Annotated in this window: 46 protein-coding genes (2 of these 46 only partly in view); 21 read left to right on the forward strand and 25 right to left on the reverse strand. The window is 72.1% G+C overall.

Translation table 11 applies throughout. From position 1 onward, the window contains the following. The 3 genes from ACFQUV_RS22155 to ACFQUV_RS22165 all read right to left on the reverse strand — a co-directional run. Positions 1 to 48 carry the start of a ParA family protein gene (locus tag ACFQUV_RS22155; RefSeq protein WP_129610354.1) on the reverse strand. It extends 849 nt beyond the left edge of the window, so only the first 48 of its 897 coding nucleotides appear in the window; its start codon is at positions 46 to 48; the stop codon falls past the left edge of the window. Between the two features lie 109 nt (positions 49 to 157). Next, a complete protein-coding gene (locus ACFQUV_RS22160; RefSeq protein WP_129610352.1) occupies positions 158 to 1,309 on the reverse strand; it encodes an Mrp/NBP35 family ATP-binding protein in 1,152 nt (383 codons plus the stop codon). A gap of 106 nt (positions 1,310 to 1,415) precedes the next feature. Then, on the reverse strand, positions 1,416 to 1,733 hold the full coding sequence (locus tag ACFQUV_RS22165) for a multidrug efflux SMR transporter (RefSeq protein WP_111388098.1): 318 nt from the start codon (positions 1,731 to 1,733) through the stop codon (positions 1,416 to 1,418). A gap of 130 nt (positions 1,734 to 1,863) precedes the next feature. Between ACFQUV_RS22165 and ACFQUV_RS22170 the strand changes: the two genes are divergently transcribed. Next, on the forward strand, positions 1,864 to 2,733 hold the full coding sequence (locus ACFQUV_RS22170) for an NAD(P)-dependent oxidoreductase (RefSeq protein ID WP_129610350.1): 870 nt from the start codon (positions 1,864 to 1,866) through the stop codon (positions 2,731 to 2,733). 75 nt (positions 2,734 to 2,808) lie between these two features. Here ACFQUV_RS22170 and ACFQUV_RS22175 read toward each other — a convergent pair whose 3' ends face one another. Further along, positions 2,809 to 5,070 carry a caspase domain-containing protein gene (locus ACFQUV_RS22175; protein WP_378395743.1) on the reverse strand — a complete coding sequence of 754 codons (2,262 nt, stop codon included), beginning with the start codon at positions 5,068 to 5,070 and terminating at the stop codon, positions 2,809 to 2,811. 326 nt (positions 5,071 to 5,396) lie between these two features. Between ACFQUV_RS22175 and ACFQUV_RS22180 the strand changes: the two genes are divergently transcribed. From ACFQUV_RS22180 to ACFQUV_RS22205, 6 genes are all read left to right on the forward strand, one after another. Beyond that, positions 5,397 to 6,995, forward strand: a complete 1,599-nt coding sequence (locus ACFQUV_RS22180) for a HAMP domain-containing sensor histidine kinase (protein WP_111383242.1) — start codon at positions 5,397 to 5,399, stop codon at positions 6,993 to 6,995. Between the two features lie 186 nt (positions 6,996 to 7,181). Next, positions 7,182 to 7,874 carry a TIGR02281 family clan AA aspartic protease gene (locus ACFQUV_RS22185; protein WP_111383243.1) on the forward strand — a complete coding sequence of 231 codons (693 nt, stop codon included), beginning with the start codon at positions 7,182 to 7,184 and terminating at the stop codon, positions 7,872 to 7,874. Positions 7,875 to 7,997: 123 nt separating this feature from the next. Further along, complete coding sequence (locus tag ACFQUV_RS22190; RefSeq protein ID WP_129610346.1) at positions 7,998 to 8,408, forward strand: helix-turn-helix transcriptional regulator; 411 nt, start codon at positions 7,998 to 8,000, stop codon at positions 8,406 to 8,408. Then, positions 8,405 to 8,791 (forward strand): VOC family protein, encoded by a 387-nt coding sequence (locus ACFQUV_RS22195; RefSeq protein WP_129610344.1) that lies wholly within the window; start codon positions 8,405 to 8,407, stop codon positions 8,789 to 8,791. The genes ACFQUV_RS22190 and ACFQUV_RS22195 overlap by 4 nt, the downstream gene beginning before the upstream one ends. Before the next feature lie 196 nt (positions 8,792 to 8,987). Continuing rightward, positions 8,988 to 10,766: an alpha/beta hydrolase gene (locus ACFQUV_RS22200; RefSeq protein ID WP_207211541.1), complete on the forward strand. Its 1,779-nt coding sequence runs from the start codon at positions 8,988 to 8,990 to the stop codon at positions 10,764 to 10,766. Positions 10,767 to 10,960: 194 nt separating this feature from the next. Next, the gene (locus ACFQUV_RS22205; protein WP_129610340.1) at positions 10,961 to 12,109 is read left to right on the forward strand and encodes a PQQ-dependent sugar dehydrogenase; all 1,149 of its coding nucleotides are present in this window, start codon (positions 10,961 to 10,963) and stop codon (positions 12,107 to 12,109) included. Positions 12,110 to 12,124: 15 nt separating this feature from the next. Here ACFQUV_RS22205 and ACFQUV_RS22210 read toward each other — a convergent pair whose 3' ends face one another. Further along, positions 12,125 to 13,063 (reverse strand): NAD-dependent epimerase/dehydratase family protein, encoded by a 939-nt coding sequence (locus tag ACFQUV_RS22210; protein WP_129610338.1) that lies wholly within the window; start codon positions 13,061 to 13,063, stop codon positions 12,125 to 12,127. A gap of 106 nt (positions 13,064 to 13,169) precedes the next feature. Between ACFQUV_RS22210 and ACFQUV_RS22215 the strand changes: the two genes are divergently transcribed. From ACFQUV_RS22215 to serB, 4 genes are all read left to right on the forward strand, one after another. After that, a complete protein-coding gene (locus tag ACFQUV_RS22215) occupies positions 13,170 to 13,754 on the forward strand; it encodes a DOMON-like domain-containing protein (RefSeq protein WP_207211540.1) in 585 nt (194 codons plus the stop codon). Beyond that, entirely contained in the window at positions 13,751 to 14,953 is a 1,203-nt protein-coding gene (locus tag ACFQUV_RS22220; RefSeq protein ID WP_129610336.1) for an exo-beta-N-acetylmuramidase NamZ domain-containing protein, read from the forward strand. The genes ACFQUV_RS22215 and ACFQUV_RS22220 overlap by 4 nt, the downstream gene beginning before the upstream one ends. Before the next feature lie 155 nt (positions 14,954 to 15,108). Beyond that, positions 15,109 to 16,329 (forward strand): DUF1015 domain-containing protein, encoded by a 1,221-nt coding sequence (locus ACFQUV_RS22225; RefSeq protein ID WP_129610334.1) that lies wholly within the window; start codon positions 15,109 to 15,111, stop codon positions 16,327 to 16,329. Between the two features lie 139 nt (positions 16,330 to 16,468). Then, on the forward strand, positions 16,469 to 17,371 hold the full coding sequence (serB, locus tag ACFQUV_RS22230) for a phosphoserine phosphatase SerB (protein WP_129611258.1): 903 nt from the start codon (positions 16,469 to 16,471) through the stop codon (positions 17,369 to 17,371). 57 nt (positions 17,372 to 17,428) lie between these two features. On the opposite strand, the gene ACFQUV_RS22235 is transcribed toward serB, so the two are convergent. Then, entirely contained in the window at positions 17,429 to 20,938 is a 3,510-nt protein-coding gene (locus ACFQUV_RS22235; protein WP_129611257.1) for a DUF3971 domain-containing protein, read from the reverse strand. 635 nt (positions 20,939 to 21,573) lie between these two features. Between ACFQUV_RS22235 and bcp the strand changes: the two genes are divergently transcribed. Continuing rightward, complete coding sequence (bcp, locus tag ACFQUV_RS22240) at positions 21,574 to 22,044, forward strand: thioredoxin-dependent thiol peroxidase (RefSeq protein ID WP_129611256.1); 471 nt, start codon at positions 21,574 to 21,576, stop codon at positions 22,042 to 22,044. A 20-nt stretch (positions 22,045 to 22,064) separates the two neighbouring features. Here the strand turns inward: bcp and ACFQUV_RS22245 are convergent, their stop codons facing one another. The 5 genes from ACFQUV_RS22245 to ACFQUV_RS22265 form a co-directional block, all read right to left on the reverse strand. Then, on the reverse strand, positions 22,065 to 23,315 hold the full coding sequence (locus ACFQUV_RS22245) for a cyclic nucleotide-gated ion channel (RefSeq protein ID WP_111383254.1): 1,251 nt from the start codon (positions 23,313 to 23,315) through the stop codon (positions 22,065 to 22,067). Positions 23,316 to 23,364: 49 nt separating this feature from the next. Next, positions 23,365 to 26,019: an alanine--tRNA ligase gene (alaS, locus tag ACFQUV_RS22250; protein ID WP_129611255.1), complete on the reverse strand. Its 2,655-nt coding sequence runs from the start codon at positions 26,017 to 26,019 to the stop codon at positions 23,365 to 23,367. 836 nt (positions 26,020 to 26,855) lie between these two features. Next, complete coding sequence (gene recA / locus ACFQUV_RS22255) at positions 26,856 to 27,935, reverse strand: recombinase RecA (protein ID WP_129611254.1); 1,080 nt, start codon at positions 27,933 to 27,935, stop codon at positions 26,856 to 26,858. A 607-nt stretch (positions 27,936 to 28,542) separates the two neighbouring features. Further along, positions 28,543 to 29,553, reverse strand: coding sequence for a nitronate monooxygenase family protein (locus ACFQUV_RS22260; protein WP_129611253.1), 1,011 nt, complete (start codon positions 29,551 to 29,553; stop codon positions 28,543 to 28,545). Further along, a complete protein-coding gene (locus ACFQUV_RS22265; protein WP_129611252.1) occupies positions 29,553 to 30,704 on the reverse strand; it encodes an acyl-CoA dehydrogenase family protein in 1,152 nt (383 codons plus the stop codon). The genes ACFQUV_RS22260 and ACFQUV_RS22265 overlap by 1 nt, the downstream gene beginning before the upstream one ends. 169 nt (positions 30,705 to 30,873) lie before the next feature. Here ACFQUV_RS22265 and ACFQUV_RS22270 point away from each other — a divergent pair, with 169 nt between their 5' ends. From ACFQUV_RS22270 to ACFQUV_RS22280, 3 genes are read left to right on the forward strand one after another with little or no spacing between them, the layout of a single operon-like run. Next, entirely contained in the window at positions 30,874 to 33,021 is a 2,148-nt protein-coding gene (locus ACFQUV_RS22270; RefSeq protein ID WP_165364166.1) for an acetate--CoA ligase family protein, read from the forward strand. Further along, on the forward strand, positions 33,018 to 33,956 hold the full coding sequence (locus ACFQUV_RS22275) for a CoA transferase subunit A (RefSeq protein ID WP_129611250.1): 939 nt from the start codon (positions 33,018 to 33,020) through the stop codon (positions 33,954 to 33,956). The genes ACFQUV_RS22270 and ACFQUV_RS22275 overlap by 4 nt, the downstream gene beginning before the upstream one ends. Beyond that, positions 33,953 to 34,717 carry a CoA transferase gene (locus tag ACFQUV_RS22280; RefSeq protein WP_207211593.1) on the forward strand — a complete coding sequence of 255 codons (765 nt, stop codon included), beginning with the start codon at positions 33,953 to 33,955 and terminating at the stop codon, positions 34,715 to 34,717. Before ACFQUV_RS22275 ends, ACFQUV_RS22280 begins: the two co-directional genes overlap by 4 nt. A 13-nt stretch (positions 34,718 to 34,730) precedes the next feature. Here ACFQUV_RS22280 and ACFQUV_RS22285 read toward each other — a convergent pair whose 3' ends face one another. The 3 genes from ACFQUV_RS22285 to ACFQUV_RS22295 are packed head-to-tail and all read right to left on the reverse strand — an operon-like array spanning position 34,731 to position 37,262. After that, complete coding sequence (locus ACFQUV_RS22285) at positions 34,731 to 35,654, reverse strand: IclR family transcriptional regulator (RefSeq protein ID WP_129611249.1); 924 nt, start codon at positions 35,652 to 35,654, stop codon at positions 34,731 to 34,733. Positions 35,655 to 35,660: 6 nt separating this feature from the next. Then, positions 35,661 to 36,461 carry an IclR family transcriptional regulator gene (locus tag ACFQUV_RS22290; protein ID WP_165364165.1) on the reverse strand — a complete coding sequence of 267 codons (801 nt, stop codon included), beginning with the start codon at positions 36,459 to 36,461 and terminating at the stop codon, positions 35,661 to 35,663. Positions 36,462 to 36,479: 18 nt separating this feature from the next. Further along, positions 36,480 to 37,262, reverse strand: coding sequence for an enoyl-CoA hydratase/isomerase family protein (locus ACFQUV_RS22295; protein ID WP_129611247.1), 783 nt, complete (start codon positions 37,260 to 37,262; stop codon positions 36,480 to 36,482). A gap of 248 nt (positions 37,263 to 37,510) precedes the next feature. Here ACFQUV_RS22295 and ACFQUV_RS22300 point away from each other — a divergent pair, with 248 nt between their 5' ends. Next, the gene (locus tag ACFQUV_RS22300; RefSeq protein WP_129611246.1) at positions 37,511 to 38,485 is read left to right on the forward strand and encodes a TAXI family TRAP transporter solute-binding subunit; all 975 of its coding nucleotides are present in this window, start codon (positions 37,511 to 37,513) and stop codon (positions 38,483 to 38,485) included. A gap of 36 nt (positions 38,486 to 38,521) precedes the next feature. After that, positions 38,522 to 40,510, forward strand: coding sequence for a TRAP transporter fused permease subunit (locus ACFQUV_RS22305; RefSeq protein WP_129611245.1), 1,989 nt, complete (start codon positions 38,522 to 38,524; stop codon positions 40,508 to 40,510). 134 nt (positions 40,511 to 40,644) lie between these two features. Here the strand turns inward: ACFQUV_RS22305 and ACFQUV_RS22310 are convergent, their stop codons facing one another. From ACFQUV_RS22310 to ACFQUV_RS22325, 4 genes are read right to left on the reverse strand one after another with little or no spacing between them, the layout of a single operon-like run. Further along, positions 40,645 to 41,739, reverse strand: a complete 1,095-nt coding sequence (locus tag ACFQUV_RS22310) for an NADH:flavin oxidoreductase/NADH oxidase (RefSeq protein WP_129611244.1) — start codon at positions 41,737 to 41,739, stop codon at positions 40,645 to 40,647. Between the two features lie 13 nt (positions 41,740 to 41,752). Then, positions 41,753 to 42,901: an acyl-CoA dehydrogenase family protein gene (locus ACFQUV_RS22315; protein WP_129611243.1), complete on the reverse strand. Its 1,149-nt coding sequence runs from the start codon at positions 42,899 to 42,901 to the stop codon at positions 41,753 to 41,755. Continuing rightward, complete coding sequence (locus ACFQUV_RS22320; protein WP_129611242.1) at positions 42,898 to 43,383, reverse strand: MaoC/PaaZ C-terminal domain-containing protein; 486 nt, start codon at positions 43,381 to 43,383, stop codon at positions 42,898 to 42,900. Before ACFQUV_RS22320 ends, ACFQUV_RS22315 begins: the two co-directional genes overlap by 4 nt. A gap of 25 nt (positions 43,384 to 43,408) precedes the next feature. Then, positions 43,409 to 44,173, reverse strand: coding sequence for an enoyl-CoA hydratase/isomerase family protein (locus ACFQUV_RS22325; RefSeq protein ID WP_244601740.1), 765 nt, complete (start codon positions 44,171 to 44,173; stop codon positions 43,409 to 43,411). Between the two features lie 319 nt (positions 44,174 to 44,492). Between ACFQUV_RS22325 and ACFQUV_RS22330 the strand changes: the two genes are divergently transcribed. Genes ACFQUV_RS22330 through ACFQUV_RS22345 form a run of 4 tightly spaced genes read left to right on the forward strand, consistent with a single transcriptional unit; the run spans position 44,493 to position 49,827 of the window. Further along, the gene (locus ACFQUV_RS22330; RefSeq protein ID WP_129611240.1) at positions 44,493 to 45,857 is read left to right on the forward strand and encodes an acyclic terpene utilization AtuA family protein; all 1,365 of its coding nucleotides are present in this window, start codon (positions 44,493 to 44,495) and stop codon (positions 45,855 to 45,857) included. A gap of 2 nt (positions 45,858 to 45,859) precedes the next feature. Continuing rightward, on the forward strand, positions 45,860 to 46,240 hold the full coding sequence (locus ACFQUV_RS22335) for a hypothetical protein (protein WP_207211592.1): 381 nt from the start codon (positions 45,860 to 45,862) through the stop codon (positions 46,238 to 46,240). Position 46,241: 1 nt separating this feature from the next. Further along, positions 46,242 to 47,843: a carboxyl transferase domain-containing protein gene (locus tag ACFQUV_RS22340; RefSeq protein WP_129611239.1), complete on the forward strand. Its 1,602-nt coding sequence runs from the start codon at positions 46,242 to 46,244 to the stop codon at positions 47,841 to 47,843. A gap of 4 nt (positions 47,844 to 47,847) precedes the next feature. Next, on the forward strand, positions 47,848 to 49,827 hold the full coding sequence (locus ACFQUV_RS22345; RefSeq protein ID WP_129611238.1) for a biotin carboxylase N-terminal domain-containing protein: 1,980 nt from the start codon (positions 47,848 to 47,850) through the stop codon (positions 49,825 to 49,827). Between the two features lie 200 nt (positions 49,828 to 50,027). Here ACFQUV_RS22345 and ACFQUV_RS22350 read toward each other — a convergent pair whose 3' ends face one another. The 7 genes from ACFQUV_RS22350 to ACFQUV_RS22380 form a co-directional block, all read right to left on the reverse strand. Beyond that, entirely contained in the window at positions 50,028 to 50,636 is a 609-nt protein-coding gene (locus ACFQUV_RS22350) for a flavin reductase family protein (protein ID WP_129611237.1), read from the reverse strand. Positions 50,637 to 50,714: 78 nt separating this feature from the next. Further along, positions 50,715 to 51,200: an Lrp/AsnC family transcriptional regulator gene (locus tag ACFQUV_RS22355; protein WP_129611236.1), complete on the reverse strand. Its 486-nt coding sequence runs from the start codon at positions 51,198 to 51,200 to the stop codon at positions 50,715 to 50,717. A 13-nt stretch (positions 51,201 to 51,213) separates the two neighbouring features. Further along, positions 51,214 to 53,991: a molybdopterin cofactor-binding domain-containing protein gene (locus tag ACFQUV_RS22360; protein WP_129611235.1), complete on the reverse strand. Its 2,778-nt coding sequence runs from the start codon at positions 53,989 to 53,991 to the stop codon at positions 51,214 to 51,216. 7 nt (positions 53,992 to 53,998) lie between these two features. Next, positions 53,999 to 54,847, reverse strand: a complete 849-nt coding sequence (locus ACFQUV_RS22365) for a xanthine dehydrogenase family protein subunit M (protein ID WP_244601739.1) — start codon at positions 54,845 to 54,847, stop codon at positions 53,999 to 54,001. A 5-nt stretch (positions 54,848 to 54,852) separates the two neighbouring features. Further along, a complete protein-coding gene (locus ACFQUV_RS22370) occupies positions 54,853 to 55,635 on the reverse strand; it encodes an ABC transporter permease (protein WP_129611234.1) in 783 nt (260 codons plus the stop codon). Further along, on the reverse strand, positions 55,632 to 56,414 hold the full coding sequence (locus ACFQUV_RS22375) for an ABC transporter ATP-binding protein (protein WP_129611233.1): 783 nt from the start codon (positions 56,412 to 56,414) through the stop codon (positions 55,632 to 55,634). The genes ACFQUV_RS22370 and ACFQUV_RS22375 overlap by 4 nt, the downstream gene beginning before the upstream one ends. 159 nt (positions 56,415 to 56,573) lie before the next feature. Continuing rightward, positions 56,574 to 57,671 carry the 3' portion of an ABC transporter substrate-binding protein gene (locus tag ACFQUV_RS22380; protein WP_129611232.1) on the reverse strand. Its footprint extends 24 nt past the window's final position, so the window shows 1,098 of its 1,122 coding nt (coding positions 25-1,122); its start codon lies beyond the right edge, outside the window — the gene reads right to left on this strand; its stop codon occupies positions 56,574 to 56,576.

Raw genomic sequence — 57,671 nt, forward strand, 5'->3', positions numbered from 1 at the left:
GCCGACACCGCCCTTCATATTTGCGACGGCGATCACCTTGGCAGGCACGATCGTCTCCACCGTCCCGATTCAGACAGCGAAAGACAACCACTGGCGGCCGGTCAGATCAACTACAGATTGCGGATTTCCAAAGAACACGGAGGCGCTCGAACGTCCCTCACCCCTCCATGACGATCTGCGGCGCGGCGCGGCCGGCGGCGGCGAGCTGGTCGCGCACCTTCACGGCGATGTCGCGGTAGATGACCGCGTGCGGGCCGTCCGGCGCGGTCGCCACCAGCGGCCGGCCGGCGTCGGAGGTGGCGCGGATGTCCATGTGCAGCGGCACCTCCCCGAGGAACGGCACGCCGAGACGCGCCGCCTCGTCGCGCGCGCCGCCATGGCCGAACAGGTCGGAGCGCTCCCCGCATTTCGGGCACAGGAAGTAGCTCATGTTCTCGACGATGCCGAGCACCGGCACGTCGACGCGGCGGAACATGGCGATGCCGCGCCGCGCGTCGATCAGCGCCAGGTCCTGCGGGGTCGAGACGATCACGGCGCCCTTGAGGGGCACCTGCTGGGCCATGGTGAGCTGGGCATCGCCGGTGCCGGGCGGCATGTCGACGACCAGCACGTCGAGCCGCCCCCAATCGACCTCGCGCAGCATCTGGGTCAGCGCCGACATCACCATCGGGCCGCGCCAGATCATCGGCGTCTCCTCTTCCACGAGGAAGCCGATGGACATCACCTCCAGGCCGAAGCCCTTCATCGGGATCAGCTTGTTGCCCGGCCCCATCTGCGGCCGCCCCTTGAGGCCGAGGAGCCGCGGCACCGACGGGCCGTAGATGTCGGCGTCGAGCAGCCCGACCCGCAGGCCGGTCGCGGCGAGCCCGAGCGCCAGATTGACGGCGGTGGTCGACTTGCCGACGCCGCCCTTGCCGGAGGCGACCGCGATGATGGTCTCGACGCCGGGCACTGCCGGCTGCGGGGCGGCGTGGCCGCCGGCCCCGCCGGCCGCGGCGGGCGCTCCGCCGGCCGCGCCGGAGACGCGCCGCACCGCCGGCCCGCCAGCCCCTCCGGCGCTGGCGCTGCGCTCCGCCGTCAGCGCGACGAGGGCCGAGGTGACGCCCGGAATGGCCCGGACGGCCGCCTCGGCGGCGGCCCGCACCGGCTCCCATGCCTTCACGGCGCCGGCATCGACGGTGATCGAGAAGAACACCTTGCCGTCGGAGACGACGATCTCCGACAGGGTGCCGCCGGCGGTGAGCGGCACGCCGTCCGGCCCCTTCACCCGTGCGAGGGTCGCGACGACGTCGTCCTGGCTCACGCTCATGCGGCTTCTCCCCTGCCCGGTTCCGCCGCTGCGGCCGGGTCGTCTGCGGTCACCATAGGCCGGCGCGAAGGCGGGTCAACGGCGGCTGCCGCGGCCGGCCGTCACCCTATCCCATCTTCAACCCGACGATGCCGAGCACGATCAGCCCCACCGAGGCGAAGCGGACCAGGGTGCCGGGGTCGCCGAAGGCCGCGATGCCGATCGCGAAGGCGCCGACCGCGCCGATGCCGGTCCACACCGCATAGGCGGTCCCCATCGGGATCTCGCGCTGGGCCAGCAGCAGCAGGACGCCGCTCGCCGTCATGCAGACCACCGCGAAGGCGATCCACAGCGGCCGCAGCCCCTGCTCGGTCCAGCCGAGCTTGAGGCCGACCGGCCACCCGATCTCGCACAGTCCCGCCAGTATCAGCAACGTCCACGCCATCGTCCGTCACGTCCTCTCGGCCCGGGGATCGGCACGCCGGTGCTGGTTGACGCGGCGCGCCCGGCCGGCACAGTGGCGGCCGATCGAGTCCCCCGCAAGACAACCCTCAACGACAGAGAGGACACGGCGCATGGCCAAGGTTGCCTTCATCGGTCTCGGCGTCATGGGCTACCCCATGGCCGGCCATCTCGTTGCCAAAGGCGGCCATGCCGTCACGGTCTACAACCGCTCCGCCGACAAGGCGGCCCGCTGGGTGGCGCAGCACGGCGGCCGCACGGCGGCGACGCCGCGCGAGGCGGCGGAGGGCCAGGACGTCGTGATGGCCTGCGTCGGCAACGACGACGACCTGCGCCAGGTGACCCTCGGGCCGGACGGCGCCTTCGCCGGCATGGCCGCCGGCACCGTGTTCGTCGACCACACCACCGCCTCGGCCGAGGTCGCCCGCGAGCTCGCCGCCGCGGCGGCCGCGGGCGGCTTCGCCGCCATCGACGCGCCGGTGTCGGGCGGCCAGGCGGGGGCCGAGAACGGCATCCTCACGGTGATGTGCGGCGGCGAGCCCGACGTGTTCGCGCGCGTCGCTCCGGTGATTGCCGCCTATGCGCGCGCCTGCACCCTGATGGGGCCGGCCGGCGCCGGCCAGCTCGCCAAGATGGTCAACCAGATCTGCATCGCCGGGCTGGTGCAGGGCCTCGCCGAGGGCATGCACTTCGCCAAGAAGGCCGGGCTCGACACCGACAAGCTGGTCGCCACCATCTCCAAAGGGGCGGCGCAGTCGTGGCAGATGGAGAATCGCCACAAGACCATGGTGGCGGGCGCGTTCGACTTCGGCTTCGCGGTGGACTGGATGCGCAAGGACCTCGCCATCGTGCTGGCGGAGGCGCGGCGCAACGGCGCCAGCCTGCCGGTCACGGCGCTGGTCGATCAATTCTACGCCGAGGTGCAGGCGATGGGCGGCCGGCGCTGGGACACGTCCAGCCTGATCGCCCGGCTGGAGCGCTGAGGCGAGACGGCCGTCCCTTGCGAGCCGATCGAGCGGGCGCCGCCATCGCGGCGCCCGTCTGCGTTTCGGCCACGTTCAGCGGCAGACCTGCTGACCGTTGACCACGACACATCGCCGAGGCGGCGGCGGTGGCGCCGCGGGCCGCGGAGGTGGTGCCGCCATGGCCGGACGGGGCGGCGGGGCCGCCATGGCCGGACGGGGCGGCGGTGCCGCCATGGCCGGACGGGGCGGCGGTGCCGCCGGGCGGACCATCGGGGGCGGCGCGGCCGGCCGCACCATCGGAGGCGGCGCCCGATGGACCACCGGAGGCGGCGGCGGTGACGGCCGCACCATCGGAGGCGGTGCCCGGTGCACGGTCGGCGGCGGTGGACGGTTCACCACGGTCGGGGGCGGCGGGCGATTCACGACAGTGGGCGGCGGTGGCCCTCCGGGGCGGACCCCAGGACCGGGTGGTGGCAGGCCACCAGGCCCCGGCCGGCCCGGCCGCACGCCGGGTCCTCCGGGCGACAGACCACCGGGCGGCACGCCGACGACACCCTGAGGCGGCGGTCCGCCGGGACGAACACCGGGAGCGCCGGGCATCACCGGACCTCCCGGCCGGCCCGGCCGCACGCCGGGGCCTCCGGGCGGCACGCCACCGGGCGGAGTCCCGCCCACCGACGGACCAGGAGGCGGTCCACCGGGCGGCACGCCGACGAGGCCCTGAGGCGGCGGTCCACCGGGACGAACACCGGGACGAACACCGGGGCCGACCGGCGCCATCGGCACGCCCGGTCCACCGGGGCGGACGCCCGGGCCGATCGGCGCCACCGGCACGCCCGGGGTGCCGGGCCGGACCCCGGGGGCACCCGGCAGCACCGGCGTGCCAGGACCCGGCCCGCCCGGCCGGACACCGGGGCCGATCGGATAGCCCGGCCGCATGTTCGGCGGCAGGTCGGGCGGGAGCGGACGCCCGGGCAGCACCACCGGAATGCGCACGCCGGGCCGCACCCGCGGGATCACCGGCATCACCGACACCGGCGGCAGCCCGCCGTAGTAGATGGGCGGCGGTGGCGGCGGCAGGTCCACCCAGTAGCGCGGCCGCGGCGCGATCAGCACCGGGGGCGGCGGCGGCGCCGGCGGATAGTCGTCGTAGAAATAGGTCGGCGGCTCGTCGGGCAGCGGTGGCGGCACGTCGGCGAACTCGACCGGGGCGAACGCCTGCGGCGGCGCCACCGGCGCCGCGAGACGGCCGAGGCGTCGCTCGGCGTCGCGCGCATAGATGCCGTTCGGGTAGCGGCGCAGATAGGTCCAGTAGCTCTGCGGCGTGTTCATCTCGACGGCACGCTGCCAGGCCAGCGCCTCGCGCCGCGCCCGGATGATCACCCACACGCGCTTGGCATACGGGCTGTTCGGGAACGCCTCGACGAACTCGACATAGACGGGCAGGCGGTCGCGCTCGATGGCGATCGCATACGCCTCCTCGTCCGACAGCTCGCGGAACGGCCGGTCGCCGCGGCTCGCCGCCGGCATGACGGGCGCCGGCGCGTCGGCCACCGCGTCGGCCGGCACCAGCACCAACGGCTCGGTCAGCGCCGAGACGTGCCAAGGCGTCTGCCGGCCCGCCGTGATCTCGTGGGTGCGGGCGCGGATGCGGGTGAACACGTCCGGCATGTCGAGCCCGGCGGCGCGCACCATCTCGGCAATCGCCGTCGCATAGGCCCCGTAGGCGCCCTGCCCGGCCTGGTCGGGCGCCACGAGGCCCGGCGCCGCCGAGAAGCCGATCAGCATGCCGGGCGGCGCCTCGACGGCGGCGAGGCCGGGGGCGAGCCCCTGCTCGGCGAGACGGAACGGCAGCTTGCGGGCCGCGTCAACGACCACGATCTTGCTGCGCGCCGGGGCGCCGCCGAGCGAGCGCAGGAGATCGGAGAGGCGGACCGCATCGAGCGGCACGTCGCTGTCGCGCTCCAGCTTGGCGTCGACGCCGGCGAGATAGTTGTCGCCCTCGAACGCGAAGCCGTAGCCGGCGAAGTACATGAAGCCGACCGCGTCGGGTCCGGCCTGCTCCAGCTTGCCGAGATACTCGCGGAACGAGCGGACGAGATCGGCCTGTGTCAGATCGGCGCCCTCGACGATCTCGAAGCCGACCGAGCGCAGCGCCTCGGCCACCAGGCCGGCATCGGCCAGCGCGGTGGGCAGCGGGGCGGCCGGATAGTTGGCGTTGCCGACCACGAAGCCGATCCGCGGCGGTCCGGACGGCGCCGACGGGGCCGCCTCCTGCTGCGCGCTCGCGGTCCACGCCAGCGTCGCCGCCGTGGCCAGCACGACGGCCCAGAACGAAACCCAACGCCTGATCATGCAACGCCTGATCATGATGGTCCCCACCCTGCGGCCGCCATCACCGACACGGCGCCCACCGATTTGACGCGAAGCTCCCGCGAGATTCCAGCTCTTTTGCGGCTATCTGTCGCGCCGGCGCGTCATGGACGAATTTTTAACGATCGGTCGCACGCGGCGGCCGCCGCGATGACGCATCGGGCGGGGAAAGCCGCATCCATCGGCGGTCTGCGCCGCCAGCGACGGGCCGCCGGTCGGTCTCGATGCGTCAAGGCTAATGACCGCCTAAGCCTGAATTTAAGGATTTCGATGCAGGGTGGGCGCGAACGCGAGACCGCAGTGCCAGCATGTCCTTCGTCCCCGCCGATCCCCCCGTCCCGACCTCGGTCGACAGGACCGAGGCCGCGCGCCGCCGACGGGCGGCGCAGCGGGTGCGCGAGGCGCGGGACCGCCTGACCTCGACCACCGGCACCCGCCCGGCCTTCGACGCCGAGCTGCTGCGCCAGTACGCCCAGAACCGGCTGTCGGGCTCGCTCGTCATCCTCATGCTGATCGTCTCGATCGGCGTGCTCGCCGGCGTCTGGAGCGATCCGCTCGCCGCCGGCGTGTGGACGGCCGCCACCCTGGTGATCCATGTGGTGATCGTCCTGAAGTGCCGGAAATTCCTGGCCGAGCCGCCCAACACGGTGAACAGCCGCGCGTGGCGCCTGCGCTTCGTGCTGCTCGACCTGTTCTTCGGCCTGGCCTGGATGTTCCAGCTCGCCCAGCAGGTCGGCGCCCACGAGACCGCCGCGACCTTCAACCTGTTCGTCATGCTGCTGGTGGTGGCGATCGCCAGCATGCTGGCCTCCACCCTGCCGGTGGCGGTGCTCGCCGGCACCACGCCGGTGACGGTCGCGGTCGCCCTCAACTTCGTGCTGGCCGGCACCGTGCAGGGCTGGATTCTCGCCGCCATGGCGCTGACGGCGCAGATCTACTTCGCGCTCCTGTCGTTCCGCATCTACTCCTCGAACCTGGCGACGCTCGAGGCGCGCGCCGAGAAGGATGCGCTGATCGGCGAGCTCGAGCAGGCCAAGGCCAAGTCCGACGAGGCGCGCCGCCGCGCCGAGGCCGCCAACATCGCCAAGTCGCGCTTCCTGGCCCAGATGAGCCACGAGCTGCGCACGCCGCTCAACGCCATCCTGGGCTTCTCCGAGGTGATGAAGAACGAGATCTTCGGCCCTCACCAGGTGCCCGCCTACAAGGACTACTCGAACGACATCCACAACTCGGGCGTCCACCTGCTCGGCTTGATCAACGAGATCCTCGACCTGTCGCGCATCGAGGCCGGCCGCTACGAGCTGAACGAGGAGCTGGTCGGCCTCGCCCAGACGGCCGAGGAGTGCCACCACCTGCTCAAGCTGCGCGCCCAGAACCGCGGCATCACCATCCACGAGAGCTTCGAGCCCGACATGCCGAAGCTGTGGGCGGACGAGCGGGCGGTCCGGCAGGTCTGCCTCAACCTCCTGTCCAACGCCATCAAGTTCACCCCGCAGGGCGGCGAGATCTGGCTCAAGGTCGGGTGGACGCATTCGGGCGGCCAGTATCTCGGCGTCCGAGACACCGGGCCCGGCATCCCGGAGGACGAGATCCCGATCGTGCTCGACTCCTTCGGCCAGGGCTCCAACGCCATCAAGTCGGCCGAGCAAGGGGCAGGGCTGGGGCTGCCGATCGTTAAGAGCATCATCGACCTGCACGGCGGCACCTTCACGCTGCGCTCCAAGCTGCGCGAGGGCACCGAGGTGGTGGTGACCTTCCCGCCCGAGCGGGTGATGGCGGCGCTCCAGCCGATCCCCGAGCAGGGCGGCTCGACGGTGCCATCCGACACGCCGCCGCCGGCGCGGGCCGGCAGCGACGGGCCGGTGTCGCTGCGCCGCCGGCTGCGGCTGTTCAAGGCGGGGGGCTGATCAGGCGCGGGCCGCCGCCACGCCGTGAGGGCTCGCGTCCGCGCCGCCGGCGCGCGGGTCGCCAGGGTTCGGGGCCGGTCCATCCATCCGGGCGGCACGGCCGCCCTGCTTGCCTTCCCGGCGCATCGCCCTATTTTCCGGCGGTCCGGCCCGGGACATGATCGAGGAAGTCGGGACGTGTTGACGATGCGCCGCTCCGCCGTTTGGCTCTTCCTGCTCGCCGCCTTCGCGGGCCTCGCGCTGCTCTTGGCGCGGCGGCCGGGCGCCGGCGGCCTGTCGGACGGCGACATGGCCGCGCTTCTGGTCAAGCTCGGCCTCATCGCGCTCCTGAGCGGCGCCGTGATGACGCTGTTCCGCGACCGCTTCGCCCAGGCGGTGCAATGGGTGCTGATCTGGGCGGTGATCGGCCTGGTGCTGGTCGCCGGCTACACCTACCGCTTCGAGATGAAGGATGCCGGCGAGCGGATGCTGGCCGAGCTGATGCCGGGCCGGGTGGCGGCGCGTGGCAAGACCGTCGAGATCGCGCGCGGACGCGCCGGCGATTTCCAGGTCGCCGCCAAGGTCAACGGCGCCCCCGTGCCGATGGTGCTCGACACCGGAGCGAGCGCCGTGGTGCTGACCCACGAGGCCGCCAAGGCGGCGGGCCTGCCGCTCGACTTCATCAAGTACAATGTCAACGTCGACACCGCCAACGGCCGCGCCCAGGCGGCCGCCGTGACGCTCGACCGCATCACCGTCGGCGGCATCGTCGAGCGCTCGGTGCCGGCCCTCATCGCCCCGCCCGGCCAGCTCAAGGTCAGCCTGCTCGGCATGACGTTCCTGGACCGGCTGGAGAGCTGGGAGGTCCGCGGCGGCAAGCTGATGATGCGGACGTTCTGATCGAGCGCGACGCCTTCTGCCGCTACACCACGCGTCCGCGGTCTTCGGCCGGTGCCGCTCGCCTGCCGCCTTCACGCAACTTTTCGGTTGCCTGAACCTATCCGATCAGATTAGTCTTCCGGCATGGATCTCGACCTGCTCTTCCGGGCGCTGTCGGACGCGACGCGGCGGCGGCTGATCGACGAGCTGGCCGAGCGCGACGGGCAGACCCTGTTCGAGCTGCATGTCCGCCTGATCACCTACTATGGCGCCAGCCTGTCGCGGCAGGCGCTGTCCAAGCACCTCAAGGTGCTGGAGGAGGCCGGCCTCCTGCGCACCGAATGGCAGTGGCGCAGCAAGCACCACTTTCTCGACCGCACGCCGCTGCGCCGCGCCTGGACGCTATGGCTCGCCGGCCATGCCGGAGAGCGCACGCCCGAATCCCGGCCGTCTGCGGCGGAGCCGTCGGCGGCGCAGCCGGCCGAGCCGCAGCCGGACGCCGCGCCAGCCGCGGCGCCACCCCCCTCCCCACCGCAACGGAGAACCCCCGCATGAGGATCGAGCTGGCGAGCGTGATGGTCGACGACCTGGACAAGGCGCTGCGTTTCTACACCGAGGTCCTGGGCTTTCGGCCCAAGGTCGACATGCCGCTGGGCGCGAGCCGCTGGCTCACCGTGGTGTCGCACGACGCCCCCGATGGCACCCAGCTGGTGCTGGAGCCCGACGCCCACCCGGCCGCCAAGCCGTTCAAGGCGGCGCTGAAGCGCGACGGCATCCCGTTCACCTCCTTCGGGGTGAGCGACTGCAAGGCCGAGCACGCGCGCCTCGTCGCCCTCGGCGTGCGCTTCACCCAGCCGCCCGTCACCATGGGGCCGGTCACCACCGCGGTGTTCGACGACACCTGCGGCAACCTGCTCCAGATCCATCAGCAGCACTGAGAGCCGTCTGGAAACGCCGACGAGGCCGCGCCGGCCCACCGGCGCGGCGATCCGCCCACCACGCGAGCCCGCAGATCGCCTTCTTGCTCCAGCCCCTTCTTGTTCCAGGTCAATGCTGCGCTGCGGCGTCGGCGCTCAATGGACCGACCCGGCGCGCGTCGCCGACGCCCCGGACCAGCCCGCCGAGGCGCATCCCATGACCCATCCCGCGAGCCCCCCCGCTCCCGCGACCCACATCGACGACGACACCGGCTTCGAGGCGTTCCGAGCGCTCGACCGCACCCGCATCGCTCTCACCGCCCAGGCCACCGGCGGCCTCTCCCCCACCGCCCTCGGGCTCGCCTTCTTCGACTGGGGCATGCATCTCGCCGCCGCTCCCGGAAAGTGCATGGAGCTCGCCTGGCGGGCGAGCCGGCGCGCCATGCGGTTCCAGGCCCAGCTCGCCGCCTCCAGCGTCGGGCGCGATCCGCCGCCGCACGTCGTCGCTCCGGGCAACGATCCCCGCTTCGCGGCCCCGGCCTGGCACACCCCGCCGTTCGAGCTGTGGGCACAGTCCTTCCTGCTGGCCGAGCAGTGGTGGCACGATCTCACCCACGACGTGCCGGGGGTCGCACCGCATCACCAGGACATGGTGGCGTTCACGGTGCGCCAGCTCCTCGACATGGCGTCGCCCTCCAACCTGCCATTCATGAATCCGGAGGTGATCGACAAGACGCGCGAGTCGTTCGGCACCAATCTCATCCACGGCTTCCAGAACTGGGCCGAGGACATGAGCCGAACCGCCACCGGGCGGCCGCCGGCCGGCACCGAGGCGTTCGCGGTCGGCCGCGACGTCGCCGTCACGCCGGGCCAGGTGGTCTACCGCAACGCGCTGATCGAGCTGATCCAGTACGCGCCCGCCACCGACACGGTGGCGGCAGAGCCGATCCTGATCGTGCCGGCCTGGATCATGAAGTACTACATCCTCGACCTGTCGCCGCAGAACTCGCTGATCCGCTGGCTGGTCGCGCAGGGCCACACGGTGTTCTGCATCTCCTGGCGCAATCCCGGCCCGGAGGACCGCGACATCGCCTTCGACGACTACCGCCGGCTCGGCCCGATGGCGGCGCTCGACGCCATCGCGGCGATCATGCCGGGACGCCGGGTGCACGGCGCCGGCTACTGCCTCGGCGGCACCCTGCTCGCCATCGCGGCCGCCGCCATGGCGCGGACCGGCGACGACCGCCTCGCCTCGCTGACGCTGCTCGCCGCCCAGATGGACTTTTCCGAGCCCGGGGAGCTCGCGCTGTTCATCGATCACAGCCAGCTCCACATGCTCGAAAGCATGATGTGGAACCGCGGCTATCTCTCGGCCGACCAGATGGCGGGCGCCTTCCAGCTCCTGCGCACCACCGATCTCGTGTGGTCGCGCCTCGTCCACGATTATCTGATGGGCGAGCGCAGCCGGATGAACGACCTGATGGCGTGGAACGCCGACTCGACCCGCATGCCCTATCGCATGCACGCCGAGTACCTGCGGCGCCTCTATGTCGACAACGAGCTGGCGGCCTGCCGCTTCATGGTCGACGGCCGGCCGGCGGTGATCCAGAACATCCGGGTGCCGATCTTCACGGTGGCGACCGAGCGCGATCACGTGGCGCCATGGCGTTCGGTCTACAAGATCCACTATCTCAGCGACACCGACGTCACCTTCGTGCTGACCTCGGGCGGCCACAATGCCGGCATCGTCAGCGAGCCGGGCCGGCCGCATCGCCACTACCGGGTGGTGCTCAAGCGCGCCGCCGATCCCTGCATCAGCCCGGACGAGTGGATGGCGGCGACCGCCCCCAAGCCGGGCTCGTGGTGGACCGAATGGGCCGGCTGGCTCGCCACCCACTCGGCCGCCGAGCGGATGGCGCCGCCCGCCCTGGGGGCGCCCGCCAAGGGCTACGCGCCGCTCGCCGCGGCGCCCGGCACCTACGTGCATCAGCGCTGAAGAGCGCAGCCCGCACCGGCCCGCCGGAGCCGTCCGGATGGAAGCCGGCGGAGCCGATCGCCCGCGGGAACGGCGACGGTCTCGCCGGGTTGAGCCGGAGCGCTCGCACCGCGACGATGTCGCGTCGCGAACCGCGATACTGTGAGGTCGCGGGCCGCAACGATGTCGCGTCGCCGAGCGAGGGAGAGTCGTCCATGCGGAAAGGCGTGCTCGTGCTGATCGCCGCGTCCATGGCCGCCGCCACGCCGGGCGCCGCGCAGGCCCAGGCCGGCGCACCGCCCGCCGCCCCGGCAGACCGCCGAGTCGACACCGAGGCCGGTCCGCTGGTGGTGCACACCGTCGCCGAGGGGCTCGTCCACCCCTGGGGCCTCGCGGTGCTGCCTGACCGCCGCCTGCTGGTGACCGAGCGGCCCGGCCGGCTGCGCCTCGTCGGCCCGGACGGGCGCGTCTCGCCGCCGCTCGCCGGCGTCCCGCCGGTGCTGGCGCAGGGCCAGGGCGGGCTGCACGACGTCGCCCTCGATCCCGACTTCGCCAACAGCCGCGTCGTCTACATCACCTATGCGGAGCCGGGCGACGGCGGCGCCTCGGCGGCGGTCGCCCGCGCCGTGCTGGGCGAGGATCGCCTGTCCGATCTCAAGGTGATCTTCCGCCAGCAGCCCAAGGTCTCGGGCGGCAACCATTTCGGCTCGCGCATCGTGTTCCGCCGCGACGGCACGCTGTTCGTGACGCTCGGCGAGCGCTTCAAGTTCGATCCCGCCCAGGACCTCGGCACGCATCTCGGCAAGATCGTGCGCATCCGGCCGGACGGCTCGGTGCCGGCCGACAACCCGTTCGTCGGCCGCAAGGACGCGCGGCCGGAGATCTGGTCCTACGGCCATCGCAACCCGCTCGGCGGCGCCCTCCACCCCGACACCGGCGTGCTGTGGGTCCACGAGATGGGGCCGATGGGCGGCGACGAGCTGAACATTCCGCAGGCCGGCAAGAACTACGGCTGGCCGCTGGTGAGCTGGGGCAAGCACTACGACGGCCGCGACATCCCCGACCCGCCGACGCGGCCGGAGTTCGCCGACGCGGTCCGCCACTGGACCCCGGTGATCTCGCCATCCGGGATGGCGTTCTACACCGCCGACCGCATTCGCGGCTGGCGCGGCTCCATGCTGATCAGTGGCCTGTCGTCGCGCGGGATCGTCCGCCTCACCCTCGACGGCGAGCGGGTGACGGGCGAGGAGCGCATCCCGCTCGGCGCCCGCATCCGCCACGTCGTCGCCGGCCCCGACGGCGAGGTCTTCGCCCTCACCGACGAACCGAACGGCCGCATCCTCCGCCTCGCCCCGCCCGAGTGAGCGCCACGGGCCGCATCAGGCCATCCCGCTCGGCGCATCTCCCTCCCGGGCCAGCCGCTCCAGCCCCTCGGGTGTCGACACCGTCGGGGTCCAGCCGAGCGCCATGAGCGCGGCGGCGTCGACCACCAGCGGCTCGGCCAGCCGGCGGAACGTCTCGCTCCGGCCGGCGACCCGGAAGCCGGCGCGCAGCAGCGGCACCGGCACCGGCAGCAGGCCGGGCGACCGGCCGAGACCGCGCCGTAACGCCACGATCATCTCGGCCAGCGTCAGCGCCTCGCGGTCGGCGACCACGAGCGGCCGCCGCAGCGGCCCCGGCGCCCGCAGCACCGCCGCCACCGCGGTGGCGAGATTGTCGAGCCCCAGCAGCGAGCGCCGCGCCGTGACGGCGCCGAACGGCAGCGGCCAGGGCGTGCCGGCGAGCCGCACCAGCTCGGCGATGTTGCCGCCCGCCCCGGCGCCGTAGACCAGCACCGGCCGCAGCGCCACCCAGTCGATGGCGAGGCCGGCCAGCCCCTCTTCGGCCGCGAGCTTCGATTGCCCATAGGCCGATTCGGGCACCGCCACGTCGGCCTCGGTGAGCACGCCTGCCGCGGTCGGCCCGCACTGCGCCCGGATGGAGGAGAGGAACACGAAGCGGCGCACCCCGGCGCGCTCCGCGGCCCGTGCCAGCGCCACCGTCGCGGCCGTGTTCATCGCCCGGTAGTCGTCGGCGGGTCGCCCGGTGAGGCCGGGCGCCAGCGCCGCCGAATGCACCACCGCGTCGACGTCGGCGAGCGCCGCCGCCATGTTCTGCGGCCGGGCGATGTCGCCGATCACCGCGCCGCCGGCCTCCGGCGGCAGCTCGGCCGGCCGCCGCAGCAGCGCCCGCACCCGGAACCCCTGCGCCGGCAGTGCCCGCAGCAGGTGGCGGCCGATGAAGCCGGTTGCGCCCGTGAGGGCGATCAGTGGAGCCATGCGGCCCTCCGGGCGCGGTCACACGATCGGTCTCGAATCTGGACTCGCCGGCGGCGCGATGCAATTCCGGTGCGCATCGGACATCCGAACGCTCTACAGTGCCGCCATGCTCGAATCCCTGAGACGACACTCGGATTCGCCGCCCTGCGCGGCCGCCCGCCTCGCCGTGGAAGCCACCCGGCAGGATGGCGGCCGCCTGCTCCTGTCCTATGCGGTGACCGGCGCCATCGATGCCCTCCGGCTGCCGCCGGCCGGACCGCCCGAGCGCCGCGACGGGCTGTGGCGGCACACCTGCTTCGAGGCGTTCCTCGGCACGGTGCCGGGCGGTCCCTATGTCGAGATCAACCTGTCGCCCTCGACCGCCTGGGCGGCCTATCGGTTCGACCGCTATCGCGCCGGCATGCGCCCGCTGCCCGGCTTCTCGACGCCCGCGATCGCGGTGGAGCGCGGCGCGGAGACCTTCACGCTGCGCGCCGAACTGGCGCTCGGCGCGGTGCCGGCGCTGACGACCGCCGCGACCTGGCGGCTCGCCCTCGCGGCCGTCGTCGAGGACCGCGACGGCATTTCCCACTGGGCGCTGGCGCATCCGCCCGGGCCGCCCGACTTCCATCACCCGGACGGCGCGACCCTGACGCTCGCGCCCGGTTACGCGCCCGTCGGCGCGCCCTCGCCCGCAACGGTGCAGCCATGAGATTCGGCCTCGACCGGCTCCTCGCCGAGCCGGCGCTGCGGGCGCCGCTCGCCGGCCGGCGCGTCGCCCTGCTGGCGCATCCGGCCTCGGTCACCGCCGACCTCACCCACGTGCTCGACGCGCTGGCGGCGTGCGGCGACGTTCGGCTCACGGCGGCGTTCGGGCCGCAGCACGGGCTGCGCGGCGACAAGCAGGACAACATGATCGAATCGCCGGATTTCTCCGATCCGGTGCACGGCATCCCGGTGTTCAGCCTGTACGGCACGGTGCGCCGGCCGACCGACGCCATGATGGATGCGTTCGACGTGATGCTGGTCGATCTCCAGGATCTCGGCTGCCGCATCTACACCTTCGTGACCACGCTGCGTTACGTGCTGGAGGCGGCGGCGCGCCACCGCAAGGCCGTGTGGGTGCTGGACCGGCCCAACCCGGCCGGCCGGCCGATCGAGGGCCTGACGCTGCGGCCCGGGCACGAGAGCTTCGTCGGCGCCGGGGCGCTGCCGATGCGCCACGGGCTCACCCTCGGCGAGCTCGGCGCCTGGTTCGTCGCCACGCTCGGGCTCGACGTCGATTACCGGGTCGTCGAGATGGCGGGCTGGCGCCCCGACGCGGCGCCGGGCTTCGGCTGGCCGCTCGGCGAGCGGGTGTGGGTCAATCCCAGCCCCAACGCGCCGAACCTGTGGATGGCCCGCGCCTATGCGGGCACCGTGATGATGGAGGGCACGACGCTCTCGGAAGGGCGCGGCACCACCCGGCCGCTGGAGCTGTTCGGCGCCCCCGACCTCGACGCCCGCGCGGTGCTGGCCGAGATGACCCGCCTGGCGCCGCAGTGGCTGGCCGGCTGCGCGCTGCGCGAGACGTGGTTCGAGCCGACCTTCCACAAGCACGCCGGCCGGCTCTGCCACGGCCTCCAGATCCACCCCGAAGGCCCCGCCTACGACCACGAGGGGTTCCGGCCGTGGCGCCTCCAGGCGCTCGCCTTCAAGGCGATCCGCCGGCTCCACCCCGACTATCCGCTGTGGCGGGACTTCCCCTACGAGTACGAGCACGCGCGGCTCGCCATCGACGTGATCAACGGAGGCCCGGGATTGCGCGACTGGGTCGACGATGCGGCCGCGACACCGGCCGACCTCGACGCCCTCACGCGGCCCGACGAGGCCGCCTGGGCGGACGCGCGACGGCCTCATCTGCGCTACTGACCATCGGCCCGTCGGCGTCCGGCGACGCCGTCGCGATCGAGAGGCCGCCGCGCGCGCCGGCCGCGAAATCCAGCGGCGACGCCGATCAGCCCTTTCGCCGCCGCCGTCCGGTGCTAAACCAGGGCTCTCGCATCGACCCCCGTCCGGAGACGCCCGTGACTCTTGTTCAGCCCTTCCGCGCCCTTCGTCCCGCTCCCGGACGCGCCGCCGAGGTTCTCGCTCCACCCTACGACGTGCTGTCGAGCGACGAGGCGCGGGTGCGGGCCCACGGCCGGCCGTGGAGCTTCCTGCACGTCTCCAGGCCCGAGATCGATCTCGACCCGGCGATCGACCCGCACGATCCCGCCGTCTACGCCAAGGCGCGCGAAAACCTCGACCGCATGGTGGCCGAGGGCGTGCTGATCCGCGACACGCTGCCATCCTTCTACGTCTACCGGCTGACCTGGCGCGACCGGGTGCAGACCGGCCTCGCCCTCACCGCGTCGGTGGCCGCCTACGAGAGCGGCCGCATCCGCAAGCACGAGCTGACTACGCCCGCCAAGGAGGACGACCGCGTCCACCAGATCGAGGCGGTGAACGCCCAGACCGGCCCGGTGATGCTCGCCTATCGGGACGCGCCCGGCCTCGACACCCTGCTCGCCCAGGTCACCGAGACGGAGCGTGCCGTCGACGTCACCGCCGACGACGGCGTGCGCCACGAGATGTGGGTGGTCGACGGGCCCGAGACGGTGTCGCAGCTCGGCCGCATGGTCGACGCGCTGCCGGTTCTCTACATCGCCGACGGCCATCACCGCTCGGCGGCGGCGACGCGGGTGGCGGCGGCGCGCGGCGGCGCCGGCTCGCACGGCTGGTTCCTGGCCGTGATGTTCCCCGACCACCAGATGACCATCCTGGACTACAACCGGCTGATGAAAGATCTGAACGGCCATTCGCCCGCCGCCCTCCTGGCGGCCCTGGGCGAGCGCTTCGAGGTGAGGCTGGCGGACGGGCCGGTGCGCCCGGCGGCGGCGAGCGAGTTCGGCCTGTTCGTCGACGGAGCGTGGTACGCGCTGACGCTGCATCCGGAGCGGGTGCCGGCGGACGATCCGGTCGGCCGCCTGCCGATCACGCTGCTCAGCCGCAACGCCATCGAGCCGCTGTTCGGCATCACCGATCAGCGCCGCGACAAGCGCATCGACTTCGTCGGTGGCGGCCGCGGCGTCGAGGAGCTGGCCCGGCGGGTGACGGCCGGCGAAGCGGCGGCGGCGTTCTCGCTGTTCCCGACCCCGATGGCCGACCTGATGGCGGTCGCCGATGCGGGCGAGATCATGCCGCCGAAGTCGACCTGGTTCGAGCCCAAGCTGGCCGACGGCATGGTGAGCCACGTGCTGGACTGACGGTCCGGCCCGGCTCCGGCCGGGCCACGACCATGGTACGGCTTTGACCCGCCGACATGGGCGCCTAAGGAAGAGCCCGACCCGCGCCCGCCCCTGCCGCCGCCTGTCGCTGCGGCCGAACCCGTGACCCGGCCCCCGCATGACCCATGTCGCCACCCTGATCGTCGATCCGGCCACGCCGGTGCTGGACGCCGCCGCGGCGGCGCTGGCCCGCGCCGCGCTGCCGTTCCCCGGCACGCCCGACTGGCTGGCGCTCGGCGTCGCGGTCGACCTGCCGTTCGCGCCGCGCGGCCCGCTCGACGAGCGCGCCACCGCCGAGCGCCTGCGCGGCCTCTTGGCCCCGCTCCCCGTCGACGTGGTGGTGCAGCCGGTCGAAAGCCGCCGCAAGCGGCTCCTGCTCGCCGACATGGACTCCACCATGATCGGCCAGGAGTGCATCGACGAGATCGCCGACATGATCGGTCGCAAGGCCCATGTGGCGGCTATCACCGAGCGCGCCATGCGGGGCGAGATCGCCTTCGAGCCGGCGCTGGCCGAGCGCGTCGCGCTGCTCGCCGGCCTGCCGCTCGATCTCGTCGACGAGGTGATCGACACCCGCATCACCGAGACGCCCGGCGGCCGCGCCCTGGTGCGCACCATGGCGGCGCACGGTGCCCACACCTGCCTGGTGTCGGGCGGCTTCACGCTGTTCACGGCGCGGGTCTCGGCGATGATCGGCTTCCATCAGCATGTCGGCAACACGCTGGAGGTGGGCGCGGACAAGCGCCTCACCGGGCGGCTGTTGCCGCCGATCGTCGGCCGCGAGGGCAAGCGCGCCACGCTCCAGAACCTGCGGGAGAAGCTCGGGCTCGCCCAGCACGACACGCTGGTGGTCGGCGACGGCGCCAACGATCTCGCGATGATCGACGAGGCCGGGCTCGGCGTGGCGTTCCGGGCCAAGCCCGCCGTCGCGGCGGCGGCGGACGCCCGGATCGAGCACGCCGACCTGACGGCGCTTCTCTATGCTCAGGGTTTTCGCGTCAGCGCGTTCGTCACGGCCTGATCTGTCGGCGGCTGATCGGGGCCGCCGGAGCGAGCCGACGCGGCGCGGCTCGCAGCCTCACTGCACGGCGGAGCGGGCGTCGCCGGCCGGCCGGTCGCCGCCGTTGCCGAAACTGTTCGACAGCGCGCTCGGGAACTCGAAGAACTTGCGCAGCACGCCGGGCGCCACCGCCGAGATCGGGTTGACGCGCAGGATCGGCGTGCCGGGCGTGCCGACCACCTCGTAGGTGACGCCGACCAGCCCCTCCTTGTCGCCGCCGCCGAGGAACAGGCCGACGATCGGGATCTGCCCGAAGGCGTTGTTGAGCCCGTACAGCGGCACGAAGGTGCCGCGCATCCGCACCTCGTTGGCGGCGTAGTCGAGCGTCCCTTCCAGCGTGGCGCCGACGATCGGGCCGCGCACCACGCCGTCGCGGATCGTCAAGCGGCCCGGCGACTTGCTGAACTCGACCCGCATGCGGCTGAACTCGACGCCCGGATTCTGCATGCCGGGCGCCCCGGAGGCGGCGACGCGATCCAGCGACGCCTCGCCCCGCACCGTGAAGTCGCGCACGTTCAGCAGGCCCTCCTTGGGGCGCTGGTCGGCGCTGGGCGGGTCCATGGCGACCCACATCTGGCCGCCGAACATGCGCGGATAGGTGTCGGTGAAGCGGAACAGCGCGCCGGCGTCCTTGCTCTCCAGATAGACCACCTGGCCGCCGCCGCCGACGCGGCCGCGCAGGTCGCCGATCAGCGCCGCATCGGCGCCGATCTTGGCCCCCAGCGTGAAGGCTTCGAGCTTGCCGCCGCGGCGCACCAGCTTGAGGTCGACGGCACGCAGCGCCTCGCCGTGGAAGCCGGCCAGCGCCCCGATCTTCATGTCGATGTCGACATCGATGCCGGCGCCCTGGCGCTTCTGGTCGGCGGCGGAGCCGCCCATCACCGACTTGACGAAGGCGCGGCCGTCGTAGACGTCGCCGCGCAGCACCACCTTCATGATGCCGTCGGCGCCGCGCTCGACCTTGAGGCTCGCCTTGTCGCCGTCCGAGAGGCCGAACACCGGGAAGGAGGCGGCGAGGAACTCGCCGTTGCCGTCGAGCTCGAGACCGCCCTTCACGGCCGCGCCGGAGCCCTCGACGACGACGTCCTCGAAGCGCGCCGCCTTGCCGCGGCCCACATAGGTGAAGGCGGAGCGCACCGTCTTGCCGGCCGGCTTCACCCAGCCCGGCAGCAGGTTGTCGATGCGCGCCTGGGTCAGGTCGGCGTCGACCGCGAAGCGGCTGTCCTGGTCGGGCGCGGCGGTCAGCCGGCCGGCGAGCTTGAGGGCGATCGGGCCGCTGACGGTCGGCCCGGTCTCGATGCCGAGCTTGCCGCGGGCGGCGTCGTCGAGGGTCGCTTGCAGGCGCAGCTCGGCATCCGGCTCGCCGTTCGCCTTGCGCAGTTCAATCGCCGCCGGCACGCCGCCGATGCGCACGTCGCCCTTGACCTGGTAGCCCTGCTGGTTGGCGGCGACCTTGAGGGTCTGGGCCTCGACCTTCTGGGACATGGCGAAGCGGTCGACGGCGAAATTGGTGATGTCGGCCGCCACTGCGTACTGGAACGAGCCGGGCGGCGGGTCGGAGCCGACCGGGGTCGTCACCGTCACCTGGGCGCTGACGGTGCCGCGGCAGGTGGCGGGATCGAGCGGCGGCGCCCCGGAGGCGTCGCGGATGCCGTCCAGCGCCAGGAACTCGGCCGCCGCCGGCGCCGGGCCGTCGACCCGGGCGCGCACCCGCGAGGGCGGCAGCGGCCCGTGCGAGTCGGGCACCTCGAACAGCCCGTTGGTCACCGTCATGCGACGGCCTGACGGCAGCTCGGCGACCCCGCGCCCGAGCGCCACCGTGACCTGCCGGCCGCGCACCCGCATGACCAGGTCGGAGTCGCGGATCGGCGGCAGCGCCCCGATCAGCCTGATCTGGGTGCCGGTGGTGACGATCTCGATGGAGAGCCCGTCGTCGGGCAGCGGCGGGCCGCCGGTGCGCAGCGTCGACAGCGGCGCGTTGGTGGCGATCTCGATGCGATCGAGCGAGCCGCCCGCCATGTTGTCCATCACCCATTCGCGCACCGGCGCGTTGATGAAGGGCGGCCACAGGCGCTTGAACGAGGCGGCCGACATGTTGCGGGCCGCCATGCCGACGACGAGGCGCGGGTCGGCGGTGGCGAGATCCACGAAGCCCGACGTCGCGATGGCGACATCGCCGCCGCCCGCCTCGCCGTGCTGGATCTCGAGCTTGCGGGTCGCCGGGTCGTAGCGGCCGCGCACCAGCAGCCGGTTGACGAGCAGCGGCGCCTCGCCGGCGGCGCCCGCCACCACGATGCTGCCGCCGCGCAGGCCGAGCTGCCAGGGGCGCCCGGGTTCGGCCGGCGGCTCGGCCTGGGCGATCAGGGTGAGCCGGGTGCCGCCGGAGACGAGCTGGAACGGCGACACGATCATGCCGCGCGCCGCATCCCATTCGAGGCTCGCCTCGAAGCGGTCGATGGTCACCCGGTTGAGGGCGTCGCCGACCTCGCCGATCATGCCGGGACCGACCAGCATGCGGCCGCTGGCGAATTGCGGCGTGCCGTCGGCGGCGATCTCGGCCCGCAGGCTCGCCGACACCGGCAGGTCGGACTCGACCGCCTGGTCGAGGCGCATCGCCATCAGGAGGTCGCGCACCGAGACCTTGCGGGCCTCCACCCGCACGGCGCGGCCGCCGGCGGCCGTCGGCTTCACGGCGCCGACCACCACCCAGGGGCGTTCGGGGTCCTGCGAGCCGAGCGTCACCGACAGCTCGCCCGGCTGCGGCCGCGTCATGGTGAGATGGATGTTCTCGAAGCGCGACTGACGGCCACTGCGCTGGTCGTCGACGACGAGATTGCCGCTCTTGAGGCCGAGCTCGGTGAGCGCGCCGCCGTCGAGGCCGAGACTGCCGAGGCTGTCGAGCCAGGCGAGCAGCGAGGCGACGTTCTCGGTGGCGGCGCGGGTCGACGGGGTGGCGGCCGTGCTGCCGGCGTTCGGCACCCCGGCGGCCGGTGCACCGGCGGCGGTCGGCTCCGGGTCGACCTTCAGCGGAACCGGCGCCGCGCCGGCGGCGGCCAGCACCGGCGAGGTGGCGATCGGCCGCTTGTCGGCGCCGGCGAACACCGTGACCTTGCCGTCGGTCTCGACCCGCAGCGCGATCTCGGCGCCGACCAGGCTGATGCTCTCGGCCCGCACCCGGCCGGTCAACAGGCCCGCCAGGGTGATGCCGGCCTCCGCCTTGGGGGCGGTGGCCACCACGGTGCCGTCGGTGTCGCGCACCACCACGTCGCGCATGCGCACCGCCATGCGGTGATTCTCGTCGAGCTCGATCAGCGTGCCGCCGACCTCGACGGCGTAGCGGTTGCCGAGCTTCTCGGCGATCGCGGCGGTCAGCCACGGCGTCGCGATGTCGAGCGGGATCGGGGCGGAGGCGAGCCGCCACCACAGGCCGCCGGCCAAAAGGCCGAGCACCGCCACCGGGATGCCGGTGGCCAGCAGGGCGATGCGGAGGCCGCGATGCGCGAAGGCGGCGACCAGGCTCTGCCGCACCGTCCAGACGACATCGTGCCGGGACAGGGAACGGCCCGGCCGCGCGCGGCCGGATGCGTGGGAGCGGGAACCTGCTGGGCGGGACGACGCCGGACGCGACGACGCCGGACGCGGACGGTCAGAAGCAGGCGAATCGAGCGCTGCGGCGCCGGTCGGGTCGGCGGCCCCGCGCGCTGCTCGCCGGCCCCGGCGAGTGGCGGCGACGAGGCAGCGTCCGAGCGCGCCCAGCATGGCGCCGAGGCGCCGGCCGGGTGGGCACGGGGCGGCGGCCGAAGCGGCTGCAGACGAAGCGGTTGCAGACCGAGCGGTTACGGACGATGCAGTTACGGACGACGTCGACCCGGAGCCCTCGCAACAGGCGCGCGCCGAGGCGGCCCGGGCGGCCTCTGCACACTTGTGCAGATGCAGGCTCGCCTCCAGGCTGCGCAGGGCAGCGAGCTTCGGATTGAGATCCCTCTCCGCCATGCGCTCCCTGGACGGCCCCGTTCCCTATCCGCACAATGCCTGCATGGTGCCCCTTCGTTCGCCTCCGGAGCGGCTTCGTCCGCTCGACGGTCGCGTCGATCGACAGGGACTTGTTTCCCGATGACCCCGGCTCCAGACAGAGCGCCGGGAAAGCGTCGAAAGGAAGGCATATGCCGTTGAAATTACGCGAAGGCGACCCCGCCCCCCCATTCCGACTGCCGCGCGACGGGGGCGGCGAGGTGTCGCTCGCCGACTTCCGCGGCCGCAAGCTGGTCCTGTACTTCTACCCCAAGGCCGACACCCCCGGTTGCACCCGGGAGGCGCAGGCCTTCTCGGCCCAGCGGGACGCCTTCGCGGCGGTCGGCACCGACATCCTCGGCGTCTCGGCCGATCCGGTGAAGAAGCAGAACAGCTTCCGGGACAAGCACGGGCTGACCATCCCGCTCGCCTCCGACGAGACCCACGCGATGCTCGAGGCGTACGGGGTATGGGGCGAGAAGTCGATGTACGGCCGCACCTTCATGGGCATCACCCGGACCACCCTGCTGATCGGGCCGGACGGCCGGATCGCCCGCATCTGGCCGGCCGTGAAGGTCGACGGGCACGCCGACGAGGTGCTGGCGGCCGCCACGGCCCTCTAGTCCGGCAGGCCGGATAAGGATCACGGCTGCGGGCCGTGCTCCTGCCCTTGCGCGATCTCCTCGGTCACCATGTCGCCGCGGCGGCTGACCAGATCGGAGCCGATGCGCTCGCGCACCACCTCGTCGATGCGCGCGGCGATGCGCGGGTCGCGCTCCATCAGGCGGTGCAGGTCGTTGCCATCGAGCACTAGCAGGTTGGCGCGGGTGAGCGCCGTCACGGTGGCGGAGCGGCGGGCCCGGCGCAGCACCGCGATCTCACCGAAGAAGTGGCCGACCCCGAGGGTGATGTGGCGGCCTCTCAGGTCGATGTCGACCGCCCCGCGGGCGATGAAATACATCGAGTGGGCGGGATCGCCGACCCGCACGATGACGTCGCCGGCATCCACCGTCTGGGCCTTGAGATGGCGCAGGATGTCGGCGATGGCGGCAGCGTCGAGGCCGGCGAACAGCGGCACCCGCGCCACCATGCCCCAGGTGACCACGAAGTCGCGGCGGTGGATCTCGTCCGCGAAGGCGGTGGCGATGATGCCGACCGGCAGCGCCACCATGGCCATGGCGGTCAGGATGGTGGCGGCCGCGATCGTCTTGCCGAGCGCCGTCACCGGCACGACGTCGCCATAGCCGATGGTGCCGAGGGTGACGAAGGCCCACCAGATGGCATCCGGGATGGTGCCGAGCTTGTCGGGCTGGACGTGCCGCTCGGCCAGATACATCAGCGTGGCGGCGAACAGGGTGGCGCCGAAGAAGATGACGAGGCAGCCGAGCAGCGCCCGGCGCTCGTTGTAGAGCGCATCGAGCAGCGAGCGCATGCCGGGCGAGTAGCGGGTGAGCTTGAGGAAGCGCACCACCCGGAACACCAGCACGATGCGCAGATCCTCCGGCACCGCGAAGATGAACCAGAACGGCAGGATGGCGAGGAGATCGATGATGCCGACCGGGCTCGTCACGTAGCGCCGGCGTGCCTGCCCGGGCGACAGGCTGCGCCACGGCGGGTTCTCGGGTGCCGACCAGACGCGCAGGCCGTACTCGACCGAGAAGACGACCAGCGACACGATCTCGATCGCGACGAAAGCCGAATGCCAGACCGCATCGATCTCCGGCACCGATTCGAGCACAACCCCGACCAGGTTGAGCATGATCAGGACGACGAGCGCCCGATCCACCGCTAGGCTGGTGCGGTCCGAGCCGGTGCCGTGCTCCAGCACGTCGTGAACCCGCCGCCGCAGGTCGCCGGTGCGCTTCTCGATCGTGCGCTTGTCGTGCCCCCGCATGCGCCGCTCCCGTGCCGGGCGCGGCCGTGGTGGCGCAGGGGCGTGGCCGTCACCCTTGCGCGATCGCGGCCGCCACCGCTTCCAGTGCCGCCTCGGCCTTGGCGCCGTCCGGCCCGCCCGCCTGGGCGAGATCGGGCCGGCCACCGCCGCCCTTGCCGCCGAGCGCCTCGGCGCCCTTCTTGACGAGATCGACCGCGCTGAACCGCCCGGTCAGGTCCGCCGTGACGCCGACCACGAGGCCCGCCTTGCCCTCGCCGGTGACGCCCACGATGGCGACCACACCGGAGCCGACCTGCTTCTTGCCGTCGTCGGCGAGGCTCTTGAGGTCCTTGATCTCGATCCCCGACACGGCCCGGGCGAGCAGCTTGACGCCGGCGACGTCGCGCAGGCCATCCGGCGCGCCGGAGGCGGCGCCGCCCCCCATGGCGAGCTTGCGACGGGCGTCGGCGAGGTCGCGCTCGAGCTGCTTCCTCTCGTCGAGAAGCCTGATCACCTGCTCGCCGACCTGGGCCGGCTGCACGCGGACGAGCTGGCCGAGCGCGGCGAGCTGGCGATCGGCCTCGGACAGGCGGCGGCGCGCGGCGGCGCCGGTCATCGCCTCGATGCGGCGGACCCCGGCGGCGACGCCGGCCTCCTGATCGATATAGACGAGGCCAATGTCGCCGGTGCGCCGCACATGGGTGCCGCCGCACAGCTCGACCGACCAGCCGAGCGCGTTCGATGCCTCGCCCATGGCGACCACCCGCACCTCGTCGCCATACTTCTCGCCGAACAGCGCGCGGGCGCCCGACGCGATGGCGTCGTCCACCGCCATCAGGCGGGTGACGACCGGGGCATTGGCGAGCACCTGGGCGTTGGCGATCTCTTCGACCCGGGTGATCTCGTCGTCCGACATCTTCTTGGGGTGCGAGAAGTCGAAGCGCAGGCGATCGGGTGCGACCATCGATCCCTTCTGGGCGACGTGATCGCCGAGCACCTGCCGCAGCGCCTCGTGCAGCAGGTGGGTGGCCGAATGATTGCGGCGGATATCACCGCGGCGCTGGTGATCGACCGCGAGGGCGAGGGCTTGGCCCGGCGTCAGGGTGCCCTCCTCGACGGTGACGTGGTGGACGAACAGGTCGCCGGCCTTCTTCTGCGTGGCGGTGACGCGCGCCCGCACGCCGTCGCCGGTCATCATGCCGGTGTCGCCGACCTGGCCGCCGGATTCGCCGTAGAACGGGGTCTGGTTGACGATCACGGCGCCCGTCTCGCCGGCCTTCAGCGCCGTGGCCTGGACGCCGTCGCGCACCAGCGCCAGCACCTCGCCTTCCGCCGTCTCGGTCTCGTAGCCGAGGAACTCGGTGGCGCCGAGGTTCTCGCGCAACGCGAACCAGACCGTCTCGGTGGCCGCCTCGCCGGAGCCGGCCCAGGAGGCGCGCGCCATCGCGCGCTGGCGCTCCATGGCGGCGTTGAAGCCGGCGGTGTCGACCTCGACGCCGCGGCCCTTGAGGGCGTCCTGGGTAAGATCGAGCGGGAAGCCGTAGGTGTCGTAGAGCGTGAAGGCGACGTCGCCCTTGAGCTTGTCGCCGCGGCGGAGGTCGCGCGCCTCGTCCTCCAGGATGGCGAGCCCGCGCTCCAGCGTCTTGCGGAAGCGGGTCTCCTCCAGCTTGAGCGTCTCGCTGATCAGCGCCTCGGCGCGCACCAGCTCGGGATAGGCCTGGCCCATCTCGCGCACCAGGGTGGGCACGAGCGTCCACATCAGCGGCTCGCGGGCGCCGAGCAGCTCGGCATGCCGCATGGCGCGCCGCATGATCCGGCGCAGCACGTAGCCGCGCCCTTCGTTGGAGGGCAGCACGCCGTCGGCGATCAGGAACGCGGAGGCGCGCAGGTGGTCGGCGATCACCCGGTGCGACGCCTTGAGCGGGCCGCCGGCATCGACGCCGGTGCGGTCGACCACCGCCTGGATGAGCGCACCGAACAGGTCGATGGCGTAGTTGTCGTGGGTGCCCTGGAGCACCGCGGCGATGCGCTCGAGCCCCATGCCAGTGTCGATCGAGGGGCGCGGCAGATCGAGCCGCCGGCCCTCGGCGAGCTGCTCGTACTGCATGAAGACGAGATTCCAGATCTCGATGAAGCGGTCGCCCTCGGCGTCGGGCGAGCCGGGCGGACCGCCCGGGATGTGCTCGCCGTGATCGTAGAAGATCTCCGAGCAGGGGCCGCACGGGCCGGTGTCGCCCATGGCCCAGAAGTTGTCCGAGGAGGCGATGCGGATGATGCGGCGGTCGGGCAGGCCGGCGATCTTCTTCCACAGCGCGAAGGCGTCGTCGTCGTCGGCATAGACGGTGACGAGCAGCCGGTCGGCCGGCAGGCCGTATTCCTTGGTGACGAGCCGCCAGGCGAGATCGATGGCGCGCTCCTTGAAGTAGTCGCCGAAGGAGAAATTCCCCAGCATCTCGAAGAAGGTATGGTGGCGCGCCGTGTACCCGACATTGTCGAGGTCGTTGTGCTTGCCGCCGGCGCGCACGCATTTCTGCGCCGTCACGGCCTGGCTGTAGGGGCGCTTCTCGAGGCCGGTGAAGACGTTCTTGAACTGCACCATCCCAGCATTGGTGAACATCAGGGTGGGGTCGTTGCGCGGGACGAGCGGAGAAGAGGGCACGATCTCGTGCCCGTTCTTCTGGAAGAAGCTCAAGAACGCCGACCGGATGTCGTTGACGCCGCTCATCGAAAGCTCATGGGTCCTGGGTGACGCGCGACCGCGCCCCACTGGCGAGCTAAGCGACGGTCCTGCCTTGTAATTCGAAGCGGTTTTAGCGGTGCGGCGGGGCCCTGTCCAGGACGGCCCGCGGGACATCCGCGGGAATCCGCCCGAGCGGCGCGCAGGGCCGACCGGCCGGCCCCTCACCGGCCGCCGAAACCGAGGACGAGGACGAGGCCGATCTCGGCGTGTCCCTTACCGGCGCCGCCGCGAGGATAATCCGTCACGTCCCACGAGCCGCCGGGGCCGGGTCGATACGATCGAGGCCGGGGCCATACGATTCCCACAGGCTCTACGAGCCGCCCCGCCGGGGTCGAGGACGATCCGGCATGCCCCACGGGCCCACAGACATCACCATGGACCAGAGACCACCATGGACCAGAGACCACCATGGACCAGAGAGCGGGTATCGAACAGACCGAGGCTCGGTCCGATCGAACTGCGTCGCCCGCGCCTGTGCACCGCCGCGGCAGGGCACCCCCCCTGCCCTTGCGCCACCTCCGACGGCGAACCGCCGCGGCAGTGGACGGCGCCTCCGATCGGCCGCTTCGCTTCTCACCGGGCCGCAGAGCCGCTCGGGCCGGCCACGTGCTCCCCGCGCGGCGATTCAGCGGCCCCCGGCGCCTCCCCGGCACCTGCGCGCGCCTAGGCAGAGCACCCCCAGGCGGAGCACCCTCAGGCGAAGCGCCCCCGAGGACGCATCCCTCAAGGGCAAGCCCCCAAAGGGCGCGAGCCCAAGAAGGTGCGACCCCAGGCGCCGGAGCTCTGCGACCGGCGTGGGGGAGTGGCGCTACGCCTCTGCGCTACGCCTCGCCGCCGTCGTCTTCCTCCTCGGGCTCGCCGGCCAGGATCTGCTCTGCGATCAGACCGGCGTTCTGCCGGATGGCAGCCTCGATCTTGGCGGCGACGTCCGGATTGGCGCGCAGAAAAGTCTTGGCATTCTCGCGGCCTTGCCCGATGCGGGTCGAGTCGTAGGAGAACCAGGCACCGGACTTCTCGACCAGGCCGGCCTTGACGCCGAGGTCGAGGATCTCGCCCATCTTGGACACACCCTCGCCGTACATGATGTCGAACTCGACCTGCTTGAACGGCGGCGCCAGCTTGTTCTTCACCACCTTGACGCGGGTCTGGTTGCCGATGACCTCGTCGCGCTCCTTGATGGCGCCGATACGCCGGATGTCGAGCCGCACCGAGGCGTAGAACTTGAGGGCGTTGCCGCCCGTGGTGGTTTCCGGCGATCCGTACATCACCCCGATCTTCATGCGGATTTGGTTGATGAAGATCACCATGGTGTTGGAGCGGCTGATCGAGGCCGTGAGCTTGCGCAGCGCCTGGCTCATCAGGCGCGCCTGCATGCCGGGCTGAGCGTCGCCCATCTCGCCTTCCAGCTCGGCGCGCGGCACCAGGGCGGCAACCGAATCGACCACCAGCACGTCGACCGCACCGGACCGCACCAGCGTGTCGGCGATCTCCAGCGCCTGCTCGCCGGCGTCGGGCTGCGAGATCAGCAGGTCGTCGAGATTGACCCCGAGCTTCCTGGCGTAGACCGGATCGAGAGCGTGCTCGGCATCCACGAAGGCGCAGATGCCGCCCTTCTTCTGCGCCTCGGCGACGCAGTGCAGGGCGAGCGTGGTCTTGCCCGACGATTCAGGCCCGAAGATCTCGACCACGCGGCCGCGCGGCAGCCCGCCGATGCCGAGCGCGATGTCGAGGCCGAGCGAGCCGGTCGATACCGTCTCGACGTCCAGCGGCTTGGTCGACTTGCCGAGCCGCATGATCGAGCCTTTGCCGAACGCCCGCTCGATCTGCGTGAGGGCGGCATCGAGCGCCTTGGTCTTGTCCATGGAGGAACCTTCTACGACACGCAGCGGGGCCGAAGCCATCAACGCCTCCTCTATGCCCGTGATTCTCGAGGGCGACAACGCGCGCGCCGCTCCTCCCACGGACCTTATGTACACTATCTGTTCCTTGTTCGCAATATGTTCTAACTCCTGGGGCGCTGTCCCAGGTCCGAAGTTGGTGTCCCAGGTCGGGAGGGACTGTCCTGGATCGGGCGGCCCGGCCATCGACCGCGTCACGGTCCGGGTGCCGGCGGTCGAGCAGCCGGCCACGCCGCCGCTCCTGGACGTCACCAGTACGCTGCTCGGCTTCGCCGTGCGACGACCCGCGACCGAGTATCCAAGGTACAGACCTGTGCCGGACCCGCCTGGTTCCTGATCGATGCGAGCCGGCCGGGGAAGCCGCTCACCGCCCCGGGAGCAAGTGCCGTTCCAGCGTTCTCGGGGCACCGACACGAGGACAAGCACGTCCTCTCCATGAGGAGAGATTGGCATCGTCCACGGAGGGTCGAACGTCGGCTTCCGGTCGTGGGAGACCGTCTGTGGCTCCAAGGCCGACCCGATCGCCACGCACCACGAAGCCGCGTGGCCGGCGATCCAGAACCGAAGGGCACCACCGCACCGATCGGCGCGGCCGCGGCGCCGCAGCCTTTCAGGGGGCGAGCCGGACCAGCCCGTCGAGGCGGTGGACCGCGGCGGCGGCCTCGGCGACCAGGCGGTCGACGATGCGGGCGAGCGGCTCGATCTCGCTGGTGAAGGCGAGCGCGTGCCCCATGGCGAGCGCGCCGCGCCGGGTGTCGCCGGTGCGATACGCCTCCCGGCCGATGCGCCCGGACACCAGCGGCAGGATGGTCTCAAGGCTGCCTTCGCCGCGCGCCTCGATGGCGGCGACCGCCGCCGCGGTCTCGTTGCGCAGGATGCGGATGGTGTTGCGCACCGACTGCATCACCAGCACCGTGTCGGTCTCGCGCGCCCGCACCACCGCTTCCTTGAAGTCGCGATGGGCGCCCAGCTCCTCGGCGACCAGAAAGCGGGTGCCGATCACCACGCCGTCGGCCCCCATAGCGAGGGCCGCCGCGATCTGGCTGCCGGTGCCGACACCGCCGCCGACGCAGTACGGGATCGACAACGCGCTCGCCGCCATCGCGGCCTGCACGAAGGTGCCGACCGGATCGGTGCCGGGATGGCCACCGCACTCGAAGCCGACGATGGCGACGGCGTCGACACCGGCCCGCTCGGCGCTCAGCGCGTAACGGACCGCCGGAACCTTGTGGATGATGCGCACGCCGGCCGCCTTCAGCATCGGCACGTATTCGGCCGGGCTGCGACCCGAGGTCTCGACGAAGGGCACGCCCTCGTCGACGATCACCTTCATGATCTCGCCGACCCGCTCGTGCGCGGCCAGCTTCGGCAGCATCGATACGTTGACACCGAACGGGCGGCCGTTGGTGAGGTCGCGGCAGCGCCGGATCTCCGCAACCAGGCCGGCATCGTCGGGAAAGCTCGCGGCGGTGATGAACCCCATCAGGCCGGCATCGATGGCGGCCGCGACCCAGTCGGCATCGGCCAGCCATTGCAGACCGCCGGCCAAGATCGGATGGCGGATACCGAACAGCGTGGTGATCCGCGTTTCGAACGCCGCCGTTTCGGCCGCCGGCCGCATCAGCCCGCCCGCTTGATCAGCTCGCGGGCGATCACGAGCTGCTGGATCTGCGTGGTGCCCTCGTACAACCGGAACAGGCGAACGTCGCGGAAGAAGCGTTCCACCTCGTACTCCGCCATGTAGCCGGCGCCGCCGTGGATCTGGACGGCGCGGTCGGCCACCCGCCCAACCATCTCGGACGCGAACATCTTGCAGGCCGAGGCTTCGAGCGTCACCGTCTCGCCGGCATCGCGCCGGCGCGCGGCGTCCCGAACCATCGTGCGCGCCGCATAGGTCTCGGCATAGCTGTCGGCCAGCATCGCCTGGACGAGCTGGAACTCGGCGATCGGCCTGCCGAACTGGCGGCGCGTGCGCCCATAGGCGACCGCCTCGTCGATCAGGCGCGTCGCCGCCCCGACGCAGACGGCGGCGATGTGCAGCCGGCCCTTGTCGAGCACCCGCATGGCGACCCGGAAGCCTTCGCCTTCGCGCTCGCCGAGGAGCGCATCGGCCGGCACCACGCAGCCGTCGAGGATCACGTCGCAGGTGTGGGCGCCCTGCTGGCCCATCTTGCGATCGGGCCGGCCGAGCGACAGGCCGGGAGCGTCGCGCTCGACCAGGAAGCAGGATATTCCGGCCGCCCCCGGCGCCTCGGAGGTCCGCGCCATCACGGTGAACAGGCCGGCCTCGGGGGCATTGGTGATGTACCGCTTGGTGCCGTCGAGCACCCACGCGCCGTCGGGGCGCCGCACCGCCCGGGTGCGCAGCGAGGCGGCGTCGGAGCCGGCGTCCGGCTCGGTCAGGCAGAACGATCCGACGATCTCGCCGGAGGCGAGGCCAGGCAGCCAGCGGCGCCGCTGCGCCTCGGTGCCGGCGAGCACCAGCGCCTGCGAGCCGATGCCGATATTGGTGCCGACCGCCGAGCGGAACGCCGGCGCGGCGCGTCCCAGCTCCATGGCGATCTCGACCTCCTCGGCCATGCCGAGGCCGAGGCCGCCCCACGCCTCCGGAATCGACAGGCCGTAGAGACCGAGGGCGCGCATCTCGGCGATCAGCTCCGGGCCGATCCGGTCCTCCTCGGCGACCCTGCGCTCGGCCGGAATCAGGCGCTCGTCGACGAACCGGCGCACCGCTTCCCTGAGCATCGCGAAGGTGTCGCCGTCCACTGCCATCTCGCTCGCTCTCCACCCGGTTGCGCTACCCGGCGAGGCCTACCGCGATTCCGGCCACGGGTCCAGGCTATTTCCATTATGCGGAATGCATTTTTATTTTCTTGATTTCGTGAGTCCCCGCGGGGCAGATTTCCGTCTCCGCCCAACGCCGTGCCCCGAAGGACCCGACGTGTCTCTGAAACAGCTTCTCGATCCCGGCTCCATCGCCATCGCCGGTGTCTCCAGTAAGGCGGCCACCTTCCAGGTCGGCGGACGCGCCGTGCTCGATCATCTGCGCCGGCACGGCTATCCGCATCGGATCGATATCGTGACCCGCGAGCCGGTCACCATCGACGGGCTCGCCAGCGTCACCCGGCTCGCCGATCTGCCGGAGGTTCCCGACTGCCTGGTCGTCTCGGTGCCGGCCGACGACATCTTCGACACTGTCGGCGAGGCGCTGCGGCTCGGTATCCGCGCCTTCGTGGTGATCACCGGCGGCTTCTCGGAGACCGGCCCGGAGGGCGCCGCCCGCCAGGCGCGGCTCGCCGCCCAGGTGCGTGACGGCGGCGCCGTGATGCTGGGGCCGAACACCACCGGCTTCGTCAATGTCGGGTCGCGCATCGCGGCGAGCTCGACCAGCCGCATCAGCGCGGCCCTGCCCGAGCCCGGCCCGGTCGGCCTGGTGGTGCAGAGCGGCGCCCTCGGCAGCGCCCTGATGGAGGAGGCGGTGCGCAATCGCATCGGTCTCAGCCACCTGATCTCCACCGGCAACGAAGCGGTGACCGAGCTGGCCGACTGCGTCGGTTTCCTGGCCGACGATCCCGCCACTCGGGTGATCGCCCTCTATGTCGAGAGCATGCGCGATCCCGACCGGCTGCTCGCCGCCGCCCGCCGCGCCCACGCGGCCGGCAAGCCGGTGGCGCTCTACAAGGCGGGGCGCACCGACGCCGGCCGGCGCGCCGCCGCCGGCCACACCGGGGCGTTGATCGGAGGGCGCGGCGCCTACGAGGCCGCCGCCCGCCAGCTCGGCTGGGTCGATGTCCACGCCATCGAAGACCTGTTGCCGGTCGCCAGCTATCTGACCGGGACCGGAGCCGGGGCGACGCGCAGCCTCGGCATCATCACCATTTCGGGCGGCTACGGCGGCTGTGTCGCCGACGCCCTCGACGGCACCGTGGCGCTGCCGTCGCCGGCCCCCGAGACCGTCGAGCGGATGCGCGGCGACATCCCGCCGTTCCTCTCCACCAAGAACCCGGTCGACATCGGCGGCACGCCGTTTCGCCGGCCGGGCGGCTTCGCGGCGTGCCTCGACGCCTACGCGGACGATCCGGCCTTCGACGCCATCGCGGTCGCCAACACCCCGATGGTGCCGCCCTGGGCCGCCGAGGTGGCCGACGCCGTGACGGCCACCACGCGACGCACCGGCAAGCGGATCACCGTGGTATGGCCGGCCGAGGTGTTCAACGCCGAAGCCCTGGCAACGATGCGCCGCGACGGCGTGCCGGTGTTCACCCGAGTCGACACCTTCGTGGCGGCGGTGAGCGGCGCCGCCCGGGTGGCGGCCGCCCGCGCGGCGCCGTCGCGGCTCCTGCGCGACGGCCGACCCGCCACACCGGCCGCCCCCGCGATCACGGCCGCCTCGCTCGCCGCGGCGAGCGAGGCGGAGAGCAAGCGCCTGCTGGCGGCACGCGGCCTCGCCCTGCCGCGCGAGACCTTCGTGCCCGGCCGCGACCTCGACGACGTCGCCGCGGACGCGGCGCGGATCGGCTATCCGGTCACCCTCAAGGGCATGGCGGCCGGCGTCGTCCACAAGTCGGAGCTCGGGCTGGTCGCCGTCGCGGTGCCGAACGAGCCGGCGCTGCACGCCCGGGCCGCCGCCATGCTGGCGAGCGCCGAAGCGCACCGGCTGGCATTCGAAGGCTTCCTGGTCGCCGAGACGGTGCAGCCGCGGGCCGAGGTGATCGTCGGCCTCGGCCTCGATCCGGAGTTCGGCCCCACCCTCACGATCGGGGCGGGCGGCATCTACACCGAGCTGATGCGGGACGTCGCCGTCCGCATCCTGCCGCTCGACCGCGACGAGATCGCCGCCATGATCGCCGAGACGCGCATCGGCCGCCTGCTCGCCGGCGCCCGCGGACGGGCGCCGCTCGACCTGCCGGCGCTGACCGACCTGGTCGCGTCGGTGGCGGCGCTGGCGCCGGCGCTCGGGCCGGACTTCGCCGGGCTGGAACTCAATCCGGTCGGGGTCGGGCAGACCGGCGAGGGCGCCTGGATTCTCGATGCCAGCGTATTCCGCGTGGAGGCCACCACCGCGATCGCCGCCGAGATCGTCGCATGACCGCCGACGGTCGCCGCGAGAAGCGCATCGCGCCCGACACGGTCGCGACGTTCCTGGCCGAGCATCTCGCCGACGGCGACCTGCTGGCGATCGGCGGCCTGTTCAAGCAGGGCCGGCCGATGGCGCTGGTACGCGAGGTGATCCGGCAGGGCCGCCGCGGCCTGCGGCTGGTCTCCTCGCCCGGCTCCGGCTTCGACGTCGACTTGATGATCGCAGCCGGCTGCGTCGCCGAAACCTATCTGGCAGCGGTGACGCTGGAGGACCGCATGTGTCCGGCGTTCCGCGGCGCCGTCGAGGCCGGCACCGTGACGGCCCACTGCGTCGACGCACTGTCGGTGGTCGGCGGCTTCCTGGCCGCCGCCAACGGAGTGCCGTTCCAGCCGGTGGCCGCCTGGAAGGGCTCCGACGTGCCGCGCCACAATCCGCTGGTGACCCCGATCACCTGCCCGTTCACCGGCGCGTCCCTCTACGCCACCCGGGCGATCCGGCCGAAGCTCGCGCTGCTGCACGCCCAGGAGGCCGACCGCTTCGGCAATGTCCGCCACCTCGCCACCATGACCTATGCGGACCAGCTCATCGCCCGCAGCGCCGACGCGGTGCTGGTCAGCGTCGACCGCATCGTGCCCGACGACGACATCGTGGCGCGCCCGCGCGAGACCTCGATCCCCTGCATCTATGTCGACGCCGTCGTCGAGATTCCCTACGGCGCCCACCCGACCGGCAGCTTCCCGCTGTACAGCATCGACGAGGCGGCGATCGAGCACTACGCCGAGATCGCCGAGGCGGCGCGCCGTGGCGGCGCCGGTGCCGACGCCCGGCTCGCCGACTACCTGACGCATCACGTCACCGGGCCGCCCGGCCACCCCGACTACCTCGACCGCATCGGCGGCGCCGCGCGGCTCGCCGCGCTCGAACGGGAGGCCGCACTGCCGTGAGCCCCGACTACACCCCGGCCGAGCTACAGGCCGTGTTCCTGTCCCGCGATCTGCGCGACCACGAACTCGGCGCCGCCGGCGCCGCGGCGGCGATTCCGATGGCCGCCATGCTGCTCGCCCGCCTCACCCACGCGCCCGACCTGCAGATCGCCGGCGAGATGTTCGTCAATCCGCGCCCAAAGCGGCTGTGGAGCTCGATGCTCGACGACCGCGCGCTCGGCGCCTGCGAGGCGGCCGAGACCTTCCTGGAGCTGTTCGGGCACTCGCATCGCGGCCTCGACTTCTTCTTCCACGGCGGCATGCAGGTCGACGCCCACGGCAACATCAATCTGCACCATGTCGGCGGCACCATCGACCGGCCGATGATGCGCGGCCCCGGCGCCGCCAACGTCTCCTATGCGGCGATGTCGAAGCGGTTCTACATCGTCACCGCCGTGCACACGCCGCGCACCTTCGTGCCGCGCGTCGACTTCGTCACGTCGCCCGGCTATCTCGACGGCCCCGAGAGCGTCCGTGCCGCCGGCCTGACCGGAGGGCCGCGCTTCTGCGTGACGCCGCTCGCCGTCATGGACTTCGATCCGGTGACGCTGCGGATGCGGCTCCGGCATGTGCATCCGTGGAGCTCGGTCGACGCCGTGGTGGCCGCCACCGGGTTTCCGCTGATCGTCGCCGCGCCCCCCACCCCGACGCCACGGCCGACCTCAGACGAGCTGCGGCTGCTGCGCGAGCGCGTCGACCCCGACGGCATGCTACGCCGCTGAGCGGTGACCGTCGTCAGCCGGCCGCCGAAGCGTCGTGCTCCGCCGGCGGCGCCGCGACTGCGCCGTCGCGGAGCTGCTGCTCGATGGCGCGGGCGATGGCGACCAGGCGCTGGCCGATCTTGCGCTGCTGCCAGGCCGGCAGATGGCGAGCCGGCGCCCCGCAGGCGAGCGCGTAGACGGGCGAGCCGCCGGGAAACACCAGCGGTGTCGCCACGCCGTTGATGTCGGTGTTCCAGCTCGCCGAGGCGGTGGTGTAGCCCTGCTGGGCGACTTCGCGGCGGCCGCGCTCGATGCTGGCGAGCAGCGTGTCCCAGTGCTTGGCGTGGCGTTCGCGCAGATGGTCGAGCAGATAGGCGAACTCGACCTCGGGCAGCGGCGCCATCAGGGCGTGGCCGGTGGCGGTGCCGGCCAGCGGAATCCGCGAACCGACCTCGAGCCGCAGCGTCATCAGGGTGTTGAGGCTGTGGCAGACCTCGACCTCCATGACGTCGAGGCGGTCGCGCGCCGCGAGCGAGGCGTGCACGTTGAAGGTATCGGCGAGCTCCTTGAGATAGGGCCGCACCAGCTCGCCGATTCCGAACGGCTCGCGCGCCGCGAAGCCGAGGGCGAGCACCGCGGTGCCGAGCCGGTACTGCCGGCGGCGGGCCGAGTAGTGCAGGCAGCCGAGGCCGACCAGCGCCTGAAGCAGGCGCGAGGTGGTCGGCTTCGGCAGGCCGACCCGGTCGGCCACCTCCATGCCGCCCAGCCAGGTGGCGTCGGCGGTGGCGAACGCCTCCAGCACGACGAGCCCGCGGGCCAGCGCGTTGACGAAGTCGCGGTCCTCGCGGACGACGCCGCGCTGGCGTCGCTGCCGCACCCGGTCGCGCGGTGCCAGACCGCGCGCCGGCGGCGCGTCGACATCGAAGGAGTGCGGGCCGTCGAGCTCGTCGCCACTCATGCAGGGTCACTCGTTCCAGAAGCTCGCACCGAGCTGGTCCATGCGGTGGCTGATCTCGCTCGACATCGCCATCAGGGCCGGCCCCAGCTCGCGATGAAAGACAGCCTTGTCGAGGTCGCGCCGGCGCGTGCCGCAGTTCAGCGCCAGCACGGTGTCGCCGCGGTCGAGCCACACCGGCGCGCCGACCGCGTAGATCTCCCGCCGCCAGTGGCCGAACGAGGTGGAGAAGCCGTGCGCCTCCACCTCGGCGAGGGCGGCGCGGACCGTCGCCGCGACGGCGTCGGCCTCGGCGCCGCTCGCCGCGCGGATCGCCGCGAGACACCGCGCCCGTGCCTCCGGCGGCAGCGCCCACAGATACGCGCGCCCCATGGCGGACAGCGCCATCGGCACCAGCGCGCCGACCCTCAGCCGCATCGTCACCGTCTCGGGACCCGAGCAGTAGTGCAGGTACAGCATGTCGGCACCGTCGCCGATGCCGAGCGCCACCGACATCTCGTAGCGGTCGGCCATCGCCTGCATCAACGGCCCGGCGACCTGGCGGACCGGCAGCGTGCGCAGCAGCGCATGGCCGAGGCCGGTGACCTTGTCGCCCAGATGATACTGGCCGTGGATGCCGACCTGGCGAAGATAGCCCATGCCGCACAGCGTGTAGGTCAGCCGCGCCACCGTCGCCTTGGGCAGGCCGGTCCGCTCGGCGATGTCCTTGTTTCCGAGCGGCGCGTCGATCGCCCGGAACGCCCGCAGGATGGCGAGCCCGCGGGCGAGCGAGACCACCTCGGCCGCCTTGTCCTTCGGGGAATCCGACACCACCATGCTCCCGGCCCGCTAGGTGCCGCTCCACACCGGAGCGCGCTTCTCGGCGAAGGCGCGCGGGCCTTCCTGGGCGTCCCGGCTGGCGTAGACGCGGCCGTAGATGCGCTTCGCCTCGGCGAGCCCGGCGTCGCAGCCGAGGCTCATGGTCCGCAGGATCGATTCCTTGCCGGCGGCGACCGACAGCGGCGCATTCGCCAGGATGGTGCGGGCGAGCCGGTCGGCCCGTGCCCGCACCGCCTCGACGGTCGGCTCGACGTAGTTGACGAAGCCGAGCGCATGCAGCCGCTCGACGGTCTGCGGCTCGCCGGTCAGCACCATCTCCATCACGATCGGTTGCGCCATCTGCCACAGCAGCGGCATCGCCCACGGCGAGCCGCGGCCACGCTTGGCCTCGGTGATGCCGCCGGTGGTGCCGGCCAGCCCGACCCGCAGGTCGGCGTTGAGCGACAGCATGAATCCGCCGGCGGCGAAGTGACCCGTCATGGCGGCCACGATCGGCACCCTGACGCGCCGCATCCGCTCGTGGAACGGGTCGCGCACCAGGTTCAGCACGTCGATCCCGCGGGCGGCGATCTCGGACGCTTCCTTGAGGTCCATGCCGGCGCAGAAGGTGCCGCACGGCGCCGCGGTGAGCACCACGGCCCGGATCTCGCGCCGGCAGTCGATCTCGTCCCACAGGTCGTGCAGCCGGTCGGCGGCCGCCACCGAAAGTGCGTTGCGCCGTTCCGGCCGGTTCAAGGTGATGGTGGCCAGGCCGTCCGCGACCTCGAACAGCACGCTTTCCTCGGGGCTCATCGCCGCTTCCCTGCTCTCTGGACGTCGCATGATGACATGGCGCCCAGCCTACACCAAAAGTCCGCTGTGCGGAACTAGTTTTCAAAATAGTTGTGCACCCTCGCGTTCTGTGCGACCCTCGGTCGGGCCGAGAGGGTCCGGCCGCCGCGCCCGCGACCACGGTCCCGCTCCGCCGGACCTGTCCCGGGCGCGACCGGCGGGCCCCACCACGAGAAGCGGCCAAGCAGACCATCACGGGAGGAATCACGATGAGGAAGACGACATCTGGTCTTGGAGCCCGGCTGCGGGCCGCCAGCCTGGCGGCCACGGCGCTGATCGGGCTCGCAGCCGTCGACGGCGCCCGCGCCGAGACGCTGACGCTCGGCTCCACCAACGCCACCTCGAGCCACTACCAGATCGCCGTCGGCATGGCCCAGGCGATCGAGGCGGGCAATCCGGGCACGACCGTAACGGTGGTCGAGACCGGCGCCAGTGTCGACAACGTCCGCCGTCTGGTGCGCGGGGAAATCGACCTCGGGCTGGTCGCCGGCGACGTCTTCGTCCAAGCCAAGACCGGCGCCGGCCAGTTCGAGGGCCGCGCCGTGCCCGACCTCGTCGCCCTCTATCCGTACGACAACTCGATCATCAACATCGCGGTGCGGGCCGACAGCGGCATCACCGAGCTGGCCCAGCTAACCGGCAAGCCGTTCACGCCCGGCATCCGCGGCAGCGGCGGCGAGCTCCTGATCACCCAGAGCTTCGGTCTGCTCGGCATCAAGCCGAACTACATCTACGGCACCGTCAACGACGCCATCGAGGGCGTCCGCAACAAGCAGCTCGTCGGCTACAGCAAGTACGCCGCCGCCGACCGCGTCGACGCCACCTTGCGCGAGCTGATGACCTCGGTCGACATGCGCATCCTCGGCTTCACGCCCGAGCAGCAGGAGAAGGTGAAGGCGAAGATCCCGGGCGTCGGCTTCCTCACCCTGCCGGCCGGCTTCATCAAGAACAACCCGACGTTCACCACCCCGTCGGTGCCGATCGTCTATGCCACCCGCCTGTCGCGGATGAACGACGCCACCGCCCGCAAGGTCGCCCAGGCGATCGACAAGAACCGGAAGTTCCTGATCGATGTGTGGCCGCAGCTTCGCGACTACGACTTCAAGAAGTCGCTGCTCTCGACCGCCGACATCGGCATCGCGGTGCATCCGGGCGCCCTCGCCTACTGGCAGGTCGCCGAATAGCGGCCGACGCTCCTCGAGCCCTCGCGAGACATCGACATGGCCGACGCTCCGACGACCTCACGGGTGACCACGGGGGCCGCTGCGGCGGCGCGGGTGGTGCTCATCGGCTTCGCCCTGTTCCAGCTCTACACCTCTTTCACGGGCATGCTGGAACCGCTGGTGCAGCGCGGGCTGTTCCTCGGCTTCAGCCTCGGCTCGGTATTCCTGCTCGCGGCGGCCGAGCGAACCGGCTGGGGCAAGGCCCCGGCCTTCCAGTGGACCGATGTTCTGCTCGCGCTGGGAGGCTACTGGGCTTGCTTCCACGTCGCGTTCGGTAACCGGCGCCTGTCCGACTTCATGGTCGAGCTCGGCCCGCTCGACATGGTGCTCGGCGTCGTCGCCATCGTGCTGGTGCTGGAGGCGGCGCGGCGGACCATCGGCTGGTTCCTGCCGATCCTGTCGCTCGCCGGCCTGCTCTACTTCTATCTGGGCCACGATTGGATCACCGGGGCGTGGCAGCCGCCCCGCGTCTCGACCCTGACGATGATCGAGACCGTCTACGCCTCGACCGAGACCCTGTTCGGCTACATGACCGACATGGGCACGCGGGTGATCGCGGTGTTCATCGTGTTCGGCTCGCTCCTGCTCAGCACCGGGGCGACCGAGATCTTCATCAAGCTCGCCACCCTGGTGGCGGGACGGAGCTGGGGCGGCCAGGCCAAGGTATGCACGGCCTCCTCGGCGCTGTTCGGCACGGTGACCGGCTCGGCGGTCGCCAACGTGATGGCGCTCGGCCCCGTCACCATCCCGACCATGCATCGCGCCGGATACACCAAGAGCTACGCGGCGGCGATCGAGGCGGTGGCCTCGGCGGGCGGGCAGATCATGCCGCCGGTGATGGGGGCCGGCGCCTTCATCATGGCCGAGATGCTCGACATTCCGTACTCCAGCGTCGTCGTGGCGGCGTTGATCCCGGCCATCCTGTACTTCATGACCATCTGGTTCAGCGTCGGCTTCCGCGCCCGCAAGATGGGCATCGCACCGCTCGCGCGCAGCGAGATGCCGACCGCACGCGAGCTCCTCGACCCGTTCACGGCGCTGCCCATGTACCTGCCGGTGATGGTGCTGATCGGGATGCTGGCCCTCGACTACACCCCGACCCTGGCGGGCGTCGCCGCCGTGGTGGTGCTGCTCGGCACTCTGGTGGTGCTGCGCGGGCTCCAGTGCCTCGTGGAAGGGCGTCGCGCCGACCTCGGCGCCACCTACGTGACCCTGCTGCGCCAGATCCTCGATGGCCTGTACGACGGCGGCCGGGCCATCGCCATGATCGCGGTGCTGCTCGCCTGCGCCGCCATCGTGGTCAAGGTGCTGACCGCGACCGGCGCCGGCGTCAAGGTGTCGAGCCTCATCCTGTCGCTGTCGGGCGACAACCTGGTGCTGGTCCTGATCCTCACCGCCGCGCTCGCCATCCTGCTCGGCATGGACGTCCCGACCACCGCGTCCTACATCCTCGCCGCCGCGGTGGCGGCGCCGATCGTCGTCAAGCTCGGCGTCGCCCCGCTCAACGCCCATCTGTTCATCTTCTACTTCGCGATCCTGTCGGCCATCACGCCACCTGTCTGTGCCAGCGTGTTCGCCGCCGCCTCGATCGCCAAGGTGAACTTCTGGCGCGTGGCCGGCCACGCGGTGGTGCTGGCGATCGGTCTGTACCTGATCCCGTTCCTGTTCGTCTTCCGCACCGGCGTGCTGATGGAGGGCTCGTGGGTGCAGATCGCCTACGACAGCACCGTCACGGCGATCGCCATCGTGGCCATCACGGCGGGCTCGGCGGGCTACTTCGTCCGCCCGCTGTCGTGGCCGCTGCGGCTCGCGATGTACGCGGCGGCGGCGCTGCTGTTCTATCCGGCCGTGTGGAGCGACGCCGCCGGCCTCGTCGCCATCGCGACGATCGGGCTGGTCGGGCTTCGGCGCGAGCCGCCCGCAGCGCAGGCGACCGGGACGACGGCCCCGCTCGGGCGCCCGCGAGCCGATGCGCCGCTGCTGTGACGAGATCGTCGCGGCGACGGACGTGATCGGTCCGTCGCCACCGCCTCCTCCAGCGAGGTCGACACCGGCGCACCGTCGAACGCGACGCCGGATCGAGTTGGACTGGACGTCGCCCCGACGCGCCGGTTCCGGGATCAGGCGCGCTCGCGCCGGGCGAGCCACCAGCCGAACGGCGTCGGCCACCGCGACCACGGATCGGCGACGCCGAGCCGCGCCGCCGCCTTGAGCGTCCAGTTGGGATCGACCAGCATCTCGCGGCCGACCGCGACGAGATCGGCGGCCTCTTCGGCCAGCACCGCCTCGGCCTGCTCCGGCTCGGTGATGGCACCCACCGCGATGACGGCGGCGCCGGTCTCGCGGCGCAGCCGGCTGGCGAACGGCACCTGAAAGCCGGGGCCGCGCCGCACCATCAGGTCGCGCCGGGACAGCACCATGCCGCCCGACGAGCAGTCGACCAGGTCGACGCCGCGCGCCAGGAGGGCGCCGACCAGCGCCACCGAGTCCTCGATCGACCAGCCGATGCCGACGCCGTCCACCGACGAGATGCGGCAGGCGAGCGGCTTGCCGGCCGGCCAGGCGGCCCGCACCGCCTCGACCACGGCGAGCGGGAAGCGCATCCGGCCGTCGCGGTCGCCGCCCCAGCGATCGGCCCGATCGTTGGCGAGCGGTGACAGGAAGCTATGCAGCAGGTAACCGTGCGCCATGTGGATCTCGACGAGATCGACGCCGGCTGCGTCGGCCCGCCGCGCCGCCGCCACGTAGGCGGCACGCAGGCGGTCCATGTCGGCCTCGCCCATCGGCCGCGGCACGTGGCCGCCGTCGGCGGCCGGGGTCGCGCTCGGTCCGAGCACCTCGTCGCCGGGGGCCGGCGCGACCGGCGCGAAGCCCTGCCAGGGCGGCGCCGTCGCGGCCTTGCGGCCGGCATGCTGGAGCTGGAGCCCGACCGGCGCCCCGCAGGCGTGGACGGTCTCGACCAGGCGGGCCAGCGCCTCGCCCTGAGCATCGTTCCACAAGCCGAGATCGACGGCGGTCGAGCGGCCCTCCGGCGTCACCGCGGTCGCCTCGACCATCACCAGGCCGGCGCCGCCCAGCGCGAACCGCGCCAGGTGAGCGTGGTGCCACGGGGTCGCCACCGCGTCGGGCGCCGAATAGGTCTGCATCGGCGACACGACGACGCGGTTGCGCAGCGTCAGGCCGCGCAGCGAGAGGGGCGCCAGCAGGCGGGCCATCGCGGCGGCGCCGTCAGCGGGCCGCCGCCCGCATCGCCTTGCTGATGATGGTGCGCTGGATCTGCGAGGTGCCGCCCCCGATGGTGCTCTGCATGCCCTCGCGGAAGTAGCGCTCCATGTCGGCCTCCGGCAGCATCGAGTGGCCGCCGAGGATCTGCATTCCCATGCGCGACACCGTCTGCAACGTCTCGGAGGCGTACAGTTTCGCCATCGCCACCTCCTTGGCGCAGGGCACGCCGCGCGCCGACAGGTCGGCGGCGCGATAGACCAGCAGGCGAGCCGCGTCGACCTGGGTCTGCATGTCGGCCAGCATGTGGCGGATCACCTGGAACTCGAAGATCGGCCGGTCGAACTGGTGACGGTCGTGGGCATAACGCAGGGCGTCGTCGACCGCGGTCTGGGCGTTGCCCACGTAGGCGGCCGACACCGCGATGCGCTCGAGCTCGAGATGCTCGGTGATGATGGTCCAGCCCTCGCCCTCGCGGCCGAGCAGGCTCTCGGCCGGCACTCGCGCGTCGTCGCAGAAGATCTCGGTGGTGCCGGTCGCCCGGCGCGCCAGCGTCGGCAGCTTGCGGATGTCGAGGCCGGGCGTGTCGTTCGGCACCAGCAGAACCGACAGGCCCTTGTGCTTGTTGGTAGACGGGTCGGTGCGCACCAGCATCTGGATGGTGACGTCGCGGGCGGCGGCGCCGCTGCACCACAGCTTCTGGCCGCGGATCACGTAGTGGTCGCCGTCGCGGGTCGCGCGGGTGCGGGTGGCGGCGGCGTCGGAGCCCGCCGACGGCTCCGAGATCGAGATCGAGAAGCGCAGGTCGCCGCGCATGAACGGCTCGAGACAGGCGGTCTTCTGGGCATCGGTGCCGTGCTTGACGATGTTCATCGCCGTGAAGGTCGGCACCAGCACCGAGGTGGCGAAGTCGAAGCCGAACTTGCCCAGCCCCTCGCACATCAGCGCGTAGGCGAAGATGTCGCCACCGTCGCCGCCGTGGTCCTCGGGAATCAGCAGGCGCAGCCAGCCGGCCGCCGCGATCTTGGCATAGGCGTCGTACGGGTAGGCGCGCTCGACGTCCTGGCGACGGATGTACTCGCGGGTGACCTCCTTCTCCATGAATCGGTCGACGGTGTCGCGCCAGGCGGTTTGCTCGCTGTCGAGGAAGTTCATGACGTCGGGGACTCCAGGGACGAAAAGGGATCGTTGTCGGGCGGCAGCAGGCGCTCCGCGCGGATCAGCAGGCTGAACTCGCAGCGCAGGATGCGCTCGCGTCGCTGATTGGCGCCGACCAGCTCGCAGGTGACGACGCCGGCCTCGGGCGTCTTCTCGCGCAGCGCGATGATCTCGGAGCGCGCCCACACGGTGTCGCCGATGAAGCTCGGCGCCAGGAAGCGCAGCCGATCGACGCCGTAGAACGCCGCCACCACGCTCGCATCGAACGGCAGCAGGGCGTTGACGATCGAGAACACCAGCGAGCCCTGTACCACCCGCCGGCCGAACAGGGCGCGCTTGGCGAACTCCTCGTTGGCATGGATCTCGAGCCAATTGCCGGTGAGCATGCAGAAGTTGACGACGTCGGTCTCGGTCAGGGTGCGGCCGCGCGACACGCGGGTCTGGCCGACGGCCAGCTCCGGAAAGGGTTGGTCGATCATGTCGGCTCCTCGGCTGGGCGTCGCGTCAGCATCCGCGCCACAGCGGCCGGCGCTTCTCGGCGAAGGCGCGCGGCCCCTCGGCGGCGTCGCGGCTGGCGTAGACGGGGCGGTGCAGCTCGGCGGCGCGGGCGAGGCCGGCGGCGCAGCCGAGATCCATCCCGGCCGCCAGCGTCGCCTTGGCGGCGGCGACCGAGAGCGGCGCGTTCTCGGCGATGCGGCGGGCCGTGGCGGCGGCGCGGTCGCGCACCGCCGCGGCGCTCGCCTCGACGTGATTGACGAAGCCGTGCCGCCACAGCTCCTCGACCGGCACCGGGTCGCCGGTCAGCACCATCTCGGCCAACACCGGCCGCGGCAGCATCCACAGCATCGGCACCGCCCAACCGGTGCCGCGCCCCCAGCACACCTCGGGGATCGCGTACCGCGTCCCGGCGAGCCCGATTCGGATGTCGGCCGCCATCGCGAGCAGCATGCCGGCACCGCCGACATGCCCGACGAGCGCGGAGACGACCGGCGGGCGCAGCGCCCGCAGCCGTTCCTGGAACGGATCGTCCATGCGGTCCAGCAGGTCGGCGCCGGCGTCCCGCGCGGCCGCCATCTCGTGCAGATCCATGCCGGCGCAGAAGGTGCCGCAGTCGGCGGCGTCGAGCACCACAGCGCGGATCTGCGGATCGCCGTCGATGCGGTGCCACAGCCCGGTCAGGCGATTCGCCATGCTTGCCGTGAGGGCGTTGCGGCGCGCCGGCCGGTCGAGCGTCACGATGGCGACGCCGTCCGCGACGGCGAACCGCACGTGATCGTCCTCGTCGGCTGAATCGTCGCCCGGCATCCGGCTCGCCCTCCCGTCCACCCGCGCCGGGTCTGCCGCCGCGCGTCGTCTCCGGTCGTGCCGCGAGCTTAGGAGGGGGGCGTCGCGACGGTCAACTCAAAAATCCATCTTGCGGAACTCATTTTCAATTATGCTTGACTTCGATCGCCACGCCGGCACAGTTGAGCGCACCGGGCGAGGCGCACCGGCCGCGCTGGCCGCGTCGGTGGCGCCGGTCCGCGAGACCGTGCCGCGACCCCGGGACAACGCCCGCCGGGACGGCCGAGGCGCAGGGAGGACCGGGATGAGACAGCCGCTGCGGCTCGGCGCGGGATCGGGATTCTGGGGCGACGCGCTCGACCCCGCTGTCGAGCTCCTGGAGAAGGGCCGGCTCGACGTCCTGTCGATGGACTATCTGGCCGAGCTGACCATGGCGCTGCTGCAACGGCAGCGTCAGAAGGATCCCGGTTCCGGCTTCATCCCGGATCTGCCGGCCCACCTGGCGACGCTGCTTCCGCCCGCCCGCGCCGCCGGCACCCGCATCGTCTGCAACGGCGGCGGCGCCAATCCGCCGGCCGGCGCCGAGCGAGTGCGCGACGTCGCCAGCGATCTCGGGCTCAGCGGCCTGCGCATCGGTGTCGTCGAGGGCGACGACGTCCTCGACCAGCTCGACGCGCTGATCGACGGCGGCACCGACCTCACCAATCTCGACACCGGCGACCCCGACTTCGCCGCCGTCCGCGACCGCGTCGTCGCCGCCAACGTCTACACCGACGCCTCCGGCATCGTGGCGGCGCTCGACCAGGGCGCCGACGTGGTGATCGCCGGCCGGGTCTCCGACAACGCCCTCTATGTCGGCCCGGTGATGCACGCCTTCGGCTGGCCCTATGACGACGCCCACGCGGACCGCATCGCCGCCGCCATCACGGTCGGCCACGTGGTCGAGTGCGCCGCCGCCGCCACCGGGGGCATGTCGTCGCGCTTCGCCGAGATGCCGGCGATGGGCCGGGTCGGCTTCCCGATCGTCGAGTTCGCCGAGGACGGCACCGCGGTGGTCACCAAGATCGCCGGCTCGGGCGGCCGCGTCGACGCCTTCACGGTGAAGGAGCATCTCGTCTACGAGATCGGCGACCCGGCCCGCTATCTGATGCCGGACGGCGTCGCCGACTTCACCCGCCTCGCCGTCGAGGAGATCGGCCCCGACCGGGTGCGGCTCTCCGGCATGGGCGGCCATCCGCGCCCCGACACGCTCAAGCTGGTGGTCGGGTACGAGGACGGCTGGATCGGCGAAGGCATGCTGTTCTTCCCCTGGCCGGACGCCATCGCGCGCGCCGAGAAGGCCAAGCAGACGCTGCGCGAACGGTTCGATCGGCTCGGGCTGCGCGCCGGCGCGATCCACTTCGACCTCGTCGGCGTCGACATGCTGCACGGGCCGGCCTCGCCGCGGCCCGACTACGAGCCGGCCGAGATCGGCCTGCGCGTCGCCGTCCACACCGCGACCCGGGCCGAGGCCGAGAAGGTGCGCCGCGCCTGCGCCCAGCTCTGGATCATGGGACCCGGCGGCACCTCGTTCGGTACCCCGATGAAGCCGCGGCCGGTGTACGGCGTGTGGCCGACGCTGGTGCCGCGCCACACCGTCACCCAACGCGTCAGCATCCTGGAGGTCTGAAGGTGCAGCTTCTCCGCGACATCGCCTATGTGCGTTCGGGCGACAAGGGCGACGTGGTGTCGGTCGGCGTGATCGCCCGCACCCCCGCCGACTATCCGGTGCTGCGCGCGAGCCTCACCCCCGAGCGGATCAAGGCGCTGTTCGGCGACTGGGTCCGCGGCGCGGTCGAGATCTATCCGATGGACAACATCGAGGCCGTCGTGGTGGTGATGCGGCGCGCCCTCGGCGGCGGTGCCACCCGCACGCTGCGGCTCGACCAGACCGGCAAGGCGATGGGCAACGGCCTGCTCCGCCTACCGGCGGTGGCGCCGGGTATGGCCGGCACGGCCGGTCCCGGCGCCGGCGCGAAGGGGGTGGCGGACGCCGGTGTGGGAGCGAGCTGACATGCCGACCGGGCCGGACGCCGCGGCGGCGCGCTCGCCCGCCGAGCAGAACGCGGAGGCGTACCACGCCCAGTGCGAGGCGATCGAGCGGGCGCGCCACCTCGCCGTCGCCGGCGGCAGCGCCGAGGCGATCGCCCGCCACCGCGCCCGCGGCAAGCTGACGGCGCGCGAGCGCATCGCTCATCTGCTCGACCCGGCGACACCGTTCCTGGAGATCGGCCAGCTCGCCGCCCACGCGGTCTACGACGATCCGGTGCCGTCGGCCGGCATCGTCACCGGGGTCGGCACGGTGTGCGGGCGCCTCGTCATGGTGATGGCGAACGACGCGACCGTGAAGGGCGGCACTTACTATCCGCTCACTGTCAAGAAGCAGATCCGGGCCCAGGAGGTGGCGCGCGAGAACGCCCTGCCCTGCCTCTACCTGGTCGACTCGGGCGGTGCCTTCCTGCCGATGCAGGAGGACATCTTCCCGGACGAGAACCACTTCGGCCGCATCTTCCGCAACATCGCCGAGCTTTCGGCGGCCGGCCTGCCGCAGATCGCCGCCGTCATGGGCTCCTGCACGGCGGGGGGCGCCTACATCCCGGCGATGTGCGACGAGACCGTGATCGTGCGCGGCAACGGCACCATCTTTCTCGGCGGGCCACAGCTCGTGCAGGCGGCCACCGGCGTGGTGGTCGATGCCGAGACGCTGGGCGGCGCCGATGTCCACACCCGGGCGAGCGCGGTCGCCGACCATCTCGCCGAGGACGACCTGCACGCCATCGCCATCCTGCGCGCCGTTCTGTCGCGCACGCCGCCGCGCCCACTGCCGGGCCCCGACGTCGCCCCCGAGCCGCCGCTGCATCCGCCGAGCGAGATCGCCGGCCTGGTGCCGGCGAGCCCGCGCCAGCGCATGCCGGTGCGCGACATCCTGGCCCGGCTGCTCGACGGCGGCCGGCTCGAGGAGTACCGCGCCCGCTGGGGCCGCACCATCGTGTGCGGCACCGGGGCGATCGAGGGTTACGGCGTCGGCATCGTGATGAACGACGGCGTGCTCTATGCGGAGAGCGCCCAGAAGGCGGCGAACTTCATCGCGCTCTGCTGCCAGCGCGACATCCCGCTCCTGTTCCTGCACGACGTCAGCGGCTTCATGGTGGGCGAGGAGTACGAGGCCGGCGGCATCGCCCGCCACGGCGCCAAGCTGGTCAATGCGGTGGCGACCGCCCGGGTGCCCAAGCTCAGCCTGCTGATCGGCGGCAGCTACGGGGCCGGCAACTACGCCATGTGCGGCCGCGCCTTCGGGCCGCGGCTGATGGCGATGTGGCCGAACGCCCGCACCTCGGTGATGGGCGGCGAGCAGGCCGCTACCGTGTTGAGCCTGGTGCGCGAAAGCCAGCTCCGCGGCGCCGGCAAGACGTTCGAAGCCGACGAGCGGGCTCGCTTCGAGGCGCCGATCCGCGCCACCTACGAACGCACCAGCCACCCGCTGCACGCTGCCGCCCGGCTGTGGGTCGACGCGGTGATCCGCCCCGAGGAGACCCGCGCCTGGCTCGCCCTGGCGCTCGCGATGGCCAAGGGCGCCCCCCGGGCCGAGACTCGGTTCGGCGTGTTCCGGATGTGACGCGATGATCCGCAAGCTGCTGATCGCCAACCGCGGCGAGATTGCCCGCCGCATCGCCCGCACCTGCGAGCGCCTCGGCATCCCGTTCGTCGCCGTCTACTCGGACGCCGATCACGGCGCTCCGCATCTCGCCGGTGCCGCCGCGGCGGTGCGGATCGGCGCGGCGCCGGCAACACGCTCCTATCTCGACGGGACGGCACTGATCCGCGCCGCCCGCGACAGCGGCTGCGACGCCGTTCATCCGGGCTTCGGCTTCCTGTCGGAGAGCAGCGACTTCGCCGCCGCGGTCGAGCAGGCCGGGCTGATCTTCGTCGGTCCCGCCCCCGAGACCATCGCGGCGCTCGGCGACAAGGCGCGTGCGAAGGCCCTGATGGCGGCGGCCGGCGTTCCGGTGGTGCCGGGCTCCGACACCGCCTCCGCGGACGCCGACGAGGTCGCCCGCCTGATCGCCGCGGTCGGCTGCCCGGCCCTGCTCAAGCCCGTCGCCGGCGGCGGCGGCAAGGGGATGACGGTGGTGAGCCGGGCCGACGAGGCGCGGCCGGCGATCGAGTCGGCGGTCCGCACCGCGCGCGCCGCCTTCGGCGACGGCCGCCTGCTGGTCGAGCGGCTGATCGAGCGGCCGCGCCATGTCGAGGTGCAGGTGTTCGGCGACGGCCGCGGCGACGTGGTGCATCTGTTCGACCGCGAATGCTCGCTCCAGCGGCGGCACCAGAAGGTGATCGAGGAGGCGCCGGCGCCGCGGCTGCCCGAGGCGCTGCGGCGCGCCCTGTGGGCGGCCGCCGTCGACGGCGCCCGCGCGCTGGCGTACCGCAATGCCGGCACCTTCGAGTTCATCGTCGGGGCGGACGGCGCCTTCTATGCGCTCGAGGTCAACGCCCGCCTCCAGGTGGAGCATCCGGTCACCGAGGCGATCACCGGCCTCGACCTCGTCGAGTGGCAACTCCGGATCGCGGCCGGCGAGCCGCTGCCGCTCGCCCAGGACGCCATCGCGGCGACCGGCCACGCCTTCGAGTGCCGGGTCTACGCGGAGGATACGGCGGCCGGCTTCCGTCCCGCTCCGGGGCGCGTCGTCGATCTCGGCTGGCCGGCCGGAACCCGCGTCGACAGCGCCGTGGAGGCCGGCAGCACCGTGCCGCCGCACTACGATCCGATGATCGCCAAGCTGATCGTGCACGGCGGGGATCGCGGCGCGGCGCTCGCCGCGATGCGGCGCGCCCTCGCCGACACCGTCATCCTCGGGCTGACCACCAATGTCGGCTTCCTGGCGCGGCTGCTGGCCCGCCCCGAGGTCGCCGCCGCCGCCGTCCACACGCGCTTCGTCGACGAGGCGCTGCCAGAGCTCGCGGCCACGGCCGACGAGGCGGCGGTGACCGCCGCAGCGGCGGCCGCCGTGGTGCTCGACGCCGTGCCGCTAGCCGGCGCCGCCGCCTCGCCCTGGTCGCCAGGGGCGACCCGGCCGTTCGGGCGCGCCGATCTCGCCGCCGACGGCGCCCTCGGCCGCGTCGCCACCAGTCTCGCCGGCACCCGCTCGGTGTCGATCGTGCGAGCGCTACGCGGCGACGCGGTGACGGTCGAGACCGGCCACGACGGGGTCGCCGCCACCGTCACGGTGACGGGCCGCCGCGTCGCCCCGCACCGCGTCGCCGGCGAGGTTGGTGGACGGCGCTGGCAGGCTCGGGTCTCGGAGGCGGCCGTCGAGGTGATTCTCGACGGCGTCCGCGCCGAGGTCTCGCGCATCACCCGCGCCGATCACGAGAGTGCCGCCGCGGGCGACTGGATGCACGCCGAGATGCCCGGCGTCGTCGTCGCGGTGCCGGTCGGCGCCGGCGCCACGGTCGAGCGGGGCGACGTGCTGGCGGTGATCGAGGCGATGAAGTTCGAGAACCCGGTGACGGCCGACCGCGCCGGCGTCGTCGCCGAGATCGCCTGCGCGATCGGCGAGACCGTCCAGGCCGGCCAGGCGCTGGTTCGCTTCGCCTCCTGAGCGGGCCGGCCGGCAGCGCCACGCCACCGCCGGGTGCCGGCGTCCATGGCGGCTCGTCGGTGGTCCGGACAATCCCCTCCGGGGTGCGGCGCGCCGACCCGCGCTCGCCGGGCCGGCCGCCGCGGCGGGCGCGGGAAACCCTGTCGGTCCGGTTACTCCCGCTGAAACCGCCCGATCCCGGCCCGGGAACCCGTCGGCGATCACTTCGGCGTGGTCGGGATCGGCGCCCGCGAGACGATCGACCCCAGCGTCGCGTAACGCGGCCCGCCGAGCCGGGCGAGCGGGCGCAACCGCGCTGTGTCGATCTTGCCGTCGGTGAGGATAGCGTCGTCGATCTGGAACACCTCGACCATGGCGACGAAGAAGTTGGTCCGCGCCGCGCCGAAGGTCAGCACACGGACGAGCCGGCATTCGAGCGCGACCCGCGCCACTGCGAGCCGTGGCGGCACCACCGCGGCGCTCGCCACGGTGGCGAGGCCGAGCAGCTCCGCCTCGCCGACATCGGCCGGATACTCGCGGGCGCTCGCATGCACGGCGTCGATCCGGCTCTCGTCGGCGACGTTGACGACGAACTCGCGGCTCGCCCGGATGTTGCGGGCGGTATCCTTGAGCACCCCGGCCTTGCGGCCGATGCTGACGCCGATCATCGGCGGCGTGTTGGACAGGAACGTGAAGGCGCTGAACGGCGCCAGGTTGACGAGCCCAGCGGGCGACACGGTGGTGATCCATGCGATCGGCCGCGGCACGACGCTGCCGGTGAGGAGCTTGTAGGCGGCCTCGGCGCCGAGGCCGGCGGCACGGATCAGCACGCCACGCCTCCTCGCATCGCGGCCATCGGCGACGCGGACGCGCCGACCTCGCCGGCTGCATCGCGCGGTCTGGCGGCCTCAGCGGCCATTGGATGGGCTCACCAGCGCCTCCAGCGGCACCGCCAGGCTGCGCTTGACGTTGCGGACCTCGACGAACATCGCGTGGTTCTTGATGCCGATGTCCATCTCCAGCATGGTGGTCATCAGCTCGTGATAATGGTCGAAATCGCGCGCGATGATCTTCAGGAAGTAGTCGAACTCGCCGCTCATCAGGCTGCACTCCAGGACCTGGGGCAGCTTCATGATCGCGGTCTCGAAGATGGCGTATTGGCGCGCTGTCTGCTCGGACAGCCGGATGCGGGTGTAGACGATCACCGAGGGCGCCAGCTTGCCGACGTTGAGCACCGCTGTGAAGCCGCGAATGTAGCCGGCCTTGCGCAGCCGCTTCACCCGTTGCAGGCAGGGGCTCGGCGACAGGCCGACGATCTCGGCCAGCTTGAGATTGGTGAGATCACCCTGCGCCTGAAGGGTGTCCAGGATTCTCAGGTCGATGGCATCCAGCATGGGGGTCCGTTGGTCAGCCGCACACCTCGCCCGCGAGCGCCGCCCACACGCGATCGGGCGTCGCCGGCACCCGCCGAATGCGCACCCCGGTCGCGTGATGGATGGCGTTGAGAATGGCCGGCGCGGTCGGCACCAGTGCCGGCTCGCCGATGCCCTTCGCGCCGAACGGTCCGAGCGGCTCCGGGCTCTCGACCAGCACGATGTCGATGCGGGGCATGTCGCCGAAGGTCGGGATCAGGTAGTCGTGCAGATTCTCGGTGCGGCCGGGAACGAACTCCTCCATCAGCGCGAGGCCGAGCCCCTGGGCGATGCCGCCGTGGATCTGACCCTCCACCTGGGTCGGGTTGACGGCACGGCCGACGTCGTGGGCGGCGACGATCTCGCGCACCGACACGGTCCCGAGGGCGGTGTCGACCTCGACAGCGGCGAGCTGCGCCGCGAAGGCGTAACTCGCATAGGGAACGCCGCGGTCGTGATCGTCGAGATCGGTGGTCGGCGGATCGAAACGGCCGTGGCCGACGAAGACCAGATCGTTTTCCTCGGCGGGCAGCTCGGCGAGACCGATGCGGCGCTCGGTGGCACCGTCCCGCAGCACGACGACGCCGGGCCGGAGCACGATCTCGGCCCGCTCCCCTACATTGGCGAGGCGAGCGAGCTTCGTGCGCAGCTCGTCGGCGGCCTGTTTGGCGGCGTTGCCCGAGATGAAGGTCTGGCGCGACGCCGAGCTCTTTCCGGCGTCGAGCGTGCGGTCGGTGTCGCCCGTGACCAGGTCGATGTCGGATGCCGCGACGCCGAGCGCGTCGGCACAGATCTGCACCAGGATGGTGTTGACTCCCTGTCCGATGTCGACGGCGCCGCTGAACAACACGACGCGGCCGGCCCGAGTGAGGCCGACTCGCATGCGCGACGGGTTGGGCTGCGAGGTGTTGCCGATGCCGTACCACATGCAGCCGAGGCCGACGCCGCGGCGGTGGCGGGTGCGGGACTCGTTGAAGGTGCGGCAGTCGTCGAGCGCGGCGCGCCACCGCGGCCGCAAGGCTTCGAGGCACTCCCGCATGCCGACACTGGCCTCCAACACCTGCCCGGTCGCCGTCGCGTCTCCGACCGCCAGCGCATTCTGGAGGCGGAACTCGAGCCTGTCGATCCCGACGCGATCGGCGAGCTCGTCGATCAGCGCCTCGTGCACGATGGCGGCCTGTGGCACGCCGAAGCCCCGGAACGCGCCTCCGATGGCGTCGGTGGTGTAGATCGCGCGCGTCGTGCAGCGGACGGCGGGAACGCGGTACGGTCCCATCGCGTGGATCGGTACTCGGTTGGCGACGATGGGGCCGCACGACGCATAGGGCCCGGTATTGAAGTCGGCGTGGAAGCTGATCGCGCGCAGCCGTCCCGCTTCGTCGCAACCAAGCCGCGCATGCATGCGGGCCGGATGCCGCTTGGTCGTCGATGCCATGCTTTCCGGTCGCGTGTAGACGCAGCGCACCGGGTGCCCGAGCACCCAGGCGGCGACGGCGATCAGCGGCTGCACCGACATGTCGATCTTGCCGCCGAAGCCGCCGCCGACCGCCGACGGTACGATGCGGACCCGGTCCGGCGCGATGCCCAGGATCCAGGCGATCTCGTCGCGGTCCATGTAGGGCGTCTGGGTGGTGACGAAGATCTCGATGCGATCGCCCCGCCGGACCGCCCAACCGGCCTCCGGCTCGATATAGGCGTGCTCGACGAAGCCGGTCTCGAACGCGCCCTCGGCGACGTGCGCACAGGCGGCGAGCGCGGCCTCGGCGTCGCCGGTCACTTGCCGGCCGGCGATCAGCACGTTGCCGGGCGCCCTCTCGTGCAGCAGCGGCGCGTCGTCCCGCAGCGCCGCGTCGATCCCGCTCACCGGCGGCAGCACCGTCCAGGCGATCGGCAGCGCATCGTCGCGGACGCGGGCGACCGCCTCGGCGGGACCGACCAGCGCCGCGACGGCCTCGCCGCGCAGACGGACATAGCCGTCGGCCAGCACCGGCTGATCGCGATGGACCGCGAACACGCCGAAACGGTTGTTGCCCGGCACGTCGGCCGCGGTGAGCACCCGGACCGCCGGATGGGTGCGCCGGAAGGCCGCCAGATCGCCGAACGCGAAACGCGCGTGCGGATGCGGAGAGCGCACCACCCGCAGGGTCAGGCAGCCGACCGGTGCGGCGTCGGCGCCGAACAGCTCGCGCCCGTCGACCTTGCGCGGGCCGTCGACCTTGGGAAGGCGCGCACCGACACCGCCCCTCGCCGCGCCGCCGCTCGCCGCGGCGCTGCTCGCAGCGACCGCGCCCGCGCCGTTCGCCGGGCGCGGGTCGTCGTCGAGAAACGACCGCCAGTCCACCACCGCCTCGACGATCTTCAGATAGCCGGTGCAGCGGCACAGCACCCCTCCCAGCGCATCCTTGACCCGATCGACATCGGGCTGCGGGTCGCGGGCGATCAGGTCGGCGGCCGCCATCAGCATGCCGGGCGTGCAGATGCCGCACTGGGCGGCGCCGTGCGCCACGAAGGCGCGCTGCAGGGCCGCGAAGCCGGGCTCACGACCGAGCCCCTCGACGGTGGTGACGGCGCGGCCGTCGGCCTGCCCGGCCGGCACCAGGCAGGCGCAGACCTGGGCGCCGTCCAGCAGCACTGTGCAGGCGCCGCAGTCGCCGGCATCGCAGCCGACCTTGGTGCCGGTGAGCCCGAGCCCGTCGCGCAGCACCGCGGTCAGCCGCGTCTCGCGCGCCACGTCGACCTCGTGCCGCGTCCCGTTCACCTCGATGGCGATCATGTCGTCCTCACCCGCGTCCAGTGCCGCACGCTGCGAGCGCGTCGGCGATCAGCAATCGTGCCGCCCGTGCCCGATAGGCGGCCTCCGCCCGAATGTCCGTGATGGGTGCCAGTTCCGGCAGTGGCGGGCCGTCGACGAGCTCGGCCGCCGCTTCGGCGAGCGGCCGGCCGATCAGCCACCGCTCGATCGAAGCGAGCCGCACGGCCCGCGCATTGCACGAGCCGACCGCGACCGCCGCGCTGGCCACGAGGCCGTCGTGCTCGGTCACCACCACGGCCGTCATGGCGATCGAGATGACCAGATAGCGGCGGGCGCCGAGCTTGCGGAAGGCGCTGCGGGCGCCGTCGCGCCGCGGCACCACGAGGGCGACCACGAGCTCGTCGGGCCGGCGCAGAGTGCGCCGGTTGCCGACCACGAAGTCGACGAGGGGCACCTCGCGCGATCCGTCCGGCCCGCGCAGCCGCACCCTGGCGTCGAGCGCCATCAGTGCCACCGTGCCGTCGGCCGCCGGCGAAGCATTGCAGACATTGCCGACAACGGTACCGCGATTCTGGATCTGGCGGCCGCCGACCTCGCGTCCGGCCTCTCGGAGCACGTCGAATTGCGGCGGCAGCGGCGTCTCGATCACCGTGGTCCAGGTGGCCAGCGGCGGGATGACGAAGCCGTCGGCATCCTCGACGACGGGGCCGGCGAAGCCCTCGATCCCGCCGAGATCGAGGAGCGGCACCGGCGCCGCCCCGGAGGCGAGCGCCGGGTACACGTCGGTGCCGCCCGCCAGTGGCTGCGGCCGCCGCTCGACCAGCAGCGACAGCGCCTCGTCGACGGTGCGTGGCCGGAAATACATCTCCGTCTGCATGGATGCTACTCCGACGCAATGGTGTTCGGCCCGGCCTTGTCCCAGAACACCAGGCGACGATGGAAGAATTGCACCAGCTTGGTGCCGACCAGGCCGATGAACACCAGGCTGAACAGGGCCGCGAACATCTGCGCCGTGTTGAAGTTGGCGAGCGACGACTGGATCAGCCAGCCGATGCCGCTGGACGAAGCGACGAACTCGGCGACGACCGCGCCGATCAGGCTGAGCACGATCGAGATCTGCAGGCCGGCGAAGATGTGGCCAGCCGCGGCGAACAGCTTGACCCGGTAGAAGATCAGCCAGCTCGGCGCCGAGAAGGCCCGCATCATGTTGAGCAAGGCCGGGTCGGCCTGGCGGATGCCGACGACGGTGTTGACGAACAGCGGGAAGAAGCACATCAGCGCCACCATCACCACCTTGGACAGCACGCCGTAGCCGAACCACACGACGATCAGCGGCGCCAATGCCACCTTGGGCATCGACTGCATGGCGACGATGTAGGGATAGAAGCACTTCTCGAAGAGACGCGACTCGGCGAGCAGCGTACCGATCACGATCGCCAGCACGCAGCCCAACACGTAGCCGGTGACGGTCGAGCGCAGGGTGAACAGGAAGTGCGGCCAGAACTCGCCGCCGAGATAGCCGACCTCCAGGCTGCGCAGAACCGCGAGCGGCTCCGGCAAAATGTAGTCCGGCACGTCGAAGACGACGATGGACAGCTTCCAGACCGCGACGAGCACCACGAAAGTGAGCAGCGGGTAGAGGACGGCGGTGAACTTGTCGGTCATCGGCCCTGCTCCATGCGCGACAGGAACATCGTCCGGATGTCGCCACACAGCGCGGCGTAGCGCGGCTCCGCCATGGTCTGCACGGCGCGCGGCCGTGGCAGGTCGATGACGATCTCCTGGACGATCCGCCCCGGCGTGCTGGCCATCACCAGCACCCGGTCGGACAGGAACACCGCCTCGGGAATGCTGTGGGTGATGAACAGCACGGTCTTCCGGCTCGACAGCCAGATGTCCTGGAGCTCCAGCCACATCCGCTCGCGCGTCATGGCGTCGAGAGCGCCGAACGGCTCGTCCATCAGCATCAGAGCCGGATCGTGAATCAGCGCCCGAGCAATGCTGACCCGCTGCTGCATGCCGCCCGACAGCTCGTCCGGGTAGTGTTCGGCGAAGGCGGCGAGGCCGACCAGGCCGAGCAAGTCGCGGCAGCGTTCCGCGTAGTCGCGCGGGCTGCGGCGCAACGCCTCGATCGGCACCATCACGTTGCCTGCGACGGTGCGCCAGGGCAGCAGGGTCGGCTTCTGGAACACGATCCCGACGTCGGGCCGCGGCCGCCGGACCGGCTCGCCCGACACCATCACGCGGCCACGGCTCGCCGGCAGCAGGCCGGCGACGACGCTGAGCAGTGTCGACTTCCCGCAACCCGAAGGGCCGAGGATGGAGACGAACTCGCCCGACCGCAGCGTCAGGTTGAGATCACCGACGGCGGTGTGCGGACCTCGGCTCGAATGGTAGACGACCGACAGATCCTGGACCTGTAGAATGGCGTCGGCGGTCGTCATGGCGGCATCTCGTGCGAGCATGGCGGCCCTTGTCTCCCTCGTGCGGTGGCCTGTGCGGCACGCGCGACGCGCCGTCGTCTCGATGAAACGGCTCGTCCGCGCGGTCGGCGCCGACGCCACGCCATCACTGATGGCGACGGCCTCGGCGACGGTCGCTCGTCACTTCAGCGTCTTGGCCTTGGCGCGGATCGCCTCGACGTCGAAGTCGTTGAACTTCGGCACGAAGGCGTCGGTGTACAGCTTGGAGACGTCGATCTCGGTGCCGCTCAGCTCGCCGCCGGCGTGGAGAATCTCGACGAAGTCCTTCCACACCGCCGGATCGTAGGCACCGAACCGGCGCGGCTGCCCCTCCGGAAAGGCCAGATAGCGCGCCATGCGGGAGGCGAGGACGTGCCGGCCCTTGGACAGCACCTCGGCCTCGCTGCCGCCGCTCGGCTTGAGGCTGGGATTGTGCTTGTAGAAGTTGCGGACGCAGAAATCCGGATTGGTCTCGCAGACGAGCACGCCCTTGGTGAAGGCGCGGCCGAATCCGGCGATCAGCTCCGGCTTCTCCTTCAGCGTGTCGAGATGGGCCACGAAGCCGTTGGAGAACAGGTTGCGGTACTTCGGCTCGATTGGCAGGTAGCGCAGCTTCGCCCCGGTGGTCTCGAACGCCGCGATGTTGGTGTCGAAGGTGTTGTAGCTGTCCACCTCCTTGGTGAGCGTGGCGCGGAACGCCGGCGCGCCGACGCCGATCGCCATGAACGAGTAGTCGTTCGGCCCGAGGCCGATGTCCTTGAGCATCGCCCGGGTGATCGGCACGTTGGCGTTGGCGAGAGCCCCGACTCCGATCACCTTGCCGCGCAGGTCGGCGAGCGTCTTCAGCGGACTGTCCTGGAGGACCAGAAACTCCCAGATCGAGCTGCGAGCCGCGTTGTAGAAGAACTTGACCGGCATCGGATCGCGGCCGGGCTGATGCGAGACGATCAGCGGATCGGGACCGGGAAAGCCGATCATCACCGACTTGTTGGCGACCTGGGGGAGCAGCACCGAGGCGCCCTGGAAGTTCAGAAAGCGAAGCTCGATCTTCTCCTGCTCGAAGTAGCCGAGCTCGACGGCGGCGAACACCGGACCGAAGGTGAGGCTGGTGGCGGTGGCCTGGCCGAGCGTCACCACCTCGGCGCGGGCGGCGACCGCCGTCGTGGACAGCGCCGCGCCCGACAGGACGACGGCCGAGATGGCCGCCAGTCCGGCGGCGGGGCGGAGCAGTCGTCGCCT

Origin of the sequence: Rhodoplanes sp. P11, assembly GCF_964266735.1 — a bacterium.
GTDB classification, from domain to species: Bacteria; Pseudomonadota; Alphaproteobacteria; order Rhizobiales; family Xanthobacteraceae; genus Rhodoplanes; species Rhodoplanes serenus.

Bases quoted from the DNA above. Each gene is read 5' to 3' on its own strand.
- ACFQUV_RS22360 (WP_129611235.1), bottom strand. From the start codon at position 53,991: ATGATCGCCATCGAGGTGAACGGGACGCGGCACGAGGTCGACGTGGCG.
- ACFQUV_RS22205 (WP_129610340.1), top strand. From the start codon at position 10,961: ATGCGGAAAGGCGTGCTCGTGCTGATCGCCGCGTCCATGGCCGCCGCC.
- ACFQUV_RS22245 (WP_111383254.1), bottom strand. From the start codon at position 23,315: ATGCGGGGGCACGACAAGCGCACGATCGAGAAGCGCACCGGCGACCTG.
- ACFQUV_RS22260 (WP_129611253.1), bottom strand. From the start codon at position 29,553: ATGCGGCCGGCGGCCGAAACGGCGGCGTTCGAAACGCGGATCACCACG.
- ACFQUV_RS22330 (WP_129611240.1), top strand. From the start codon at position 44,493: ATGAGACAGCCGCTGCGGCTCGGCGCGGGATCGGGATTCTGGGGCGAC.
- ACFQUV_RS22320 (WP_129611242.1), bottom strand. From the start codon at position 43,383: ATGATCGACCAACCCTTTCCGGAGCTGGCCGTCGGCCAGACCCGCGTG.
- ACFQUV_RS22170 (WP_129610350.1), top strand. From the start codon at position 1,864: ATGGCCAAGGTTGCCTTCATCGGTCTCGGCGTCATGGGCTACCCCATG.
- ACFQUV_RS22295 (WP_129611247.1), bottom strand. From the start codon at position 37,262: ATGAGCCCCGAGGAAAGCGTGCTGTTCGAGGTCGCGGACGGCCTGGCC.
- ACFQUV_RS22315 (WP_129611243.1), bottom strand. From the start codon at position 42,901: ATGAACTTCCTCGACAGCGAGCAAACCGCCTGGCGCGACACCGTCGAC.
- ACFQUV_RS22165 (WP_111388098.1), bottom strand. From the start codon at position 1,733: ATGGCGTGGACGTTGCTGATACTGGCGGGACTGTGCGAGATCGGGTGG.
- ACFQUV_RS22200 (WP_207211541.1), top strand. From the start codon at position 8,988: ATGACCCATCCCGCGAGCCCCCCCGCTCCCGCGACCCACATCGACGAC.
- ACFQUV_RS22180 (WP_111383242.1), top strand. From the start codon at position 5,397: ATGTCCTTCGTCCCCGCCGATCCCCCCGTCCCGACCTCGGTCGACAGG.
- ACFQUV_RS22215 (WP_207211540.1), top strand. From the start codon at position 13,170: ATGCTCGAATCCCTGAGACGACACTCGGATTCGCCGCCCTGCGCGGCC.
- ACFQUV_RS22220 (WP_129610336.1), top strand. From the start codon at position 13,751: ATGAGATTCGGCCTCGACCGGCTCCTCGCCGAGCCGGCGCTGCGGGCG.
- recA (WP_129611254.1), bottom strand. From the start codon at position 27,935: ATGGCTTCGGCCCCGCTGCGTGTCGTAGAAGGTTCCTCCATGGACAAG.
- ACFQUV_RS22160 (WP_129610352.1), bottom strand. From the start codon at position 1,309: ATGAGCGTGAGCCAGGACGACGTCGTCGCGACCCTCGCACGGGTGAAG.
- ACFQUV_RS22375 (WP_129611233.1), bottom strand. From the start codon at position 56,414: ATGACGACCGCCGACGCCATTCTACAGGTCCAGGATCTGTCGGTCGTC.
- serB (WP_129611258.1), top strand. From the start codon at position 16,469: ATGACCCATGTCGCCACCCTGATCGTCGATCCGGCCACGCCGGTGCTG.
- bcp (WP_129611256.1), top strand. From the start codon at position 21,574: ATGCCGTTGAAATTACGCGAAGGCGACCCCGCCCCCCCATTCCGACTG.
- ACFQUV_RS22175 (WP_378395743.1), bottom strand. From the start codon at position 5,070: ATGATCAGGCGTTGGGTTTCGTTCTGGGCCGTCGTGCTGGCCACGGCG.
- ACFQUV_RS22190 (WP_129610346.1), top strand. From the start codon at position 7,998: ATGGATCTCGACCTGCTCTTCCGGGCGCTGTCGGACGCGACGCGGCGG.
- ACFQUV_RS22195 (WP_129610344.1), top strand. From the start codon at position 8,405: ATGAGGATCGAGCTGGCGAGCGTGATGGTCGACGACCTGGACAAGGCG.
- ACFQUV_RS22210 (WP_129610338.1), bottom strand. From the start codon at position 13,063: ATGGCTCCACTGATCGCCCTCACGGGCGCAACCGGCTTCATCGGCCGC.
- ACFQUV_RS22185 (WP_111383243.1), top strand. From the start codon at position 7,182: ATGCGCCGCTCCGCCGTTTGGCTCTTCCTGCTCGCCGCCTTCGCGGGC.
- ACFQUV_RS22345 (WP_129611238.1), top strand. From the start codon at position 47,848: ATGATCCGCAAGCTGCTGATCGCCAACCGCGGCGAGATTGCCCGCCGC.
- ACFQUV_RS22340 (WP_129611239.1), top strand. From the start codon at position 46,242: ATGCCGACCGGGCCGGACGCCGCGGCGGCGCGCTCGCCCGCCGAGCAG.
- ACFQUV_RS22300 (WP_129611246.1), top strand. From the start codon at position 37,511: ATGAGGAAGACGACATCTGGTCTTGGAGCCCGGCTGCGGGCCGCCAGC.
- ACFQUV_RS22265 (WP_129611252.1), bottom strand. From the start codon at position 30,704: ATGGCAGTGGACGGCGACACCTTCGCGATGCTCAGGGAAGCGGTGCGC.
- alaS (WP_129611255.1), bottom strand. From the start codon at position 26,019: ATGAGCGGCGTCAACGACATCCGGTCGGCGTTCTTGAGCTTCTTCCAG.
- ACFQUV_RS22370 (WP_129611234.1), bottom strand. From the start codon at position 55,635: ATGACCGACAAGTTCACCGCCGTCCTCTACCCGCTGCTCACTTTCGTG.
- ACFQUV_RS22285 (WP_129611249.1), bottom strand. From the start codon at position 35,654: ATGAGTGGCGACGAGCTCGACGGCCCGCACTCCTTCGATGTCGACGCG.
- ACFQUV_RS22355 (WP_129611236.1), bottom strand. From the start codon at position 51,200: ATGCTGGATGCCATCGACCTGAGAATCCTGGACACCCTTCAGGCGCAG.
- ACFQUV_RS22310 (WP_129611244.1), bottom strand. From the start codon at position 41,739: ATGGCCCGCCTGCTGGCGCCCCTCTCGCTGCGCGGCCTGACGCTGCGC.
- ACFQUV_RS22305 (WP_129611245.1), top strand. From the start codon at position 38,522: ATGGCCGACGCTCCGACGACCTCACGGGTGACCACGGGGGCCGCTGCG.
- ACFQUV_RS22365 (WP_244601739.1), bottom strand. From the start codon at position 54,847: ATGCAGACGGAGATGTATTTCCGGCCACGCACCGTCGACGAGGCGCTG.
- ACFQUV_RS22275 (WP_129611250.1), top strand. From the start codon at position 33,018: ATGACCGCCGACGGTCGCCGCGAGAAGCGCATCGCGCCCGACACGGTC.